56 protein-coding genes, 1 pseudogene and 1 riboswitch (2 of these 58 cut by a window edge) are annotated in these 57,250 nt (G+C 60.6%); of the genes and pseudogenes, 5 read left to right on the top strand and 52 right to left on the bottom strand.

Annotated elements, in window-relative coordinates:
- On the top strand, positions 1–290 hold the final stretch of the coding sequence (locus IRT44_RS10125) for a LysR family transcriptional regulator (RefSeq protein ID WP_171565794.1). The gene continues 595 nt to the left of window position 1, outside the view; only the last 290 of its 885 coding nucleotides appear in the window; the start codon falls outside the window, past its left edge; it ends in the stop codon at positions 288–290.
- Positions 291–387: 97 nt separating this feature from the next.
- Here the strand turns inward: IRT44_RS10125 and IRT44_RS10120 are convergent, their stop codons facing one another.
- From IRT44_RS10120 to IRT44_RS10110, 3 genes are all read right to left on the bottom strand, one after another.
- Positions 388–1,716 (bottom strand): GntP family permease, encoded by a 1,329-nt coding sequence (locus tag IRT44_RS10120; RefSeq protein WP_212132302.1) that lies wholly within the window; start codon positions 1,714–1,716, stop codon positions 388–390.
- A 15-nt stretch (positions 1,717–1,731) separates the two neighbouring features.
- Positions 1,732–3,288: a gluconokinase gene (gene gntK / locus IRT44_RS10115; RefSeq protein ID WP_171565796.1), complete on the bottom strand. Its 1,557-nt coding sequence runs from the start codon at positions 3,286–3,288 to the stop codon at positions 1,732–1,734.
- 159 nt (positions 3,289–3,447) lie between these two features.
- Positions 3,448–4,323, bottom strand: coding sequence for a MurR/RpiR family transcriptional regulator (locus IRT44_RS10110; RefSeq protein ID WP_171565797.1), 876 nt, complete (start codon positions 4,321–4,323; stop codon positions 3,448–3,450).
- Between the two features lie 204 nt (positions 4,324–4,527).
- Here IRT44_RS10110 and gnd point away from each other — a divergent pair, with 204 nt between their 5' ends.
- Positions 4,528–5,424, top strand: coding sequence for a phosphogluconate dehydrogenase (NAD(+)-dependent, decarboxylating) (gene gnd, locus IRT44_RS10105; protein WP_171565798.1), 897 nt, complete (start codon positions 4,528–4,530; stop codon positions 5,422–5,424).
- Positions 5,425–5,583: 159 nt separating this feature from the next.
- On the opposite strand, the gene IRT44_RS10100 is transcribed toward gnd, so the two are convergent.
- The 6 genes from IRT44_RS10100 to IRT44_RS10075 all read right to left on the bottom strand — a co-directional run bounded on the left by IRT44_RS10100 (position 5,584) and on the right by IRT44_RS10075 (position 11,175).
- Positions 5,584–6,027, bottom strand: a complete 444-nt coding sequence (locus IRT44_RS10100; protein WP_212132334.1) for a 2-thiouracil desulfurase family protein — start codon at positions 6,025–6,027, stop codon at positions 5,584–5,586.
- Positions 6,028–6,131: 104 nt separating this feature from the next.
- Positions 6,132–7,067, bottom strand: a complete 936-nt coding sequence (gene coaA, locus IRT44_RS10095; protein WP_171565799.1) for a type I pantothenate kinase — start codon at positions 7,065–7,067, stop codon at positions 6,132–6,134.
- 215 nt (positions 7,068–7,282) lie between these two features.
- Positions 7,283–7,753, bottom strand: coding sequence for a Dps family protein (locus IRT44_RS10090; protein ID WP_230076614.1), 471 nt, complete (start codon positions 7,751–7,753; stop codon positions 7,283–7,285).
- Positions 7,754–7,920: 167 nt separating this feature from the next.
- Positions 7,921–8,853, bottom strand: a complete 933-nt coding sequence (locus IRT44_RS10085; protein ID WP_171565801.1) for a S66 peptidase family protein — start codon at positions 8,851–8,853, stop codon at positions 7,921–7,923.
- 75 nt (positions 8,854–8,928) lie between these two features.
- Positions 8,929–9,615: a response regulator gene (locus IRT44_RS10080; RefSeq protein WP_212132305.1), complete on the bottom strand. Its 687-nt coding sequence runs from the start codon at positions 9,613–9,615 to the stop codon at positions 8,929–8,931.
- Complete coding sequence (locus IRT44_RS10075; protein WP_212132306.1) at positions 9,616–11,175, bottom strand: ATP-binding protein; 1,560 nt, start codon at positions 11,173–11,175, stop codon at positions 9,616–9,618.
- Positions 11,176–11,302: 127 nt separating this feature from the next.
- Here IRT44_RS10075 and IRT44_RS10070 point away from each other — a divergent pair, with 127 nt between their 5' ends.
- Positions 11,303–12,352, top strand: coding sequence for a DctP family TRAP transporter solute-binding subunit (locus IRT44_RS10070; RefSeq protein ID WP_171565804.1), 1,050 nt, complete (start codon positions 11,303–11,305; stop codon positions 12,350–12,352).
- A 143-nt stretch (positions 12,353–12,495) separates the two neighbouring features.
- Here the strand turns inward: IRT44_RS10070 and IRT44_RS10065 are convergent, their stop codons facing one another.
- Complete coding sequence (locus IRT44_RS10065; protein WP_212132307.1) at positions 12,496–12,876, bottom strand: ArsR/SmtB family transcription factor; 381 nt, start codon at positions 12,874–12,876, stop codon at positions 12,496–12,498.
- Position 12,877: 1 nt separating this feature from the next.
- The gene (locus IRT44_RS10060) at positions 12,878–13,303 is read right to left on the bottom strand and encodes an SRPBCC family protein (protein ID WP_212132308.1); all 426 of its coding nucleotides are present in this window, start codon (positions 13,301–13,303) and stop codon (positions 12,878–12,880) included.
- A gap of 394 nt (positions 13,304–13,697) precedes the next feature.
- Between IRT44_RS10060 and IRT44_RS10055 the strand changes: the two genes are divergently transcribed.
- Together IRT44_RS10055 and IRT44_RS10050 are read left to right on the top strand one after the other, a co-directional pair.
- The gene (locus IRT44_RS10055; RefSeq protein WP_230076613.1) at positions 13,698–14,765 is read left to right on the top strand and encodes an anthranilate phosphoribosyltransferase; all 1,068 of its coding nucleotides are present in this window, start codon (positions 13,698–13,700) and stop codon (positions 14,763–14,765) included.
- Between the two features lie 213 nt (positions 14,766–14,978).
- On the top strand, positions 14,979–16,235 hold the full coding sequence (locus IRT44_RS10050; RefSeq protein ID WP_171565808.1) for a dicarboxylate/amino acid:cation symporter: 1,257 nt from the start codon (positions 14,979–14,981) through the stop codon (positions 16,233–16,235).
- A gap of 386 nt (positions 16,236–16,621) precedes the next feature.
- Here the strand turns inward: IRT44_RS10050 and IRT44_RS10045 are convergent, their stop codons facing one another.
- The 41 genes and pseudogenes from IRT44_RS10045 to cobD form a co-directional block, all read right to left on the bottom strand.
- Positions 16,622–17,608, bottom strand: coding sequence for a lipoate--protein ligase (locus tag IRT44_RS10045; protein ID WP_230076612.1), 987 nt, complete (start codon positions 17,606–17,608; stop codon positions 16,622–16,624).
- Positions 17,609–17,852: 244 nt separating this feature from the next.
- Positions 17,853–18,167, bottom strand: a complete 315-nt coding sequence (locus IRT44_RS10040) for a DMT family transporter (protein WP_212132311.1) — start codon at positions 18,165–18,167, stop codon at positions 17,853–17,855.
- Complete coding sequence (locus tag IRT44_RS10035) at positions 18,167–18,517, bottom strand: DMT family transporter (protein ID WP_326838911.1); 351 nt, start codon at positions 18,515–18,517, stop codon at positions 18,167–18,169. Before IRT44_RS10035 ends, IRT44_RS10040 begins: the two co-directional genes overlap by 1 nt.
- Before the next feature lie 71 nt (positions 18,518–18,588).
- Positions 18,589–18,688: riboswitch (guanidine-I (ykkC/yxkD leader) on the bottom strand.
- A 41-nt stretch (positions 18,689–18,729) separates the two neighbouring features.
- Entirely contained in the window at positions 18,730–19,605 is an 876-nt protein-coding gene (locus IRT44_RS10030) for an HpcH/HpaI aldolase/citrate lyase family protein (RefSeq protein ID WP_212132312.1), read from the bottom strand.
- Positions 19,602–20,174, bottom strand: coding sequence for a Fe-S-containing hydro-lyase (locus IRT44_RS10025; protein WP_171565812.1), 573 nt, complete (start codon positions 20,172–20,174; stop codon positions 19,602–19,604). Before IRT44_RS10025 ends, IRT44_RS10030 begins: the two co-directional genes overlap by 4 nt.
- Before the next feature lie 39 nt (positions 20,175–20,213).
- Entirely contained in the window at positions 20,214–21,056 is an 843-nt protein-coding gene (locus IRT44_RS10020) for a fumarate hydratase (RefSeq protein WP_171565813.1), read from the bottom strand.
- The gene (gene sdhB, locus IRT44_RS10015) at positions 21,053–21,796 is read right to left on the bottom strand and encodes a succinate dehydrogenase iron-sulfur subunit (RefSeq protein WP_171565814.1); all 744 of its coding nucleotides are present in this window, start codon (positions 21,794–21,796) and stop codon (positions 21,053–21,055) included. The genes IRT44_RS10020 and sdhB overlap by 4 nt, the downstream gene beginning before the upstream one ends.
- A 16-nt stretch (positions 21,797–21,812) precedes the next feature.
- On the bottom strand, positions 21,813–23,609 hold the full coding sequence (sdhA, locus tag IRT44_RS10010) for a succinate dehydrogenase flavoprotein subunit (protein ID WP_171565815.1): 1,797 nt from the start codon (positions 23,607–23,609) through the stop codon (positions 21,813–21,815).
- Between the two features lie 16 nt (positions 23,610–23,625).
- Complete coding sequence (locus IRT44_RS10005; RefSeq protein WP_230076611.1) at positions 23,626–24,243, bottom strand: succinate dehydrogenase cytochrome b558 subunit; 618 nt, start codon at positions 24,241–24,243, stop codon at positions 23,626–23,628.
- Positions 24,240–25,592, bottom strand: coding sequence for an MmgE/PrpD family protein (locus tag IRT44_RS10000; protein WP_230076610.1), 1,353 nt, complete (start codon positions 25,590–25,592; stop codon positions 24,240–24,242). The genes IRT44_RS10005 and IRT44_RS10000 overlap by 4 nt, the downstream gene beginning before the upstream one ends.
- The gene (locus IRT44_RS09995; RefSeq protein WP_230076609.1) at positions 25,593–26,504 is read right to left on the bottom strand and encodes a succinate--CoA ligase subunit alpha; all 912 of its coding nucleotides are present in this window, start codon (positions 26,502–26,504) and stop codon (positions 25,593–25,595) included.
- Between the two features lie 25 nt (positions 26,505–26,529).
- A complete protein-coding gene (locus IRT44_RS09990) occupies positions 26,530–27,750 on the bottom strand; it encodes a succinate--CoA ligase subunit beta (protein ID WP_171565819.1) in 1,221 nt (406 codons plus the stop codon).
- Between the two features lie 104 nt (positions 27,751–27,854).
- Positions 27,855–28,520, bottom strand: a complete 666-nt coding sequence (locus IRT44_RS09985; protein ID WP_230076608.1) for a GntR family transcriptional regulator — start codon at positions 28,518–28,520, stop codon at positions 27,855–27,857.
- A gap of 96 nt (positions 28,521–28,616) precedes the next feature.
- On the bottom strand, positions 28,617–29,891 hold the full coding sequence (locus tag IRT44_RS09980) for a TRAP transporter large permease (protein ID WP_171565821.1): 1,275 nt from the start codon (positions 29,889–29,891) through the stop codon (positions 28,617–28,619).
- Positions 29,879–30,370: a TRAP transporter small permease gene (locus IRT44_RS09975; protein WP_171565822.1), complete on the bottom strand. Its 492-nt coding sequence runs from the start codon at positions 30,368–30,370 to the stop codon at positions 29,879–29,881. Before IRT44_RS09975 ends, IRT44_RS09980 begins: the two co-directional genes overlap by 13 nt.
- 95 nt (positions 30,371–30,465) lie before the next feature.
- Positions 30,466–31,488: a TRAP transporter substrate-binding protein gene (locus IRT44_RS09970; protein ID WP_171565823.1), complete on the bottom strand. Its 1,023-nt coding sequence runs from the start codon at positions 31,486–31,488 to the stop codon at positions 30,466–30,468.
- Between the two features lie 141 nt (positions 31,489–31,629).
- Entirely contained in the window at positions 31,630–32,157 is a 528-nt protein-coding gene (locus tag IRT44_RS09965; protein ID WP_171565824.1) for a MaoC family dehydratase, read from the bottom strand.
- A 114-nt stretch (positions 32,158–32,271) separates the two neighbouring features.
- Positions 32,272–33,741, bottom strand: coding sequence for an SLC13 family permease (locus IRT44_RS09960; protein WP_230076607.1), 1,470 nt, complete (start codon positions 33,739–33,741; stop codon positions 32,272–32,274).
- Between the two features lie 212 nt (positions 33,742–33,953).
- A pseudogene (gene pdxA, locus IRT44_RS09955) lies at positions 33,954–34,948 on the bottom strand (4-hydroxythreonine-4-phosphate dehydrogenase PdxA).
- A complete protein-coding gene (locus tag IRT44_RS09950; RefSeq protein WP_230076606.1) occupies positions 34,941–36,251 on the bottom strand; it encodes a four-carbon acid sugar kinase family protein in 1,311 nt (436 codons plus the stop codon). The pseudogene pdxA and the gene IRT44_RS09950 overlap by 8 nt, the downstream one beginning before the upstream one ends.
- 187 nt (positions 36,252–36,438) lie before the next feature.
- Positions 36,439–37,401 carry a 2-keto-3-deoxygluconate permease gene (locus IRT44_RS09945; protein ID WP_212132317.1) on the bottom strand — a complete coding sequence of 321 codons (963 nt, stop codon included), beginning with the start codon at positions 37,399–37,401 and terminating at the stop codon, positions 36,439–36,441.
- A gap of 113 nt (positions 37,402–37,514) precedes the next feature.
- Positions 37,515–39,323, bottom strand: a complete 1,809-nt coding sequence (locus IRT44_RS09940) for a sigma-54-dependent Fis family transcriptional regulator (RefSeq protein ID WP_230076605.1) — start codon at positions 39,321–39,323, stop codon at positions 37,515–37,517.
- A 121-nt stretch (positions 39,324–39,444) separates the two neighbouring features.
- On the bottom strand, positions 39,445–40,083 hold the full coding sequence (locus IRT44_RS09935) for a precorrin-2 dehydrogenase/sirohydrochlorin ferrochelatase family protein (RefSeq protein WP_212132319.1): 639 nt from the start codon (positions 40,081–40,083) through the stop codon (positions 39,445–39,447).
- Positions 40,084–40,089: 6 nt separating this feature from the next.
- Complete coding sequence (gene cobA / locus IRT44_RS09930; protein WP_230076604.1) at positions 40,090–40,848, bottom strand: uroporphyrinogen-III C-methyltransferase; 759 nt, start codon at positions 40,846–40,848, stop codon at positions 40,090–40,092.
- Complete coding sequence (gene cobT, locus IRT44_RS09925) at positions 40,845–41,897, bottom strand: nicotinate-nucleotide--dimethylbenzimidazole phosphoribosyltransferase (RefSeq protein ID WP_230076603.1); 1,053 nt, start codon at positions 41,895–41,897, stop codon at positions 40,845–40,847. The genes cobA and cobT overlap by 4 nt, the downstream gene beginning before the upstream one ends.
- A complete protein-coding gene (locus IRT44_RS09920) occupies positions 41,894–43,411 on the bottom strand; it encodes a cobyric acid synthase (RefSeq protein ID WP_230076602.1) in 1,518 nt (505 codons plus the stop codon). The genes cobT and IRT44_RS09920 overlap by 4 nt, the downstream gene beginning before the upstream one ends.
- Entirely contained in the window at positions 43,404–44,792 is a 1,389-nt protein-coding gene (locus IRT44_RS09915) for a cobyrinic acid a,c-diamide synthase CobB (protein ID WP_230076601.1), read from the bottom strand. Before IRT44_RS09915 ends, IRT44_RS09920 begins: the two co-directional genes overlap by 8 nt.
- Positions 44,765–45,931 carry a cobalt-precorrin 5A hydrolase gene (locus tag IRT44_RS09910; RefSeq protein ID WP_171565834.1) on the bottom strand — a complete coding sequence of 389 codons (1,167 nt, stop codon included), beginning with the start codon at positions 45,929–45,931 and terminating at the stop codon, positions 44,765–44,767. Before IRT44_RS09910 ends, IRT44_RS09915 begins: the two co-directional genes overlap by 28 nt.
- Entirely contained in the window at positions 45,928–46,710 is a 783-nt protein-coding gene (gene cobM / locus IRT44_RS09905; RefSeq protein WP_230076600.1) for a precorrin-4 C(11)-methyltransferase, read from the bottom strand. The genes IRT44_RS09910 and cobM overlap by 4 nt, the downstream gene beginning before the upstream one ends.
- The gene (gene cobI / locus IRT44_RS09900) at positions 46,707–47,423 is read right to left on the bottom strand and encodes a precorrin-2 C(20)-methyltransferase (RefSeq protein ID WP_230076599.1); all 717 of its coding nucleotides are present in this window, start codon (positions 47,421–47,423) and stop codon (positions 46,707–46,709) included. The genes cobM and cobI overlap by 4 nt, the downstream gene beginning before the upstream one ends.
- The gene (cbiE, locus tag IRT44_RS09895; protein ID WP_230076598.1) at positions 47,420–48,652 is read right to left on the bottom strand and encodes a precorrin-6y C5,15-methyltransferase (decarboxylating) subunit CbiE; all 1,233 of its coding nucleotides are present in this window, start codon (positions 48,650–48,652) and stop codon (positions 47,420–47,422) included. Before cbiE ends, cobI begins: the two co-directional genes overlap by 4 nt.
- On the bottom strand, positions 48,636–49,751 hold the full coding sequence (locus IRT44_RS09890) for a cobalt-precorrin-5B (C(1))-methyltransferase (RefSeq protein WP_212132324.1): 1,116 nt from the start codon (positions 49,749–49,751) through the stop codon (positions 48,636–48,638). Before IRT44_RS09890 ends, cbiE begins: the two co-directional genes overlap by 17 nt.
- A gap of 3 nt (positions 49,752–49,754) precedes the next feature.
- Positions 49,755–50,405, bottom strand: a complete 651-nt coding sequence (locus tag IRT44_RS09885; RefSeq protein ID WP_171565839.1) for a precorrin-8X methylmutase — start codon at positions 50,403–50,405, stop codon at positions 49,755–49,757.
- A gap of 93 nt (positions 50,406–50,498) precedes the next feature.
- Entirely contained in the window at positions 50,499–51,278 is a 780-nt protein-coding gene (gene cobK / locus IRT44_RS09880; RefSeq protein WP_212132326.1) for a precorrin-6A reductase, read from the bottom strand.
- Between the two features lie 12 nt (positions 51,279–51,290).
- Positions 51,291–52,247, bottom strand: coding sequence for a sirohydrochlorin chelatase (locus IRT44_RS09875; protein ID WP_171565841.1), 957 nt, complete (start codon positions 52,245–52,247; stop codon positions 51,291–51,293).
- A gap of 51 nt (positions 52,248–52,298) precedes the next feature.
- Positions 52,299–53,990, bottom strand: a complete 1,692-nt coding sequence (gene cobJ / locus IRT44_RS09870) for a precorrin-3B C(17)-methyltransferase (protein ID WP_230076597.1) — start codon at positions 53,988–53,990, stop codon at positions 52,299–52,301.
- A 26-nt stretch (positions 53,991–54,016) separates the two neighbouring features.
- A complete protein-coding gene (cbiB, locus tag IRT44_RS09865) occupies positions 54,017–54,985 on the bottom strand; it encodes an adenosylcobinamide-phosphate synthase CbiB (RefSeq protein WP_171565843.1) in 969 nt (322 codons plus the stop codon).
- A 105-nt stretch (positions 54,986–55,090) separates the two neighbouring features.
- The gene (locus tag IRT44_RS09860) at positions 55,091–55,732 is read right to left on the bottom strand and encodes a histidine phosphatase family protein (protein WP_171565844.1); all 642 of its coding nucleotides are present in this window, start codon (positions 55,730–55,732) and stop codon (positions 55,091–55,093) included.
- Positions 55,729–56,469: an adenosylcobinamide-GDP ribazoletransferase gene (gene cobS / locus IRT44_RS09855; protein WP_230076596.1), complete on the bottom strand. Its 741-nt coding sequence runs from the start codon at positions 56,467–56,469 to the stop codon at positions 55,729–55,731. The genes IRT44_RS09860 and cobS overlap by 4 nt, the downstream gene beginning before the upstream one ends.
- Entirely contained in the window at positions 56,466–57,023 is a 558-nt protein-coding gene (locus IRT44_RS09850; RefSeq protein WP_230076595.1) for a bifunctional adenosylcobinamide kinase/adenosylcobinamide-phosphate guanylyltransferase, read from the bottom strand. The genes cobS and IRT44_RS09850 overlap by 4 nt, the downstream gene beginning before the upstream one ends.
- A protein-coding gene (cobD, locus tag IRT44_RS09845) for a threonine-phosphate decarboxylase CobD (protein ID WP_230076594.1) crosses the window boundary here: on the bottom strand, positions 57,001–57,250 show its final stretch. Its footprint extends 860 nt past the window's final position; the window shows 250 of its 1,110 coding nt (coding positions 861–1,110); the start codon falls outside the window, past its right edge; its stop codon occupies positions 57,001–57,003. The genes IRT44_RS09850 and cobD overlap by 23 nt, the downstream gene beginning before the upstream one ends.

The raw sequence follows: 57,250 nt of genomic DNA, 5'->3' as shown, positions 1-57,250 counted from the left end.
GTATCTACGAGATGCTGGTCCGGGAGTTTTCCCGACTGGGCGTAAATCCACACGTCATCTGTGAATGTCCTGACATCTCGCTGATCGTCAGCATGGTGAGAGCCGGAGTGGCAGCGTCGATCGTGCCCCGCTCCGCCTGGGAGACCCAGGCCAGCGATACGCTTGACTGTCTGGAGATTACCGGCACCTCCATTTCCTCCTCCGCTGCCGTCGTCTGGCAGACCGGCCGCCATCTGTCCAAGGCAGCCCGCCGATTCATCCGGATGTTTGCCCCCACAGCCGACGTGTAGGCCGCGTCATGCACAGACCACAAAAAAAACATCCCCCACGCGCAGTGGGGGATGGCGCACGGTGCTTCCTGTTTCCAGAATAGCACCGCCTGATATCTCAGATAATCAGGGACAAGCCCATGATCAGGATGATGGCCGTGACAGACAGGATGGTTTCCATGACTGTCCAGGACTTCAACGTATCCTGAACGCTCATGTTGAAGTATTCCTTGATCAGCCAGAAACCGGAATCGTTTACGTGAGACAGGATGAGCGATCCCGCGCCGGTAGCCAGCACCAGCAGCTCCGGACTGACTCCGGGCATTTGCTGCGCAATCGGGGCGACAATGCCCGCAGCGGTCATCATGGACACCGTCGCCGAACCGGTGGCAACGCGGATCAGCGCCGCGATCAGCCATCCGAGGAAGATCGGGGAGATGGCCGACGCCGTGGCCAGATCGGCAATGTAATCGCCCACTCCGCTGTTGAGCAGCACTTTGTTGAACGCGCCGCCTGCCCCGATCACCAGCAGAATGGTGGCCGTCGGTGCCAGGCAGTCGTTGGTGAACTTCAGAATGTCATCCTTGTTAAATCCGCGGGCAAAGCCCAGCGTCCAGAACGAGATCACGGTTGCAATCAGCAGGGACGTGATCGGGTTGCCGATGAAGTCAGCCCACACGCGCACCGCGTGTTCCTTCGGCAGCGTAACGTCTGCGATGGTCGCCCCCAGCATCAGGATGACCGGAAGCAAAATCGTAAAGACGGTAATGCCAAACCCGGGAAGTTCGCGGTCCTGCTTCGGTTCCGCCAACTGTGCCGCCAGCTCCGAGGAGATGCTGGTCTTGATCCGTTTGCTGATCCAGCTTCCGTAGAGAGGCCCGGCGACGATCGCCGACGGGAGGCCAACCAGAATGGAGTACACAATCGTTTTGCCCACGTCCGCTTGAAAAATATCGACGGCCGCCATCGCCGCCGGATGGGGCGGAACAATCCCGTGCACGATGGACAGCCCGGCAATCAGCGGGATGCCAATCTTCAGCAGGGACATGCCCGTTTGACGGGCGATGGTGAAGACCAGCGGAATCAACAGCACAAAGCCTACCTGGAAGAAAACAGGAATCCCAACGATGAACGCCACGAACATCATCGCCCAGTGGACGTTCTTTTCGCCAAACAGGTTGATCAGCGTACGGGCGATCCGCTCTGCACCGCCGGACTCCGCCATCATTTTCCCCAGCATGGTTCCCAGTGCGAGTACGATAGCGATAAATCCAAGCGTGCCGCCCATCCCTTCCTTGATGGAATCGACGATTTTGTCGAGCGGCATCCCCGAAGCGATCCCGACAAAGCCGGAAACGATCAACAGGGTAATGAACGGGTTTACCTTGAATCGAGTGATCAGAATAAGCAGGATGAGAATAGCCAGCAAGGTGATGACCAACGGCATCATGACCCCTCCTTTTTATCGAGTGTTAAGCGATGCTCTCGACCGTTGTTGAAAGTCGGCGATGAGCTTGTATTCCTCAAGCAGGTTGAGATAAACCCGCTCGTAAATGTAAAACAACTCCAGATAGGTGCCGGAGCGCTCCAGATCCGGCTCGTGGCGGTGAACAATGCGCAGCAGATCGTTTACCTCGGACAGGTCGCGGATGGCACCGACAGCATGCATCGCCAGCACGGCCGCCCCCAGACTGGAACTTTCGTGGGTTCCCGGAATCAATACCTCATACCCAAACATGTCCGCCATGATTTGCCGCCACTCCTTGGAGCGGGCAAAGCCGCCGGACGCGCGAATCTCCCGCGCACCTCCGGCCAAGTCGCGAAGGGCAATCCCCACGCTGTACACGCTGAACAAAATCCCTTCCAGCACGGCGCGGATAAAGTGCTGCCGCTTGTGGTGCAGGCCGATGCCGAAAAACGACCCGCGCGCCTGCGGATTCCACCAGGGCGCCCGCTCCCCGGACAAAAACGGCAGGAACAGCAGGCCTTCCGCTCCGGCCGGTACGTCCTTGGCCGCCTGAATCATCACGTCGTACGGATCGACACCCAATTCCTTGGCCTTTTCCACTTCGGGCCAGCTAAACTCATCGCGGAACCAGCGCAGCATCAATCCCCCGTTGTTGGTCGGACCGCCGATTACCCAGTGCTTGTCCGTCAAGACGTAACAAAACGTTCGTCCCTTCTGATCCGTAATCGGCTCCGGCACAACGGTCCGCACAGCGCCGCTCGTGCCGATGGTGATCGCCACCTGACCCGGCTCGATCGCGCCGACACCCAGGTTGGCCAGCACCCCGTCACTTGCCCCTACGACAAACGGCGTATCGGGATCGATGCCGATTTCGTCCGCGTAGCGCTTGTCCAGGCCGCGCAGCACGTGTGTGGTCGGAACAGGCTCGCTCAACTGCTGCGCAGAGATGCCGGCGACATGCAGCGCCTCCTCGTCCCAGTCAAGCCGCTTCAGATTGAACAGCCCCGTGGCCGACGCGATGGAATAATCGACCACGTATTGGCCAAAGAGCCGATAAATCACGTACTCCTTGATCGAGAGAAACTTGGCCGCCTTGCGGAACGTATCGGGGTCCTTCTCCCTCATCCAGATCAGTTTGGTCAGCGGAGACATCGGATGGATCGGCGTCCCGGTGGCCAGGTATATCCGGTGACCGGTGCCGTCCTGTTTCAAGCGCTCCGTCTGCTCCACACTGCGGTTGTCCGCCCAGATGATGACATTGGTCAGCGGATTGCCGCTGTCGTCTACGGCGATCAGGCTGTGCATGGCCGTGCTGAACCCGATGCCGGCGATGTCCGACTGTTTTGCCCCGGCCTGGGCAATCGCCTGGCGGAGTGCCTGAATGACCGCGTTAAAAATCGCGTCCGGCTCCTGTTCCGCCCAAGAAGGCTGCGGAACGAGCAGGGGATAATCGACATTCCCCGTTCCCTTGATCGAACCGGAGCGTGTGAACACAATCGCCTTTGTGCTGGTGGTGCCGATGTCCAGTCCGATAAAATACGTCTCGTTCATTATCGTCTCACCCTTCATGTGTATCCGCTTTCAAGATGTCAAAGTGATTATATCGAAATTTTTTTCTTTTGTTAATACATGAGAAAAAAATTTATTTCAAAAAGTGCTCGTGATGTGCTCCGCAACCAGTATTATTTCCAATAAAAAAAACGCCCGCGGTCAAAGGCGTTTTAAGGAAATGGCTTCCCGTATATGCTGGATGTTCTCGATCGTTTGCGCTTCCCGGCGAAGCGAGACCGCCACGTACAACAGGTCGATCAGGAAAAGCTGGGCCAGGCGGGCGGAGAGCGCTTCCGTGCGGAACAACGTTTCCCGCGAAGTTGTATACAGACAGCAGTCCGCCAGTTTTACCAACGGCGATTTTCCGTAACTGGTGATGCCGATCGTTTTCGCTCCCGCGTCCTTGGCCACGTGCAGCGCTTTCAAAATGTCCTTGTTCGAACCGGAGTGGGAAATCCCCACCGCCACATCCCCTTCCCGCAGGAGGGAAGCCGACATCACCTGGTAGTGTGCATCGGAGTGATGAATACAGGGAATCCCGGTGCGCATGAACTTGTGATAGGCGTCCTGGGCGATGGCAGCCGATCCGCCAGATCCGTAGAATTCAATGCGTTTGGCACCCGCCAGCCAGTCAATAATAGTGGACAGTACGTCGCGGTTGAGTATGTGCAGCGTATCGCGCAGCGTCTCCATGTTTGCGGCAAAAATGTTGCCGGCAATCGACAGCACGTCTTCATCGTCCAGGTTGATTTCCTGGTAAATCACCTGCTTGGGGTTGGTTACTTCGCTAGCCAGCGCAATCTTGAACGCCTGGAATCCGCGAAAGCCCAATCGCCGGCAGAGGCGAAAAACAGTCGCATCAGCGCATTCGCACAGCTCGGACAACTCGGTAATTGACAAATGGACAATGTCGCTCGCATGCTCCAGGATGTAGCGGGCCACCTGCTGTTCTTTGCTGCTGAGCTGCGAATAAACGGCACGCAGTTTGGCGAGCACGCTTTCAGAAACACGCGGTGTGGAATCAGGCAACGACATGCACCTCCCAATCGTGCCTTTCTGGTTCACTAACATTCTCGTTCACATTATAGGCAATGTCCGGGTCGAAGTCATTTTGAAAAAAATTTTCTTCATTTATGATGAAACGTGAATATTTTTGTCATATAATACAGCTAGGTCAGATTCTGCATGTTTGACAACCTGGACACCTGGAGAACCTGGATAAGGAGTGTTTCGATCACAATGCAATTAGCGATGATTGGATTAGGCAAAATGGGATACAATCTCACCCTGAACTTGCTCTCGCACGGGCATGAGGTCGTCGCCTATGACGTCGACCCCGCACCTGCCGCTGAACTGAGCAAGCACGGAGCGATTCCGGCCGCTTCGGTCGAAGAGGCGGTCGCGAAACTGTCTGCGCCGCGTGTCGTGTGGCTGATGGTGCCCGCAGGAGACATCGTGGACAAGCTGATTGACCAACTGTCCGGCCTGCTGTCCCCCGGCGACATCGTGATTGACGGCGGAAATTCCAACTACAAGCAGTCGGTTGAGCGTTATCACAAGCTTAAGCAAAAGGACATCCACTTCCTCGACGTCGGCACAAGCGGCGGCATGGAAGGGGCGCGGCACGGCGCCTGCATGATGATCGGCGGGGACAAGGAGGCGTTTGCCCATATCGAACCGATGGTAAAGGATATCACTGTTGAAAACGGCTACCTGTACGCAGGGGAAGCAGGCAGCGGACACTTCCTGAAAATGGTGCACAACGGCATCGAGTACGGCATGATGCAGGCGATCGGCGAAGGCTTTGAGGTGCTGGAGAAGAGCGGCTACACGTTTGACTACGCCGAAGTGGCGCGCGTCTGGGCAAACGGCTCCGTCATCCGCGGCTGGCTGATGGATCTGACCGAGCGGGCCTTCCGCAAAGACGCGAAGCTGGACAGCATTCGCGGCGTCATGCACTCCTCCGGCGAAGGCAAATGGACGCTGGAGACGGCACTGGACCTGCAAGTGGCAACGCCAGTGATCGCGATGTCCCTCTTGATGCGCTACCGCTCGCTGGAGGAAGACACCTTCCACGGCAAAGTGGTGGCTGCCCTGCGAAACGAATTTGGCGGACACGCCGTAGAAACGAAATAGAAAACAGCCAGGCCCGAGGTAGCACCTCGGGCCTGTTTGCATGGTTTCGCCGGCTGGCCTTATGTTCTCTTTTCCCCGCCCTTTTTTTCGTTCGCGCATTGGGCGGCTTGATCAGGTCAGCCAGCGCATCAGGGAGAGAACGCTCACCGTTTTTTCCGTTTATTTCTTCTGCTCCGATTGGACCGCGATGCCGTTGCGGATCAGCAGCGCGGCCGTCACGCCCACTCCGGCCTTTTTATTGCCGGAGAACGTCCCGTCATAGACAAACGAACTGCCGCAGGAGGGACTGTTTTCCTTCAGCACGGCGGACGTGGCCCCCACCGCCTGCGCCAGTTTGAGCGCCTGCCTGGCCCCGGCGAGAAACGCGTCCGTCACGTCGCGGCCGTTCCGGTCGATTACCCGGGCCTTCCCGTCCAGGACGTCAAAACCGTCGCCGCCGACGATCTCCGCCGGCGTGCGCGGCGTCGGCAGACCGCCCATCTGCTCGGGACAGACGGGAATGGCCTTTCCTTCCTTGAACAGCGTCTCGGTTTCCGCGTCCAGACAGGCGCGCTGGTCATATCGGCACTGACAGCCAATCAGACAGGCACTGACGATTTTCACTGTCACCAGTTCCTTTCCTCATTTCGGTACCAGGGACCAGGGTTGTCCACACCGCAAACATCCTCCAGGCCGAATCGGCCTTTTGCGATTGGGGATTCACCGGATTACAGCCGGCGCAGCTTGACGCTCTGGACCATGTGATCCGCCCCTTTTTCCAAGATCAGTCGGGCGCGTCCCCGCGTCGGCAGGATGTTTTTCCGCAGGTTGATGCCGTTGATCTCCATCCAGATGCTCGTGGCCACCTCTGTCGCCTCTTCGTCGGTCAGGCTGGCATAGCGGCGGAAGTAGGAGGCCGGGTTGGAGAAGGCCGTCTCGCGCAGCAGCTTGAACCGCTCCACGTACCACTTCATAATGTCCTCTTCACGCGCGTCGACGTAAATGGAGAAGTCGAAAAAGTCGGAGACGAAGACTTCCGTGACGCGGCGCTGCTTTTCGTCGATCGGCGTCTGCAGGACATTTAGCCCCTCCACGATCAAGATATCCGGTTCGCGGACCACTTGCCACTCGCCGGGCACGATGTCGTACACCAGATGGGAGTAGACAGGGGCAGCCACTTCCGGCACGCCGGACTTGACGTCGGACAGAAACGACACCAGCCGCTTCGTGTTGTAGCTTTCCGGAAACCCTTTGCGCTTCATCAGGCCGCGCTCTTCGAGGACGCGGTTGGGGTAGAGAAAACCGTCCGTGGTCACCAGGTCCACTTTGGGATGATTGGGCCAACGGGATAAAAGCGTTTGCAAAATGCGGGCGGTTGTGCTCTTGCCGACTGCGACGCTGCCGGCGATGCCGATGATAAACGGAACCTTTTTGTCCTGATTGCCGAGGAATGTATGCGTTGCATGATACAGTTCCTGGGTGGCCCCCACATACAGGTTCAACAGCCGGGAGAGCGGCAGGTAGATGTCCGCCACTTCCGACAGGGAGAGCTTTTCGTTCAACCCCTGCAGACAGGCCAATTCTTCGTCTGATATGGTAAGCGGCGTGGAAGCCCGCAGTCCTCTCCACTGCTCGCGACTGAATGTGATGTAAGGAGATGCCATGGGAACCGTACATCCTTTCTCGTTCTTGTCCATTAGATGTTCCACAATAGTGTACCACCTGCGGCCGCTTTTTGGGAACACGTGAGGTGCGTCTCCGGCAAGAAAGGTGCATACCATTCCTGGCCTGCACGATCAGCATGGAGAGCATGGGCGTCACCATTTGTTTGGCGAAAAAAATCCCCCCTTTGGCCTTATCAGAGCCGAGGGGGGATTTTTCACGGCCGCCTGCCGAGAAACGCCTGCAGCATCCAGACGTGTTTTTGCAGGCTGGTGCTGATCTCAAGGAACATGTCGCTGGTCGCCTGGTCATTTGCCTGTTCGGCGATGGACATGCCCTCCTCCAACTCGCGGATGAGCTGCCGGAAGTCGGCGACTACCGCCTGAACCATTTGTTCCGCAGTCTCCCCTCCCGCCGCTTCGCGCAGGGTCGACTGCTCCAGACAGGCTTTCATCGTCGAGACCGGCTGTCCGCCGATTGCCAGCAGCCGTTCCGCCAGTTCATCCACGTAGCCGGCCGCCTCGTTGTACAGTTCCTCAAACTTTTGGTGGAGCGTGTAAAAGTGGGGTCCTGTCACATACCAGTGGTAGTGGTGCAATTTTATGTACAGGACGCTCCAGTTGGCAACCTGTTTGTTCAACACGTCCGTCAGGGAAGGGCTTTTCACTCCTGTCACAGCAGTGCTCATTCGGCGTCACTTCATCCTTTCCTCGCATGAAGATGCTACAGAACGATGTTAGTATTACGCTGGGAACTGCTGTTTATTCCGCCGGTGATGCTGCGGCCTGACGCCGCCAACATCTCCCCGTCCCTGACAGCAATCCGGCCTTCCGCAAGTACGCCTGATTGGCCCCTTTACCGGACGACCGCCTCTTCGACGATCAGCCGGCAGCCTGTCGCGTCAAGATACGCCTGCACGCCAAACGGCAGGGCGGCGTTGTTTTCGCCGTGGCCCGCCTGCAGGTTCCAGATCATCGGCTTTTGATACGGCGCGATCATGTTGGAAATGACGTCGAGGACGGTGAAGCTGTCCTGTTTTTTCGACGTGCAGTTGTTCCACGTGCCGAGGATGATCCCGGCGCACTCCGCAAACGTGCCGACCAGCGCCAACTGGGTCAGCATGCGGTCCACCCGGTACGGCTCCTCGTCCACATCCTCCAGGAAGAGCAGCTTGCCTTTTGCATCCACCTGGTAGGGCGTGCCCGCCAGCGCCGCCACCAGCGAGAGATTGCCGCCGACGATCTCGCCGCACGCTTCTCCTTCCACCAGGCAGACGATCTCCTCCCCCGGCGGGTTGACGATCTCGCCCAGCGGCTCGGTGCTGGTCATGGCGCGCAGCAGACATTCCCGCGTATACGCGTTGGTCCCGCTGAGCAGTCCGGGCGATGCGTTGGGACCGTGCAGAGTCGCCAATCCCGCCTCCTGCCGGAGCGCCGTGTGCAGCGCGGTGATGTCGCTGTACCCGATGAACAGTTTCGGGTTTTGCGCAATCATGTCGTAATCGAGAAGATGCAGGATTTGCGGCGAACCGTAGCCACCGCGCAAAGCCATCACGGCGTCGACGTCGGGATCGGCAAACATCTCGTTCAGTTCGGCTGCCCGTTGTTCGGGCGTTCCCGCCAGATAGCCGCCATAGCTTTCATAGCAGGTTCTTCCCAGTACCACCTTGAATCCCAACGCTTCCAGCTCAGCTTTGGCCTTGTGTACGCTGTCGATTGTTTTCGGAGGACTTGCCGGGGCGATGATCCCGATCGTATCCCCTGGTTTCAGTGCGTGTCCCTTGTTCATCCGGAATTCTCCTCACTGATTGATACTTTTGGTCCGCCCTGCCGTACCCCTGACCGCCATTTTTTGAAAAGTGCGTCACACCAGCACGTACCGGTTGGTCGGCCGGCCGACGCCGCCGTATGCCACGTCCCGTTTCACCCGTCCGCTCTTTTCCAGGTATTCAAGGTAGCGGCGCGCCGTCACGCGGGCGATACCGACCCGCTCTGCCACCTCTTCCGCCGACAGCGGCTGCTTTTCCTGGCGCAGATGGCGGACAATCTGCTCCAGCGTGTGCATGTGCAGCCCTTTCGGCAGCGTCTCCAGCTCCCGGGGGCTTTTCGCGGCGGAGCGGAACAACAGCTGGTCCACCTCCGCCTGGGAGACGGTGCCCTCCTGCTCCAACTGCTGGCGAAACGCCCGGTAGTTTTCCAACGCCTGCTGAATGCGCTCAAACTTGAACGGCTTGATGATGTAATCCATCACGCCGTTGCGGAGCATCGCCTGGATCGTCGGTTTGTCCTTGGCCGCCGTGATCACGATCACGTCCACCGCCTGATTGGCTGTGCGCAGTTTCTGCAGGGTGCGCACGCCGTCCAGCACAGGCATGAAAATGTCCATGATCACCAGGTCAGGCTTCAATTGTTCCACCAAGGCGAGTCCTTCCGCTCCGTTGGAGGCCGCGCCGACCACGCGGAAAGACGGCACCCGTTCGATAAACTGCCTGTTCACTTCCTGCACCATCGGGTCGTCCTCGATGACGACCACGCGAAATGGGTCGCCCATCTACGCTTCCGCCTCCTTCATCGGAAAGGTAATCAAAAAGCTCGTGCCTTCGCCTGGCTGCGACTGGCAGCTCAGTTCGCCCCGCCCCTTCGCCACCAGCTGCTGCACCAGGTAGAGGCCCAGGCCGCGGTTCTTCCCCGCCTTGGTGGAGAAGCCGCGCTCCAGCATCCGCCGCCGTGTCTCGTCATCCATGCCGATGCCGTTGTCTTCCACCAGGATGGAGCAGATGTCATCATCCTGTTCGATGCTGACGTAGACTTCCTTGTCGTGTTTGTCCGTCTGCTCCAGAGCGTCAAACGCGTTTTCGATCAGATTGCCGAGGATCAGCACGAAATTGTGGTGATCCATGTACGGCGGGAAGCGCTCCAGATTGCTGCGCCGGTCGATGACGAGGCGAATGCCCAGTTCCTTGCCCCTGCTCACCTTGCCCAAAAGCAGGCCGGAAACGCTTTCATCCGTGATTTTGGCCGAGAGAAATGCAGTCAGCTCTTCCTGCTGTTCGCTGATTTCAAACAGGTACTGCAGCGCCTTCTCTTTTTGATTCAACTGCAAAAGTCCTGCGATTGTGTGCAGCTTGTTCATGTACTCGTGGTTTTGCACGCGGAGCGCGTCGACGAATGCCTTTACGCCGGTCAGCTCTTCCGCCATCCGTGCCACTTCGGTCCGGTCCTGGAAAATGGCCAGCGCTCCGACGACTTTCCCGTCGGTCCTGATCAGAAAGCGGTTGGACCAGATCAGCGCCCCTCCGACGTGCAGTTCGTGGTCGTAAAAGTTTTGCTGCTTCTCCAGCACTTCCGGCAGCGCGGTATCGGGAATCACCTCGCGGATCGGTCTGCCCAGCACGTCGTCTTCGATGTTGAAAATCTGTTTGGCCTTGTCGTTGACGATCGTGATCCGCTCCTGCGTGTCGATCGCGATCACGCCCTCGCGCATGGCGTGAAACGTGGCGGTGCGCTCCACCAGCATGCGGGCCAGTTCTTCCGGCTCCAGGTTGAGCATCTGCCGTTTCATGTGACGGGCGAGCCGGTACGAACCCCAGATGCCAAACAGCAGGGAGAGAAAAAACGTGATCGCGATGTTTTCCCGCTGGTCGTAGAGGATCTGCGGGATGCTCGGCAGCAGATGGCCCACCATGACCACGCCCACCTGCTGGTGATCGGTGTTCATGATCGGCACGTAGGCCCGCAGCGCCGTTCCCAGCTCCCCCCGCACCTTGCGGATGTAGGTGTGCTCGGCAAACGCCTCCTCCGCGTCTTTGCCGAGAAAGACGGTGCCGATGCGCTCGTCCAGCGGATCGGAATAGCGGACCCTGTTCATGTCCATGACCACCACGTACGTCACGTCGTTGACGATGCGAATCCGCCGTGCGGTCGGAGCGATGGTCCGCCAGCCGTCCGGTTCCCGGATGCTTTTCTGGATGAGCGGGATTTCCGCCACTGTCCGCGCCGTGGTCATCAGCCGCTGTCCCAACTCCGCCTCGGTCAGGCGAATGATGCTGCCCACGATGATGATGCCGCCGATCAAGAGGGAAAAAAGCACGATGCCGACTGACAGCAGCATGATTTTCCACTTAATTTTCAGACGCTTGAACAGGAGTGTTCTTCCTTTCCGGTAGGTTTGCCTGCTACCATATATTTTGGTACAGTACGTGAAGCAAATCAACCGATGGTAAAGCAGGTGTCAGCCCGTGAGATCAATCGCAAGCATTGTCGCGTTCGTCCTGTTGGGCCTGCTCAGCGCCGTGATTATCGGCTTTCGCAGCGACCTGCCGTTTGCATCGCTGGGATACGACGAGGAGCAGGAAGGGCTGAGCGAGCGCATTATCATCAAGTTCAGCCATGTGGTAGCGGAAAATACGCCCAAGGGTCTGGCCGTGGATCGTTTTTCCCAACTGGTCAAGGATAAGTCCAATGGCCGGGTGGAAGTGCAGGTATTTCCCAACGGTATCCTCCACTCCGACCAGACGGAGATGGATGCGCTGCGGCGCGGCGACATCCAGATGATTGCTCCCGCCTTTTCCAATCTGGCCAACCGGATTCCGGCGTGGTCGGTGCTGGACCTGCCCTACGTGTTTCGCGATCAGCAGGATGTTGAGCAGGCCTTTCACGGGAAGATCGGCGGGATGCTGTTTGAGACGCTGGAGCCGCTGAACATGAAGGGACTGGCCTTTTGGAGCAACGGCTTCAAGCAGATGACCAGCAACAAACCGATTCGCACGCCGCAGGACTTCGCCGGCCAGCGCTTCCGGATCATTCAAAGCCCCGTGCTGGAAGCGCAGTTTCGCACGCTGGGGGCGACAGCCCAGGGGGCTCCGTTCAATGACGTCTACCGCAAGCTGGCGAACAACGAGGTGGACGGCCAGGAAAACACCATCTCCAACATCTACAGCAAGCGTCTCTACCAGGTGCAGAAATACATGACGGTCAGCAACCACGGCTATCTGGGATATGCCGTGATCATCAACAAATCGTTCTGGGAGAAGCTTCCCCCCGACGTACAGCGCGTGCTGACCGAGGCGTTGGAGGAGGCGACGGCCTACAGCGACCAAATCGCCGTCTCCATGAACGAGCAGCAGTGGAAGCAGTTGACCAAAGAGAGCAGCATGGAAATCCACGTGCTGACACCACAGGAGCAGGCCGTCTGGAGGGAGGCGCTGCAGCCGGTGTACAAATCATTTGCCCCGATGATCGGTTCGGCGTTAATGGACGAGATCAGCAAACTGCACAGGCAGCAGTAAACACGTGCGTTCCCTCTCCCTGGCCCCGAGGAAATGCGTCTTCCCCGACAAAAAAGACAGGCCAAAACGGGGAAAGCACCGTCTTGGACTGTCTTCATGCACTCTCTTCACAGCGTCAGGCCAGGCGGCAGCTGGCTGCGCGGTTATTCCTGTTTCGTCGGCTGGACCGCTGTTCGCGGGGCGACAGGCTCGACGCCGTCCGTTTCGCCGGACTCCACGTAGTGTTTGAGCATCGCCAGCTTGTTCTCCCAAAACCGCTCGTAATACGCAAGCCACTGCTTCACTGCGAGCAGCGGTTCCGGATCAAGCCGGTAGCGCGTCTCCCTGCCGACTTTCCTCCCTTTGACCAGGCCGGCTTCGGCCAAAATGCGCAGGTGTTTGGAAACGGCCGTCCGGCTCATCGGAAAGTGTCCGCTGATCACGGTGACCGGCAATTCCTGATCCCCCAGCAATTTCAGCAGCTGGCGGCGCGTGGGATCGGCAATTGCCTGAAAGACGTCATGTCTGGACGGCGCCGCAGCCATGTCAGCCCTCGACATACTTACCCAGTTTTTGGATAATGCCGGTCCAGCCCTGATTCATGCGGTCGCGCACGATCGTGTGCGGTTCGCCGAATTCCGTGACAGTATCGGGATTCCAGCCGGAGTGGATCAGCGTAAACTCCGTTTTCCCGCCGAGGTCTATCAGTTCAAACGTAATGATCCAGTCTTTCCCCCAGTGAAACGACAGACGGTTGGGAGGGTCCACTTCCGTCACCTTGCAGGGGGACATGCCGAACGGACCGGCATTTATGTGAAACTCGTGACCGACCACTGGTTGAAAGTCGTTTGGCATGAACCATGCGGCGAGACCTTCCGCCGTGGCAACGGCTTCCCACACTTTCTGGATCGGTGCATGGAACACCTGGGTGTGTCGAATGTCCGGAATGGTTTGCGGGGTTTTGTTCTCCATCGTCGTACCTCCTGATATGTGTGCTTCCCTTTTTCCTGGGGCAAACCCGAGCGGAACTCTTGTACGCAATACGAAACCAAATGGTTTCCTTTTTTGATTTTATGACACCTTTTGGTTTCATGTCAATCATAGGACCGAGATGGCTCCGATTGGTTGTTTCGCCCCGTTCACTTATATCTTGCTCGTTCCCCCGCTTTTACAGTCCCCGATTCGACAGCGCAGCGGCCCGGAGTTCAGTAGAGCAAAAGAGACGCTCTGCAGCGACCAGTCCACCTAGTTGTACGACTTCTCAAAAATCATAGTATTCCTGTATACTTAATCGTATATATGTTGGACGCGGCCCGATTGTTAATGGTCGGTGAATGACGCAATTTTGAGAGAGGTGACAGCCACGATGTATGAACTGTTAAAAGAAGTGGGACGCGGCAAACGCGGCGCAAAAGACCTGACGTACGAACAGGCAACGATAGCGGCAGAGATGTTTCTCAACGGCAGCGCGACACCCGCACAGATGGGCGCGTTTCTGATGGCGGAGCGGATCAAATCGGAGTCGCTTGACGAATTGGCGGCGTTTGTGGAGGTGTTACGCCGGACCATGTCGCCCGTCTCGTTTCCGGACAGTCTCGATTGCGCCGGCCCCTACGACGGGCGGCGAAAATCGTTTATGGCCACGCTGCCTGCCGCCTTTGTACTGGCCGCTTGCGGGCAGCGGGTCACTCTGCACGGCAGTCCATCGCTGCCGCCCAAGTGGGGCATCACGCTGACGGACGTGTTAAAGACCGCAGGCGTATCCGTGGATGCCGCCGACAGGCAGGCGCTTTTGTCGGCTGCCGAGCGCAGCGGCGTCCTGATTGTCCCCACGGAAACGTGGTGTCCCGCGCTGCACAAGCTGCGCCCCCTGCGGCTGGAGCTCGGCGTCCGCACCCTGTTCAACACGGTGGAAAAGCTGCTGCGGCCAGCCGACTCTCCGTCCATGGCCATCGGCATCTTCCACGGCACGGTATTTGAAAAAGTGGCGGAACTGCTGCTCCGTCTCGGAGTGGAACGGGGAATCGTCGTGCAGGGCATGGAAGGCTCCGAAGACGTGTCCGCCGCCAAACCGAGCCGCGCCTTGATCGTGGAAAACGGCAGCTGTCGTCCCTTCGTCGTCGATCCGGCCTCGCTCGGCTTGCAGGCGGAAGCGCCGGATACCGACTGGACGCCGGAACTGCAGCGGCAGACGGCGGAAGCGGTGCTGAACGGAACAGCCGAACCTGCCTACCGCAACATGGTGCTCCTAAACAGTGCCCTGCGGCTGTGGATCACCGGGCGCGTCCCGAACTTGGATGAAGGTGTGGCCGCGGCCCGCCAGGCGCTAGATTCCCGAGAGGCTTGGGACCGGTACAGACAGTGGCTGGATGCAGCCGCACCATCCGCAGCACCCGCCGCTTCCGCTCGCGATGCAGGCCATATCGGCACCTGATGTCGAAAAAATTCCCCGCACCCATACAGCCCTTGGCTTGCCGGATTGGCGGGTCAAGGGTATTTTGCTTGTCTCCGCTCCCCGCAAGCTCTGTGACCAAAAAGACCAAAACAACCAATATGACCGTATCATTTCCAATATTCCAGCAATTCTTTAGAATGCAAGTACAGAGAATGTAAAGCGCTTTCATTGTGCGTAAAGGGGAGGGGACTTATGCGTATTTTTAAAAACCTGACCGTGCAGGTCGTGATCGCCATTATCCTCGGTATTCTCGTCGGCCAGTTTGCGCCCAAGTTCGGGGCTGAACTGAAAGTGTTGGCAGACGTATTCGTCAAGTTGATCAAAATGGTCATCCCGCCGATCGTCTTCTTCACCGTCGTCAACGGCATCGCCGGCATGGGCGACATGAAGAAGGTGGGAAAAATCGGCGGCAAGGCGCTGATTTATTTTGAAATCGTTACCACAATCGCGCTGGCCATCGGCCTGGTCGTGGTCAACATCATCAAGCCGGGCGTCGGCTTTGACAAGACCGGCCTTAGCGGCGCTGACATCTCCAAGTACACGAAAGCGGCTGAGGAGACCAGCCACGGCTTTATCGACTTCCTCGTCGGAATCATTCCGGACAACGTGGTCAACGCCATGGCCAAAGGCGAACTGCTGCCCATCCTGTTCTTCGCCGTCCTGTTCGGCCTGTCGCTCGCAGCCATGGGCTCCGCCGCCCAGCCGGTGATCAACCTGTTTGACAAGCTGGCGCACGGATTCTTCGGCGTCGTCAACATGATCATGAGAGTCTCCCCGCTCGCGGCATTCGGAGCGATGGCCTACACCATCGGCACCTTTGGCCTCGACTCCCTGAAACGACTGGGCCTCTTGATGGGGTCGGTCTACATCACGATGTTTTTGTTCATCGTCGTGGTGCTGGGGCTGATTGCCCGCTTCTTCAACTTTAACATTTTCTCGTTTATCAAATACATTCGCGAAGAAATCCTGCTGGTGTTGGGCACTTCGTCGTCCGAATCGGCGCTGCCCCGCATGATGGAGCGTCTGGAAAAATACGGCTGTTCCAAATCGGTTGTCGGTCTGGTCGTGCCCACCGGATATTCGTTCAACCTGGACGGCACGTCCATTTACCTCTCCATGGCCGCTCTGTTCATCGCGCAGGCATACGGCGTCGACCTGTCCGTCTGGCAGCAGCTGACCCTGCTCGGCATTTTGATGCTCACGTCCAAAGGGGCAGCCGGCGTCACCGGCTCCGGTTTCATCACCCTGGCGGCAACGCTGGCCGCGTTCCCGATGATCCCGGTCGAGGGCATCGCGCTCCTGCTCGGTGTCGACCGCTTTATGTCGGAAGCCCGTGCCATCACCAACCTGATCGGCAACGGCGTGGCTGCGGTGGTCATCGCCAAGCACGAGAACGAGTTTCATCCGCCTGCCCTGTCGGACGAAAAATCGCCGGCCATTTCGGCATAACGGGCGCCACTGCGTTCAATCAGCACTGAAACCTCCCGTTTTCGGGAGGTTTCAGACTGAAGACAAACGGTTCATTGAGTTAGCGTCCACAAAAAATGATTTCCAGGCCGAAAGGCGTGCCTATTCATCAACCAAAGCGAAAAGACAATGGGCATCGCATGGCGGGATGGGCCAAGCGAGCTCCTTTGACGACCGACTCAGTGAAAAAACGAAGACGCGGGAATCAACAGGGGACACAAGTCTCACTTCCTCGAAATACCCAGATGTTTGTCCCCTGCCCGCGTCTCGTTTTGGAGCCGACTTCATCCGCTTCTGTGCTGGGCGTCAAGCGAGCGAGCGGTCCCGATCTCTCATGCGCTGCGGACGAGTGGTCAAAGGCGTATTCGTCAGAACAGCAGCGACAGCAGTTCCTCACGCGACCATTTTCCGAAAAACGGCTCGATGTCGATGCCAGCAAGCACATCCGCCACCGCTTGCTTGTCGTATGGCACGCCGCGAAGCACGGCCTCGATTTCCGACACGTCCCTCATTCCGAAGAAGTCCCCGTAGATTTTGGCTTCCTTGATGCGCCCCTTCTCGATCTCCAACCGCACCTCCACCGTCCCGATGTCAAACCGGCGGGACTGCCGGAAGTTGCTTTTCGGCGATTTTCCGTAATTCCACTCCCAGCTCTGGTAGCGGGAACGGGACAGCTCGTGGATGTTCGCCCAATCCTCGTCGGTGAGCGGATATTCCTCCACCGGTTTGCCGTCGAAGATAAAGACGAGCAGCTCCTTCTTGAACTCTTCGATCGTCATCGGGCTGGGCAGAAATTCCGAAATGTTGGCGACCCGGCTGCGAATCGACTTGATCCCTTTTGACTGGATTTTTAGGGGATTCACGTTCAGCGCGGAGACGACACGCTCCAGGTCGGAGTCAAACAGCAGCGTGCCGTGGCTGAACATGCGTCCTTTGGCGGCGTACTGGGCGTTGCCGGAAATTTTCCGCTCGCCCACCTGGATGTCGTTGCGGCCCGTCAGCTCCGCGTCGACGCCCATCTGGCGCAGAGCGCGAACGACCGGATCGGTAAACTTGCGGAAGTTGTGAAAGGACTCCCCGTCGTCATTGGTAATAAAACTGAAGTTGAGGTTGCCGAGGTCGTGATAGACGGCGCCGCCTCCCGACAGCCGGCGCACCACGTGAATCCCGTGTTCGTTGACGTAGTCGGCATTGATCTCTTCGATCGTATTCTGGTTTTTCCCAATGATGATGGACGGTTCGTTGATGTAAAACAACAGGTAATCTTCATCGGCAGGCAGGTGCTTTAAGGCGTATTCCTCGATTGCCAGGTTGATGCGGGGATCGGTGATTCCTCGATTGTCGATGAATTTCATGTGCGTTCCTCCTTTGCGGACTGATGACTGTCAGCTTGTCCGAGCAACAGTATGACAAACGTCCACTTGCCGCACAACACATCCCCCAGCCCCCTTTTGGTTGTGGGTTGTCGTGCTGGCGGCATCAATCTGGCGGTGGACGTCGCAGTTACAGCGATGACGGCAGCCATAATGCAGGCACCCGGTGTGTCGGACGCCATTATCACCGGCGCCATGTTGAATGTCAACAGACAGATGGGGGCGGTCAGGAGATCAGCTTCAATCCGACCGCAGCGGCAAGGATGACGCCAATACACAGCACCCGACGCCAATCGGCAGACTCGCCGTACAGGACCATGCCCAAAATGGCGCCGCCTGCCGTGCCGATGCCGGTCCAGACCGCATAGGCCGTCCCCATCGGCAGGGTTTTCATCGCGAGGGAAAGGAACAAAAAGCTGGCTCCGAAACTGGCGAGCAGCAGGATCAGCGTCAGCCAGGTCCGATCGAGGTTCCATTTGTTGATCATCGCGACACCCGTCATCTCGAAAATGCCAGCGGCGATTAGACAGAACCAGGCCATTATGTCTCCCCTCCTTTCACGTTCTCTGCCGGTTTCTCATGGGTCACCAGCTTCAATCCGACGACGCCCCCCAGCAGCAGCATGATCAGGAGCACTTTCAACCACTGAAACGGCTCGCCGAAAAAGACGATGTCGGCCAATACCGTGCCGGCCGTGCCCATGCCGACAAAGACGGCGTATACGGTGCCCACCGGCAGCGTCTGACCAGCCCTGATCATCAGGAAAAAGCTGACGCCAATGGCCGCTGCCGTTCCCAGCCACGTCCAAAGATCGTACGCGTGTTTCAACCCGATCACCCACAGCACTTCAAACACAGCCGCAATGAACACCATGGCCCATTCTCTGTTCACGTCTCTCTCCTCCTATCCTCTCGTTTTTTCCAGCGCAGCAAAAAACCCGGGGGTATCGCCAGCACAACGATATCTCCCGGGCTTTTATCCCTCCGTGTCACAGCCAATGCGGCTGTGTGTTTTCTCTCGGACCAGGCCAGCCAACGCTGCGGAACCCTAGAAAACAAGTGCTATTCCATTTGGTCGTACTGTATCACATCGGGGCCGCGGGGTCAAGTGCGGAGGTGCTGGAGCGCTTCCGCCTGCCGGAGGATCCGCTTGGCCCGCTCCGCCACGGGGTAGTCGACCAGTTTTCCGTTGACAGAAATGGCGGCGCTGCCGGAAGCGAGCGCTTCGTCAAAGGCGGCGGCGACCGCTTTCGCCTCCGCTATTTCCTCCGCCGTCGGGGAAAACGCGTCATGGACAATCGGGATCTGGTCGGGATGGATCACCAGCTTGCCCTGAAAACCGAGCTGTCTCGCAAGGCGGGCATCATTTTGCAGTCCCTCCGCATCTTTGACGTCCACGAAAACGGCGTCAATCGGCGGTTCGATGCCGGCTGCCCGGGAGATCACCACCAACTGGGAGCGGGCAAACAAAAGTTCCGTTCCTTCCCGCGTCAGCCGGGCGCCGATATCGAGGGCAAAGTCGACCGAACCGAACGCCAGCCGCTTCACCCTGGCGCTAGCCGAGGCGATGTCATAGGCGTGGTAGAGACCAGACGCCGTTTCAATCAGGGGGACGATCTCCATCGAGCCGCACGGCAGATTCCCGTGATTCTCCAGCTGCGTCAGGTGGGCTTCCACAGCCAGAATCTGCTGACGGTTTGCCGCTTTTGGCAAAACGATTCCCGTCAGTCCGTGCCCGATCATGCCGTATAGGTCGTCCAGGTAAAACGGCGTGGTCGGGTCATTCACCCGCACGTATTGGGGACGGCTGCCGTTTTCTTGTACCGCCTGGCGCACCATGTCCCGTGCGCTCGCTTTTTCCTGAAGCGGCACGGCGTCTTCCAAATCGTAAATGATCACGTCAGCCGCCAGCTCCCTCACCTTTTCCAGCCGCCGCCGGTTGTTGCCCGGCACAAACATCCACGAACGAACCAGCGTCATCTTCCGCCCCCTCCCCACTCTTCCCGGTACTGTTCCACGCCCTGCCGGTACAGGTCATTGCCGTACATATCGTTGATCACCACGGCCGGAAACTGCTCGATCACCAGCTTGCGCACCGCTTCCGGGCCGAGGTCTTCGTAGGCCACCAGCTCCTGCACCTTGATTGCTTTCGCCAGCAGCGCGCCCGCGCCGCCTACCGCCGCAAAGTAAACCGCCTTGTGTTTCGCCATCGCCTCTTTTACTTCCTGATTGCGATAGCCTTTGCCGATCATCCCTTTTAACCCCAGCGCGAGCAGCCTGGGCGCGTATTTGTCCATGCGGCCGCTCGTCGTCGGGCCGGCCGAGCCGACCACCTGCCCCGGTTTGGCCGGAGTTGGACCGACGTAGTAGATCACCTGCCCGCTGACGTCAAACGGGAGCGGCTCTCCGCGATCCAACGCTTCGATCATGCGCTTGTGGGCGGCGTCCCGCGCCGCGTAGACCACGCCGCTGATCAGCACCCGGTCGCCCGCCCGCAGGCTGGCCACCGCCTCATCCGTCAACGGGGCAGTAATGTGTTTGACTGCCATCGTGTTGCTCCTCCTCCCGGTTGGCTATCTTGCTCCGTTTCACAGTACGGCTTCCTTGTGCCGGCTGGCGTGGCAGTTGATGTTGACGGCAACGGGCAGGGAGGCGATGTGACAGGGGTAAATCTCGATCTTGACGTCCAGTACCGTCGTCCGGCCGCCCATTCCCTGCGGGCCGATTCCCAGTTTGTTGCACATCTCCACCAGTTCCTCCTCCAGTACGGCGATTTCCGGCCGGGGGCTGCGCTCGCCGATGGGCCGAAACAGAGACTTCTTCGCCAGGTAGGCCGCCTTTTCAAATGTTCCGCCGATGCCCACGCCGACGACCATCGGCGGGCAGGCGTTGGGACCCGCGTTCCGCGCCGTCTCCAGTACAAACGCTTTGACCCCCTCCACCCCATCGGACGGCTTCAGCATTTTGAGCGCGCTCATGTTTTCGCTGCCGCCGCCCTTGGCGGAGAAGTGGATGGTCAGTTTGTCGCCCGGCACCAGTTCCACGTGCGTGACGGCGGGAGCGTTGTCTCCTGTATTGACCCGTTCCAGCGGGTGACCGACGATGGAACTGCGCAGATACCCCTCTCTGTATCCCTTGCGCACCCCGTCGTTGATCGCGTCGTACAGGCTGCCGCCGACGATCCGGCAGTCCTGCCCCACTTCCACGAGAAAGACGGCAACGCCGGTATCCTGGCACATCGGCACCCGTTCCCGGGCGGCGATCTGTGCGTTTTCCATCAACTGTGACAGCACGTCCCGGCCTGTCTCCGACACTTCCGAACGAAGCGCCTGCCGGAACGCCTGGACGACATCCGCGCCGAGGTCGTAGTTGGCCCGCTGGCACATGTCAGCCACTGCCTCCACAATGGCGTCATACTTGATTTCTCTCATGAGAAAAACCACCTCTTCCAGGCATGCCGGTTGGCATCCCGATTTACTTCAGCCAGGGCCGTGGTCAGCGGAATCCCTTTGGGGCAGACCTGGACGCAGTTTTGCGATTGGCCGCAGTTGGCGATCCCCCCGTCGCTGATCGCTGCGTCCAGGCGCTGTTCCTTCATCATCGCCCCGGTGGGATGGGCGTTGAAATAGCGGATCTGCGCCATCGCCTGCGGCCCGAGATAGGGGGAGCGGTCGTTGACGTTCGGACAAGCCTCCAGACAGCAGCCGCAGGTCATGCAGGTGGCATACGCGTACAGCTCCTGCTGTTGCTCCTGCGAGACACGCGGTCCCGGGCCCAGGGCGTGGGTGCCGTCGATTGCGATCCAGCCCTTGATGCTCTGCAGCGCGTCAAACATTCGCTTGCGGTTCACCGCCAGGTCTTTTTCGACGGGAAACGTGGCCATCGGCTCCAGGCAGATCGGCTGTTCCAGCTTGTCGACCAAAGCGGAGCACGCCTGCCTGACCCTGCCGTTGATCACCATGCTGCACGCTCCGCACACCTCTTCCAGACAGTTGGACTCCCAGACGACGGCCCTCACTTGTCGGCCCGCCGCATTCACCGGGTTCTTTTGAATCTCCATCAACGCGGCGATCACGTTCATGTTCGGCCGGTACGGGACGACAAACTCCTCCCAGTACGGTTCGCCGTCCGGCTGGTCCTGCCGCTTTACCTTCATCTGCACCGTGTTCATCCCGGCACCCTCCTCTCTAAGCCTGTTGACGGGCGGCCGCGGAGCCCCGGTCGGATGCCCGGTCCGCCGCTTCCTTCACGATGTCATAGCGCCGGGGGCGCGGCTGGATGTAGGCGAGATCGACCGGTTCGTAGCGGAAAAGCGGCCCCTCCGGCGTGTAGATGGCGAGCGTTGTCTTCAGCCAGTTGGCGTCGTCGCGCTCGGGAAACTCCGGCTTGTAATGAGCGCCCCTGCTCTCGTTGCGGTGGAGCGCTCCCAGCGTGATCACCCGGGCCAACTGCAGCATGTTCCACAACTGGCGGACAAACGTCACCGTCCGGTTGTACCAGTCGGAGGTATCGTCCACGCCGATCTTCTGCCAGCGCTCCAGCAGCTCCTGCAGCTTCTCGTCCGTTTTTTGCAGGCGGTCGTTGTAGCGGACCACGGTTACGTTGTCCACCATCCAGTCGCTCATCTCCACATAGAGCTGGTACGGGTTCTCGTAGCCGTCCATCCGGCAGATGCGCTCCATGTACGCTTCCTGCCGCCTGCGCTCGGCGGCGAACAGGTTGGGCGACAGGTCCTGGGCCGACTTCTTCAGGCCGCGGACGTACTCGACCGCTTTCGGCCCCGCCACCATCCCGCCGTAGATCGCCGACACCAGCGAATTGGCCCCCAGCCGGTTGGCGCCGTGGTATTGAAATTCGCACTCGCCGCAGGCGAACAGGCCGGGGATGTTGGTCATCTGGTTGTAATCCACCCACAGACCGCCCATGGAGTAGTGCATCGCGGGGAAAATCTTCATCGGCACCTTGCGCGGATCGTCGCCGACAAACTTCTCGTAGATGCTGAGAATGCCGCCCAGCTTCTGCTCCAACTGCCGCTTTGGCAGGTGGGACACGTCGAGGTAGACCATGTTCTCTCCGTTGATGCCCAGTTTCAGGTCGACGCAGACGTGGAAAATCTCCCGCGTGGCGATGTCCCGCGGCACCAGGTTGCCGTATGCCGGGTACTTTTCCTCCAGAAAGTACCACGGCTTGCCGTCTTTGTAGACCCAGATGCGCCCTCCCTCCCCGCGCGCCGATTCCGACATCAGCCGCAGCTTGTCGTCGCCGGGGATGGCGGTCGGATGAATCTGGATGAACTCGCCGTTGGCGTAATGCACCCCCTGCTGGTAGGCGATGCTGTGGGCACTGCCGGTGTTGATCAGCGAGTTGGTGCTCTTCCGGAAAATCATACCGATGCCGCCGGTCGCCAGGATTACCGCATCGGCGGGGAACTCCTTGATCTCCATCGACTTGAGATCCTGAGCGACGATGCCTCGACAGACCCCTTCGTCATCGAGGATGAGGGAAAGCATTTCCCAATATTCAAACTTTTCCACCCGCCCTTCCGATTCGAAGCGGCGCACCTGCTCATCCAGGGCGTAGAGAATCTGCTGGCCGGTGGTGGCGCCGGCAAAGGCGGTGCGGGAATACTTGGCCCCGCCGAGCCGGCGGAAGTCGATCAGCCCTTCCGGCGTGCGGTTGAATGGCACACCCATCCGGTCCAAGAGGTAGATGATCTCCGGTGCCGCCTCGCACATCGCTTTAACCGGCGGCTGATGGGCCAAAAAGTCTCCCCCGTAAATCGTGTCGTCAAAGTGTTCCCAGGCGGAGTCGCCTTCCCCTTTCGTATTCACCGCGCCGTTGATGCCCCCCTGCGCGCAGACGGAGTGGGAGCGGCGGACCGGCACGACAGAAAAGAGCTTGACCGTTCCTCCCGCTTCCGCAATCTTGATCACGCTCATCAGGCCGGCCAGTCCGCCGCCGACGACGATGATGCTTTCGTTCATGACACATCCTCCCTTCTTACCAAAATGCGATCAGCGCCCCCACCCCGACGCCGCACAGGCCGGCGAACAAGAGCGTACGCAGGACCGAGGAAATCCGCTGCCCCCGCGGGCCGACGGTGATTCCCCAGGTAATCAAACCGGTCCACAATCCGTTGGAAAAGTGAAACGTGGTGGCGACCACACCCAGCACGTAAAAGGCAAAAATGAACGGGTTTTGCAGATGGGCCTGGACAGCCTCGTAGTTGACGGGCGCATCAAACAGCAGGCTGGAGAGGCGAAACGCCCAAATGTGGTAGAGCACAAACACCAGCGTGATCCCCCCGCTCACCCGCTGCGCGACGAACAGCCAGTTCTGCCGGTAGGCATAGCGGTACGGATTGACTTTCGCCATCATCCCGATGTAGATGCCGTACACCGCGTGATACAAGAGCGGCAGCGCGATGAACAGCACCTCGACGACCGGCAGAAAGGGGATGCCCGACAACGTCTGGACATGCCGGTCGTACGCCTCCTGTCCCATCAAGGCGATGGCGTTGGAGTAGAGGTGTTCCAGCAAAAACAGGCCGAGCGGCACAAGTCCGGTCAGGGAGTGCAGCCGGGCGAGAAGGAAGCGGCGGGTGGACAGTTCGTTCACGACACGCGGCTCCTTTCGTCCCAAAATCGGCCGACGTCCGCGATCGTTTCCAGGTGCAGGATCGTCTCCAGGTAGCTTCGCCTTGTGTCCTCGGGCAAATGGGCGGCCAGGTCGTGGAACTTATCCGTCAATTCCGCAGCCGTCACCGGGTTTTCCGGGTCCCCCTTCGGGTAATCAGCCACGAGGCGCAGCACTTCTCCCGCCACTGTCTCCGCTTCCATGCTGGATCCCCACCGCTCCGGATAAGCGGCATCCACGTCGGGGTCAAGCGTCAGCTCCACCCGCTCCATCAGTGAGCGGACTGCCGGATCGTGCAGCGTCTCCCCGCTGAAGTCGGCCAGTCCCGCCCTGCCCTTGACGAGGGCGAGCGCGACGCAGAACTGCAGGCTGAACTTGGCCGCGTACACGGTCTGCGGGTCGGGATTGTCGGTGATCGCCAGCACCGACCGATAGCCGCCCACCCGGATTCGGCGCAACTCCTCCGTACGGATGCCGGACTGTTGACGCAGCTTGAGGGCGAGATCGACGGCGGGATGGGTATGGCGGCAGGAAGCGTGAATCTTGAATGAATTTTCTGTAATTTTGAAATGCTCCCCCAGCCGGTCGGTAATCCGCGACTCGTCAACGGTTTCCGCCATCGCCCGGAAAAAGCCGCGCTCCCCTTCGAGGATGCGGGAGGGGCCGGTAAACCCTTTTTGCGCCAACAGGGCGGCCAAAAGCCCGTTCATCGCCGCTTTGCCGGTGTGAAGCTGTTTGGACATCGCACCGTCGACGATAAACTCCCACAGTCCCGCCGCCTGCGTCCCCGCATTGCCCAGCGCGTGGACGATCTGCTCCTCGTCCAGTCGAAGCAGGGAGGCCGCTGCCGCTGCTGCGCCAAACGTGCCGCAGGTGGCGGTGTTGTGCCAGAAACGGTAGTGGGACGGGCTGACCGCCTCGCCGACGCGGAAACAGACGTCGTAGCCGACCGCGACCGCCGCGATCAGTTCTTTGCCGCTTCTGTTCAGCCACTCGGCAACGGCCAGCGCCGCCGGGATGACGACGGTGGCGGCGTGAATGATCGACTGCTTGTGGATGTCGTCCAGTTCAACGACGTGAGAGGCGGCTCCGTTGACCAGTGCCGCGTTGGCGACCGACGACCTGCCGCCGGTGACCAACGTCGCCTGTCCGCTCCCCCCCAACTCCCTCGCCAGCTCGTCAATCATCCGCACCGGCGGTTTGGCCGCGCCGGCCAGCGCGGAGCCGAGCCAGTCCAGGATGCACAGTTTGGTGAACGCCACCGTCTCCGCCGGCAGGTCTTCATAGCGGGTCCAGGCGATAAAACCGGCCAGTTGTCTGCTCAGTGACATTTACTTCGCCTCCTTTGCCGCCAATACGGATTGCAGGACCTCGATCAAATCATCGTATCGCTCCACCACGTGGGCCCCCGCCTCCCGCAACTTTTGCGCCTTGCCGGACGGGCGTCCCACTTTGCCGGAGATCAGTGCCCCGGCATGGCCGAACACCGTTCCCTCCGGCATCCGCTCTGTAAACCGCCCGGCGATGAAGGAAATCAGCGGTTTGCGAAAGCCGCCGCTTTTGACGAACTCGGCCGCCTCTTCCTCAAACGTCGTGCCCGGTTCGGAAAACGTCACGACCGCATGCGTATCCGGGTCTCGTTCGAACAATTCCAGCAGGTCGCGGATCGTCGTGCCGATCAGCGCGTCGCCGCCGATGCCCACGCTGGTGCTGACGCCAAATCCGGCCCGCTTTACCATCCACGACGTTTCCGCCGTCATCCCGCCGCTGCGGGAGATCACGCCGACATGCCCCGGCACGAAGCAGCGGTCGGGGTTGTCGCCGCCGATCGAGCCCAGCTTCACCCGGTCTTTCGGGTTGATCATGCCCACCGTGTTGGGGCCGATGATCCGGACGCCGTTCTGCCTGGCGAGGTGAAGCATCTTGACCGTGTCCAGCTGCGGAATGTTCTCCGTCGTCACCACGATCACCTTGATGCCGTTGTCGATCGCTTCCCGCACGGCATCCAGCGCAAAGGCGGGCGGCACGACAACCAGGCTGGTGTCCGCCTGATGGGCGTCAACCGCTTCCCGCACCGTGTTGTACACGGGAACCCCGTGCACGTGCTGCCCCTTTTTCCCCGGCGTCACCCCGGCCACAACGTTGGTGCCGTAATCGAGCGTGTGGCGGGTCACCATCGTCGCTTCCCGCCCGGTGATTCCCTGGATGACAATGCGCGTGCGCTTGTCTATCAAAATGGCCATACTCTCTCCTCCTCGTTTTCCCGTTTTACGCGTACAAGTCCGGATAGGCGGACTGCATACGCGCGATCATCGCAGCTGCCGCTTCGCAAATCGTCACCTCTTCGCCGTAGTACTCCACGCCCGCCTCGGTAAATATCTGTCTGCCCAGCGCGTCGTTGACGCCCGCTTCCCGCACGACGACGGGAAACGTCCGGGGATCGATGCCCATGTCGGCCAACGCGCGTACGATCCCCCGGGCCATTACGTCGATCTGCGTGTTGTTGGTGATGTTGTGGGCGACAAACAGCCCTTTGACGCCGGGCTTGGAGAGGATTCCTCTGGTCAGGCCGTACACTTTTTCTTCCGGGGGATTGCCACCCGTTTCCGAGTAGTTGGCCGGCCGGCCGCCCAGGTCGACCAGCGCGTCAAAGCTGAGCAGGCTGCCCCCGCCGCCGCCGCACATGAAGCCGATATCCCCGCCGTCCATCTCCGTGTAGCGGGCGGTCCCCCGGTAATCGGCGTCATTCACGGCGATCATTCGCTTTTCCAGCTCCGTCAGCGGACGCCACGCCCGTTCGCCGCCCACTTCGACCAGCCCCTCCAGCCCCTTCTGCCGAAACATCGCGGCGTCGTCGACGGCCATCACCGATGCGGCGGCCACCAGCGAGCCCTGTGCGGTGACGGCGAGCGGATTGATCTCCAGCAGTTGGCAGTCGTAGCGGAGAAAAGCGGCGTACAGCCTGGCGAGGACGTCGCTCGCCTGCAGCAGTTCCCTGCCGTTTAAGCCGAGGCGGCTCCACACCTCTCTCGTCTTGTAGTCGGCCAGCCCCGTCAGCGGATCGACGTGCTCGATCACCACCTTGTCGGGATGCTCGGCCACCAGCTCTTCCACCTCCACGCCCCCTTCGGTCGAGGCGATGATCACCGGCAGTTGTTTCTGCTTGTCAATGGTGATGGAGACGTACAGTTCCTTGGCAATCTCCAGCATTTCCTCGACCAGGATCTTGTCGACCGGAAAGTGGCTGACCGTCATGCCCAAGAGTTCCCGGGCCCGCTCTCTCGCTTCTTCCGGCGTCTTTGCAAAGGTGACGGCCCCCGCCTTGCCCCGCTTCCCGACCGGGACCAGCGCTTTCAGCACCACCGGCTTGCCGAATCGTTTGGCGATTGCTTCCGCCTCCGCGGCGGTGTCCGCCACCCAGTGTTCCGGCGTCGGGACGCCAACCTGACGAATCAACCGTTTGCTGTGATGTTCCAAAACCTTTCCCATTACAAGCTCCTCCTCTGGCTCAACTCGGATATTGGATATTGGATCCAATGCAAAGAAAAATTGTGAAGGATTGAAAAAACAATCCCCACACATGTATCGCTCGGTTACTTGTCCTGCGCCAGGTGTTCCTTAAACGCTTCCCCCGTACGCAAGATGTGTTTGCGGATCACTTCGGACAGCCGCTTGGCATCACCTGATTCGATCAGCTCCAGCATCTCCTTGTGCTCGGCCTGCGACCGCTCCATCTGCCCCGGCAGCATGCCGGGCGTGTGCGGCGGAAAGCCGTGCCACAGCATCTCCAGGATCATGTGCGCCCTGCGCCAGCGACATCCCTTGCGGATCAAACGGTGAAATTCGGCGTTTTTCGCGATGAACTGCTCAGCGTCCTCCCGTTTGACGGCCTGCTCCATCTCTTCGACCAACTGCCCAAGCATCCGTTTGTCGTCATCGGTCAGATGGGGCAGGGAGCGTTCCACCGCGATCGCTTCCAACACCGAGCGCAGATAGTAAATCTCTTCGATGTCATCGGATGTCACCGGTGTCACGATGGCTCCCTTGTGCGGCTCCAGCGTGACCAGCCCCTCTTTTTCCAGTTGGCGCAGCGCCTCCCGGACCGGCATCCGGCTGACGCCCATGGCTTCGGCCAGCTCCTCCTGCACGAGCCGTTCCCCCGGCTGAAACTCCCGCCTGAGAATCGCTTCCCTTAGACGGGAGACGACCCGCTCAAGCAGCGTGGAACGGTCATGTAATCGCAAGTGGCTTCGCTTCATGGGTGTATCCTCCTGACAATCGTGTGCTTTTCCCGTACGCCTGTTGGCAACTATCTCCCATTTTTACAGAATCGGCCGCTTCCAGTCAATTCCCGCTCAGTTGGCCATCTGCACCGGCAGCCAGAGCGAGAGCTGCGGCCAGACGACAATGACGACCAGGACGAGGATCATCAGGGCGATAAACGGCATGATCCCCCTGACCACCTCTTCCAGCTTGGCCCTGGCGATGCCGCTGACCACAAACAGGTTCAGGCCGACAGGAGGCGTCACCATCCCCAATTCCATGTTTACGGTCATGATGATTGCAAAGTGAATGACGTCGATCCCCAGCAGCTTCAAAATCGGCAGGAAGATCGGCAGGGTGATCAGGATGATGGAGGTCGGCTCCAGGAACATGCCCATGATGAAGAACAGGATGTTGCACGCGATCAAAAACGTCCATTTGTTGATGTCGCCTTCCATGATCCAGGCGGCGATGTTTTGCGGAACCTGCTCATTGGTCAGGTACAGGCCGAAGACGGTGGCGCCGGCGATGATGAAGAACACCATCGAACTGGTGTTGACCGTCTCCCGCAGGATCGTCCGCGCGTCCTTCCACGTGATCTGGCGGTAGACGAACACGGCGACGAGCAGGGAGTAGACGCAGGCGACCACGGAGGCTTCCGTCGGCGTCGCGATCCCCTTGTAGATGGAGCCGAGGATCAAGAGCGGCAGCAGTGCGGCGGGAAGTGCCCTGACACTCAAGACGAAGCGGTCGTGCCAGCTCGCTTTCGGCAGGCGGCCGAAGTTTTTCCAGCGGGCGTACACGATGGCCACCACCACGAGGACGGCAGTCAGAAACAGTCCCGGCAAAAACCCGGCCATAAACAGCTTGCCGATGGACTCCTCGGCCACCGTTCCGTACACGATCAGCGGAATGGACGGCGGGATGAGAATCCCCAGCGTGCCGGAGGCGGCCACGAGGCCCATCGCGTATCGCTTGCTGTACCCGGCCTCCACCATTCCCGGGATCATGATCGCTCCGATGGCGGCGGCGGTCGCCGGACTGGAACCGGAGATGGCGGCAAAGACCGCACAGGCGAGAACGGTGACGACGGACAGCCCGCCGGAAAAATGGCCCACCCACGCCCTGAGCGCGTCGATCAGCGCTTTGGAGATGCCGCCGCGCGCCATCAGGACGCCGGCGAGAATAAAGCCGGGGATGGCCATCAGCGTGGAAACGTTGAGCGACGAAAAGATTTTTTGCGGCAGCACGTCCAGGTTGAACCCGCTGTCCATGAGCGCGAGCGCGGCCGACACCACCAGCGAGACCGCCACCGGAACCCGCAGGAGCAGCAGCAGAAAAAAGACGAGAAACACTATCCATTCCACTCGATCTTCACCTCTTGTTTCAGGCTGGCCAGCAGGTTGTCAAGGAATCGGTAGCCCAGCATCAGTCCGCTGAGCGGGATCACCAGATAGACGATCCAGAGGAAAATCCCCACATCGGTGGACTGCTGCTGCGTCTTCCAGTAGAGCGCCAGCAGTTTGCCGCCGAAAAAGATGAAACAGAGGCAGAAGAGAACGCCAAGCGCATTGGCAAACACGTTGCACGCCTTCTGGAGGGAGGAAGGCAGGCGGTCGTACAGGACGTCCACCTGGATGTGATGCCCTTCCCTCAAGGCAACCGCCGAGCCGATCAGCGTTCCCCAGACGACGAAGTAGGTGGAAATTTCGTCGACCCACGCTTTCGGGCTGTTAAACAAGTAGCGGCACACCACTCCATAGAAAATCAAGGCAACGCCGATCACGATCAGCGAGCCGGCGAGACAATCTTCAAAAGCGGCATACCGTTCCCGCCATTTGGACATCACTTTCAACCTCCCCGGTTTGGTTGGTTCCCCCAAGGCACCGGTCCCCGGCGGAAACGGTGCCCCGTCTGTTTCTTGAAAGCCGCCCGCGGTCGTTACAGCTGACGGGCGCCGTCGATAAACTCCTTGCCGATCGTCTTTTCAAACTCGCTGTAGAGCGCTTCCATTGCTTTGACGAAGTTTTCCCGTTCCGCTTCGCTGAGATCGATCACCTGCATTTTACCGGAGCCGCGCAGCTTCTCTTCGGAGCCTTTGTCCAACTGGACGGCCAGCTCCCGCTCGTATGCGGTCGCTTCCGCCATCGATTCGTCGAAGGCCTTGCGGATGTCTTCGGGCAGGGCGCTGTACCACTGCTTGTTGGTCAGGACGATGTAGTCGATCCGCCCGTGGTTGGACACCAGCAGGTACTTTTGCACTTCCTCGTACTTCTGCGTGTCGATGTTGTTCCAGGTGTTTTCCTGGCCGTCCACCGTTCCCTGCTGCAGGGCGGTGTAGGTTTCCCCGAACGGAATGGTTGCGGCCCCCGCTCCCAGCGCCTTGAACTGCGCTTCCAGCACCTTGCCCGCCTGCGTGCGGAATTTTTGCCCGTTGAAATCTTCCGGCTTGGCAATCGGTTTGGTGGAGGTGAACACTTTAAACCCGTTTTCCCACATGGCCAGCCCCTGCAGATTTTTGCTTTCCAGGGAATTCATCAGCTTTTTGCCCAGCTCCCCGTCCCAGAATTTGATGACCGCCTCGTGGTTTTTAAAGAGGAACGGCATGTCGACAATCTGGAAGGAAGGGTTGAAGCCGACCAGCTTCGTCGCCGAAGGAGCGATGACATGGACGTTCCCCGCCTGCAGCGCTTCCAGTTCGTCCTTGTCGCCGTACAGTTGGGAAGACGGATATACTTCCACCTTTACCCTGCCGCCGGTCTTTTCCGCCAGCAGTTCGGCGAACCTGTTCGCGGCCTTGCCCTTTGGACTATCAGCCGTGGTGACGTGAGAGAACTTGACGATCAGCGGATTCTCTTTCGTGTAGGCGTTACTGTCCTGCGGCTTGGAACCGCCGCATCCCGCCGCTGTCAGCAGCAGTGCAGCGAGACAGCCTGCCATCCATGCGTGCCAACCTCTTTTCATGCGAAGACCCCCTTTTTTGGTATGGATCGCTTTCCAACCTGACGTTCGTTAATACTGAAAATTCCGAAAAATTTTCGCGGACGACCTGCTTTCCCCGATGTATCCGCTGTCTCCTGCGAACCATCACGATTTGCGCCAAGGCTACTCCTGCTTCAACACCTGATTCCGCACGCGCCGGACCCGTTCGCTGACCGATTCGGGACCGTGACCGCGCTTGTACACCATGAAGGTGCGGGTAAACTGGATGACCACCTCGTCGCGCTGGTTGTAGCCAACCGTTTTCACCTTGACGATGCCGACGTGGGGGCGGGACTTGGACTCCCGCTTCTCCAACACCTCGCTGTACGAGTAGATGGTGTCACCTTCAAAGACGGGGGCGGGAAGCCGCACGTCGTCCCAGCCGAGATTGGCCATCACGTTCTGCGAGACGTCCGCCACCGATTGGCCGGTGACCAGCGCCAGCGTAAACGTGGAGTCCACCAGCGGCCGCCCAAAATCGGTCCTGGCCGCGTACTCGGCGTCAAAGTGGATGGGATTGGTGTTCTGTGTCAGCAGGGTGAACCAGATGTTGTCCGTCTGCGTCACGGTCCGGCCGAGCGGATGGGGATACACGTCCCCCACCTCGAAATCCTCGTAAAACCGCCCTGTCCATCCTTCCTGTATGCTCATGGCTCCTCCTCTCTCCAGACTTAATGGATATTGGATCCAATTCTTATGATCATGATAGTATTCCCATCAAACCCTTGTCAATCCTTTTATTAAAGCGCTTTCATTAAAAAACGGCTACATGTAGCCAAGCCAGGACCACCAGGTTACGGCCATCAGATAGGTGATCGCCGTCGTCGCCAGCGTCAGCCAGAAACCGGGCTTGAAGAAATCCTGCTGCGTCACCCAGCCGGTCCCGTGCACCATCACGCCCGGGATCGTCTCCACCACCAGGATGAAGCCGAACAGACACGTCAGCCCCGCGACAAACGCCAGCAGCAGGGCGGGCGCACTCTGCGCCTGAACGGACAGCGCCATCACCACCGGAACCGTCGCGATGACAGCCGTGGACACGTTGGACGTCACCTTGTGAATCAGCTGGGTCAGAATCGTCACCGTCAGGACCGCCAACGCCGGATTGGAAAAGAGGTACAGCGTGAGGTCGTTCTCCATCCATCTGGACAAGTAGTCCGTCACCCCCGTCTCGTAGAGCGCCCTGCCCAGCGAAAGCGTAACTCCCAGCATGATCAAGGGGGCAAATTGGATGTCGAGAATTTTGTCCCAGTCGGCCACCTTGATGCCGGGCCAGGCCATCAGCACGGCACCGATCAGTGCCGGAATCACAGGAGGCCAACCGTGGATGCCTTCCAGCGCCCACATTGCGCAGACGGCGCAGAGAATGGCCAGGAGCCGTTTTTCCCGCGCAGTCATCGGCCCGAGCTCCGCGATCATCTCCTTCATTTTTGCCTTGAGCCCTGTGGGGATTCCGTCTTTCTCGGGAAAACAGCGGTACAGCACCCACCAGGAGACGGGAACCAGGATCAGCCACATCGGCAGCGCCAGCAGCAGCCAGTCCAGGTAGGTGACGCGCTGCTGCAGGTAGGTGTTGATCAAATCAACGGTGATGACGTTGCCGATCGCCGCCGGCAGCACGGCGGTTCCGCTGATGCCGCAGCCGACCACCACGCCCATCATCCATGTTTTCCCCTGCACATCGCCCGCCTTCACGCCCAGGATGGAAGTGATTGAAAACACGATCGGCAGCAGCATGGCGGTGCGAACCGCAGCCGCCGGGATGAAGAAGGCCATCACCTGCGGGATGAGGATGATGCCGGCGAGGACACCGCCCTTCTTTTCCCCGAACCAATACAGCAGCTGGAACGCCAACCGCTTGCCAAGCGGGGTCTGCTCCACCGCGCTGGCGATCATCATGCCCGCCACGATGAGGAATATGGCCGGCGAGGCGAAGCCGGACAGGATCAAATCGGTGGAAACCGCCCCCGCCATGGGCAAAGCAAATAAGACGATCACGGCCGTCATGGAAAACGGAATCGGCTCCAGCACCCACAAGACGATGACCGCGAGCGTAATCGCCAGCGTCACCCGCGGCGCGTACTCCATGTAGTCCCATAGGCCAACGTACACGAGGAGGAAGGCCAGTGCCGAAAGTGCGAACCAGAGCGGCTTTTTCAGCACGAGCCACATCCCTTTTTTCTTCTGCTGAACCGCGACACGTTCCTTTTCTGTTTGTGGATTAATGGTGGACATAGGTTTTCCCTCGTACGAAAAGGATTTTTCTTTTAGGATATTGTATCCATTTTTAATTGTCTATCTATTTTGATTATTTTCAAAAACGTCCGGGAGATATCAAATCTCCCGGACGTTTCCCTCCGTTCCGTAGCCTGATGACAGTCTGCGAGTGTTGCCTCGGTTCAGGCCAGACCATGCTTCTACAGCAGAGCCGACACCGCGAACGGGCGTTACGCCCGTTTCGGCGCCAGTTCGACCGCCTGACGGATCGCCTCTTTCATGCTCAGCTCGTCAGCCACGCCTTTTCCGGCAATATCGAACGCTGTGCCGTGATCGACACTGGTGCGGATAATCGGAAGTCCGACGGTAATGTTCACCCCGGCTTCCAGGCCGAGCACCTTGACAGGGCCGTGTCCCTGATCGTGATACATCGCGACGACAATGTCGAAGTCTCCCCGCGTCGCGCGGAAAAAGAGGGTGTCAGCCGGGAGCGGTCCCACCACGTCAATGCCCTCCTGCTGCGCCTGCCGCACCGCGGGCACCACTTTTTCCTCTTCTTCACCGTATCCGAACAACCCGTTTTCGCCCGCGTGCGGGTTGATTCCGCAAACGGCTATCTTCGGGGGGAGATCCCCGCCTTCTTCAAGGTCTCATGAGCCATGACGATGACTTTGTAGACCCGCTCCGGCGTAATCATGTTCACCGCATCGATCAGCCCCACGTGGGTCGTCACATGGATCACTCTCAGTTTGGGAGCGGACAGCATCATGGACACATCCTTGGTATTGGTCAGCTCCGCAAGTATTTCCGTGTGACCCGGGTAGATGTGCCCGCCCTTGTGCAGCGCTTCCTTGTTGAGCGGCGCCGTGCAGATGGCGTCGATCTCCCCGGATTTCGCCAGGTCGATCGCCTTTTCCAGGAAGCGAAACGCGGCGTCCCCGGCCTGGGCGGATACCTGTCCAAACGGCAGGTCTTCCGGCAGCAGGTCAAGGTCGAGGCAGTCGATCACGCCGTGTTCGTACTTCGCCGTGCCCGCATCACTGACCCGGCTCACGGACAACCCGGCTCCCGTGATGCGGTTGGCGCGCTCCAACATTTTCGCGTCGCCGATGACAAGCGGCCGGCACATCTGATAGACAGCCGGATCTGCCAGTGCCTTTACAATAATTTCCGGACCGATCCCGGCGGCATCGCCCATCGTAATGCCTACAATCGGTTTACTCATGTTGCCGATCTCCTTTCAAAACATGTAACGCATGAAGCAGCGTGTGCCTGGTGCCAAAAGCTCCCGCCTTCGTAACGACAAACAGCGGATGTGCACCAACGATGCGGCTGAGCGGAATCCCCGGCTCAATCTCGTCCAGGAGCTGAATGCCGCTGACACCCAAGTGGCGGCATACGGCTTTTGCCGTGTCTCCTCCGGTGAGAATCAACCCCTGCAGGTCATGCCGGGCGGCAATGGCTGCGGCGGCGGTGCCCAGCGCATCCGCGATCCGGTTGGAGATGTCCGTGTCCGTCATCCCCCGCGCCTCTCCCAACGCCTTGGCTCCTTTTACATGGGCGGAGGTGGCAAGGGAATAGAACGCCGCATTCCGTCCGCTCTGGACCGCTTCCTCCAGCTCATGGACACACCGCTTTAGTTCCCGCTGCTGCTCGTCCTCCCCTGCCAGCAGGGCGAGGGGATTCAGTTCCACGCAAGCCACGTGCGGCTCTTCGCAAACGCGCCTCACCTGATCCTGTGTCGTTTGCGAGATGCTTCCCGCAACCAGCAGCACCGGTTTTCCGGACGGAGCAATCATCACCTTCGGCCGGAGGCGTCCCGCAAGCCCAAGCGTCACGGGAAGAGCATCGGCCAATCCCGCAGAGCCGGTCCACAAGATTCGTGCCCTGTACCCCGACATGATTGACGCAATCCGCTGCATGTCGCTGTCCGACTCGGCGTCGAAGACCATCACGTCCACGCCGTCCTGCCGCAGTCTGTCCACCTGTGCCCGAACGGCTTCCTCTCCCTCCCGCAGCACTGCCAGCGGGACCAGTCCCGTTTTCCGTTTGGATTGAGAGGCGATCAGCTTGAGGATGTCCGATTCGCTTACCGGGCATTTGGGATCGCGGGCCATCTCCGTCTGGTCGATCGGCGTCCCGTTGAGATAGTGTCTCCCGCCTCTCGTCACACGGCCGATTTTGGGATATGCCGGGGCGACGACGGCGAAATCAAACGAAATCGTGTCCATCACCGCGTCAATTTCCGCCCCAAGATTGCCGCGCAGCGTCGAATCCAGTTTTTTGTAAACATGCTGGAACTCCAGTTCACGAAAATACTGCGCCGCTTGCCTCACCCTGGCGTACGCGTCTGACATCGGGAGGGAGCGGCTGTCCGTATCCATGACCGCGACGTCCGCATCGACGCACTCCGCAGCTGCGTTTTTCCAATCAAAAAGAACGCGTGTCTCCAAGCCCATCCGCGCAAACTGAACGCCTGAATCCGAGGCGCCTGTCAGATCGTCTGCGATGATGCCTATTTTTCTCATGACTGTTGCCTCGCCTTCTGTCCATGTTTCTCCCCTCCCGGGCTGTCTGGCCAAACCGTCCGCACATCATCGGCCGAGCCACAGCGAAATAGCAGGACAGCCAGCCGGGAGCCTTTTTCGTCTGACGATCGAAGCGGAGCGTCCCGAGCCGCCTGCCGCGGGACCCTCCCTTCTTCTCGATAGCTCATCATTGAGCCGTGTTGCTGTTGACGCCGATCCGCTTCGCCCACCAAGCCGTTACGATCGGTGCCAGAATGGCGGTCACGATCACGCAGGAAGCGATCAGCGCCGTTGCCGACGGCACCAATGGTTCGTACACGGGATTGGCGGCAGCTACTGCGGCCGGCACACCCACGGCGTTACCCGCGGTGGTGGCTGCAGCCAAACCGGCAATGCCGTTGCCGCCGGTCAATTTGTCTGCGGCAAAAAGCACGATGCCGGTGATGGCGACCACCGCCACTCCCAACAATACCCCCAGCAGGCCGGCTTTCCACACATTCTGAAGATTCAGACCTGCGCCGAGCGCAAAGGCGAAGAACGGCACCAGTACCGGCACGGCTTTGCCCAGATAGTCGCGCATGTCTTTGTCGAGGTTGCCGAGGATCATGCCGACGACGAGCGGCAAAATGGCGCCGACCAGCGTTTCCCAGGGAAAGGCGGAAAGACCTGCCACACCCAGCGTCACCATCGTCAGGAACGGCCCCGACTCCAGACTCATGATCGAGTACGCCCCGACGTCTTCCTTTTTCCCGAACTGTCCCATCAGGGCCATGTACATGCCGCCATTCGTGTCGTTCATCGCGGCCACGATCGCCAATACGGACACTCCGGCAAAGAATCCGCTTTCAATCATGCCTTCGCCGAGAAATTTCGCTGCGATAAAGCCAAGCACGACAGCCGTCCCCACTTTGGCAGCCAGCAGGGCACCGCCCTTTTTCGCGATATACGGCGTCGCCTTGAAGTCGATGGTCGCGCCCATGCACACATAGAAAACAGCCAGAATCGGGAGTGAGCCGGTCAAAAGCGCGCCTGTAAACGAACCAAACGTCTTCGCCGCCTCGGGAAACACGGTATTGATCACCGCACCGAGCAGCAGCGGAATGATCATCATCCCGCCCGGAATCCGTTCAATGGATGCTTTAATTTTCATGCGCAAGTGCCCCCTTTGATGTCATTGTTTAAAAATGAAACAATAACTATTTGAAATCGTTTTCAATAGTCATTGTAAGACGAATCAAAGGGGAGATTCAATATTCAAACTGTTTATTTTTTCAACACATCTCCTAATTTTCTCCACAGCGTTGTTCGATTGATGCCCAATCGTTTGGCCGCGCGTGATTGATTCATGCCTTCTTCTTTCAGCACGTGCAGCAAAATTTGCCGTTCAATCTCTTCCCAAGTTCCCTCCAAATTCAATTCGCCCAGGGGCAGCCCCGCGTTTCCGGCCCGTGTTTCCGCACTGTACCGCTGCCACGCTTCCTGCCATTCTTCCAGGCCCACATAGTGGCCCTCCGTCAGCAGCAGCATTTCTTCCACGACGTTTTGGAATTCTTTCAGGTTGCCGGGCCAGTCGTATTCGGCGAGCCGTTCAATTACCTCTTCCCTGATGCCGACGATGTGCTTGCCGTACGCCGAATTGTGATGGGCGATGAGCACACGCGCCAATTCTCCTATGTCCTCTACGCGTTCCCGCAGCGGAGGAATGCGCAGTTGGCACTCGGCGAGCTGGTGGAGCAGATGAGAGGAAAAGCCGCCTCGTTTCGCGACCTGTCCGGGCGACAGGGGGGAGGAGGCAATCAGCCGCAGCCGCCCCCCTTTTTGCAGCTCGGCCGCCAACTGATCCTGCAGGCGAACAGGCAGCTTGTCCACTTCCTCCAGGTACAGGGTTCCTCCAGATGCGGTTGCAAGCAAACCTGGTTTTCCTTCCGTTCCGAACAGTTCTTCCGCCAGCCTCTCTTCCTCTGCGGATGAACAGCAGACGGAATAGAATCGGTGCCGGCCTTGTCTGCTCGCTGCGTGGATAGCCTGGGCAAAATGCATGCGGCCGCTGCCCATCTCCCCGGTGAGCCAGACGCTTTTGTTCGTCTGCGCGTATGTCTGGGCCCGCTTTACCGTTTTCGCAATCTCCCGGCTGGACCCGATCACCTGCGCAAACGCAGCCAGCCGCTCCGGCGTCTGTATCTCCCGGAATGGCTGTGGCGGCACGCCCTTGCTATCCTGCAGGTAGAGCATGAAAGCGGACGGCTCCTCCTTTGTGCGGGCAGCAATCCGGATATCGCACAAACGGCCTTGTATCGCCACGTGTTCCGCTGTGACCGTTGTGCCGTCCGGCTGGTCGGCGGAAAGCAGGGACGCAACTGCCGGCGGAATCTCGTCGGCATTGCCCAGCCACGCCTGCGCCGCCGGATTCGCGTACAGGATGTCGCCGTTCGCACGCACCGCCAGCACGCCTGTCGTGTCGTGCTGCAGGAGTTCCTCGTAAAAGCGCGCCTTTTCCAGCCCCTTCATGTAGATATCGTGGACGTACACCAGCTCCGTCAACATCTCCTGGACGGACTCGCGGCCAGACGTGATGAGGATGCCGTGATAACCCATTTCCTGTGCGGTCCTCACCGTGACGACATCGCCCAGTACGATTTGCGCGCCCTGATTGGTCGCACGCTCCAGCGCGCCTCTGACTTCCGACTCATGGTGAACAGGGTAAACGGGTATTTCAAGGTTGAGCAGGCTGGAGACCGTCGCCGCCCCCTGGCAGATTCCCGGGAAGCCGATGATGGCCGGCTTGCTGTTGGAATCCTTGATCAATGTGAGCACACGCAGGATGTCGTATCCGGAGACGGGAATGTCCACGACCGGAATGGACACGTGCTTGCGGATGAGCTGAGCCGTTCCGCCGCGGCTGACAATCGCGTCATACCTTTGCTTCTCGGCCTGCAGCACAATGGGCAGAGCCTCTTCCAGATCGGCGATTTCCACATCCATCTCGATCCGGTCGTCTTCTTTTGCAATGTCCAGCAGCAAATCACGCAAGCCCGGGTACGGCGCGATGCCTTTTACCTTGATTTTCGCCATGTTCTTGCCCCCAATATGTTGCGAAATGAAACAGATATCGCTAAAATTATACAACTTTGGCCGGAAAAAGCAAAAGAACCGGAACACCCGTTGTCCGGGCTTCCGGTTCACGAGATTTCATTCAAGGTTTCCCCAGGGTTCGGAACACCTGCTCCGCTTCCTGATCGCGCCGCTTTGTCTCTCCCGCCGCAGTCAACCGCAGGAAGCGGTCGTCCAGCAGTTCGGCCAGAACGGCCCGGCGCTGTGTCTCGTCCAGTCCGAGCGCGAGCACCCTGTCCCGCATCGCGCCCAAAAAGGCTGTGTATTCTGCGTACTCCGGACCGAACTGCTCCTCCAACTGCCGGCGCAGTTTTTTTGCCAGACCGGGGTTGTGTCCGCCCGTGGATATGGCGATCTGCAAGTCGCCCCGCTCCACCACGGACGGGACGGTAAACGTGCACAAGTCGGGGCGGTCCACAATGTTGACCCACTGGTGCGAGCCGCACGCCCGGTGAACGGCCAGATTGACGCCGGGATCGTCCGTGGCTGCGATCACCACGACCGCGTCCCGCACGTCGTCAGGGTCAAACCGGCGGCGGTGCAGCGTAATGCGCCCCGCTTCCGCCCACGACTGGACTGTCGGCGTGCAGGCGGGACTGACGACCGTGACGACGGCTCCTGTGTTCAGCAGGCCGCCAATCTTTCGCTCCGCCACACGTCCTCCACCGACGACAAGACACTGTTTGTCCCGCAGATTCGCCATCATCGGGTAGAGCCGCACCCTGCCTCACTCCTCGAACCACTTGATCTTCTCCCGCAATTGTACCACGTCTCCGACCAGAATGATCGCGGGGTTGGAGATGCCAGGGTGGCGCTGGACTGTTTCCACGATGGTGGCCAGACTCCCGGTCACTGTCGCCTGCTCCGGCAGCGTCCCCCTGGCGATCACGGCGACGGGCGTGTCCGGCCGGCGTCCATGTTCCAGGAGCCGGGCACAAATCAGCGGCAGATTGGCAATCCCCATGTAAAAGGCGACTGTGTCCACGCCGCGTGCCAGCGCCCGCCACCTTTCCTCCTCCTCTGCCGATTTGCCGCCGCTCAAGTGCCCGGTCACCATGGCAAAGGAAGAGCCGTGCTCCCGATGCGTGACCGGGATGCCGGCGTAGGCGGGAGCGGCGATGCCGGCCGTAACGCCGGGAACGATTTCAAACGGAACGCCCCTTTGCGCCAAATGCTCCGCTTCTTCACCAACCCGGCCAAACACGCACGGATCACCGCCCTTGAGCCGGACGACCGTTTTGCCCTCCAACGCCTTTTCCGCCAGCAGCTCGTTGATCGCCTCCTGCCGCATGGTGTGGTTGTGCGGCAGTTTGCCGCAGTAGATGCGCTCGGCGTCTTCCCGGACGTGCTCCAACAGCGCCGGATTGGCCAAGCGGTCGTAGATGACGACATCCGCCGCACGCAAACACTCCAGCCCTTTGACGGTGATCAGCTTGGGATCGCCCGGGCCCGCACCGACAAGGTACACCTTGCCGCGCTGCGTCATCGATTGCTCACCCCTGCCGACTCAAATGTCGCCATCTCCCGAATCATCCGGGTGGCCGCCTCCACGATCGGAAACGCCACCGCCGCCCCGCTTCCTTCTCCCAGCCTGAGGCCCAGGTCGATCAGCGGCTCCATGCCCAGTGCCCGGAGCGCGTGGAGATGACCCGGTTCCTGGGAGCGGTGGCCCGCAATCAGGTAGTCAGCCGCTCCCGGATTGAGACGGACGGCCAGCAGTGCCGCCACCGTGGAGATGAAGCCGTCCACCAGCACGGGGATGCGGCGTGCCGCGGCTCCGAGCACGGCTCCTGCCATGGCGCCGATTTCCAGACCGCCTACTTTGGCCAGCGCCTCCAGCGGCCGATCCGGGTCGGGGCGATGCCGGTCGAGGGCCTGTTTGACGACTGCTTTTTTCCGCTCCCAGGCCGCGTCGTCGACACCTGTCCCACGGCCCACCAATTCGTCCGGCTGCGCACCGGTAAGCGCCGCCAGCAGGGCGCTGCTGGCCGTAGTGTTTCCGATTCCCATCTCACCGATGATCAACAGCTTTGCTCCCTCGTCGATGATCGCTTCGGCGCTCTCCAGGCCGACTCGGATGGCACGCTCCGCCTCATCCAGGGTCATGGCCTCCTCCCGCAGCATGTTGCCGGTGCCGGGCCTGATTTTTTTTCGCCACACCCCAGGCACTTTCACATCGGCAGCCACCCCCACGTCCACCACGTGCAGCAGAGCTCCGATCTGGCGGGAAAAGACGTTGATCGCCGCTCCCCCGGCCGCGAAGTTGGCGACCATCTGGACAGTCACTTCCTGCGGATAAGCGGAGACTCCTTCGGCGGCCACGCCGTGGTCGGCGGCAAAGACCAGCACGCCGGGCGGCGTTACGGAAGGAAGCGCGTTACCCGTCATCGCCGCCAGCCGGACAGCCAGCTCTTCCAGCCGGCCCAGGCTGCCCAGCGGTTTTGTCAGCTGATCCACGCGGCGTCTGGCCTCGATCGCAGCCGCTTCGTTCAGCGGTTCTATTTTTCCATACGGTTGTGTCCTGTTTGTGTTCATTTTCTCACCCCATTTTCCTGAAACGCTCTCATCTGCTCCTCGATCAGATCCAGCCGCACGTGTCTCCTGACGCAGTCGGCCAGCAGGTCGAAGCCGCGTTCCCGCAGCGCGACAAATGACGGCCGTTCGCCAAGCGGCGCCAGTCCCTTCCGTGCGCGCAGCTCATCGAGCAGCATCCAGCGGAATTCATCGTTGTGAAACAATCCGTGCAGATACGTGCCGAGCACCCGCCGCTTGGGATCATAAAACCCCTCGGCGCGATCGGCAAGCCGGATGAACGGAGCCGCCCCGTCGGCAAATACGGAACGCCCCATGTGGATTTCGTATCCCTCCAGCCGAATCCGCCGGCCTGCAAATGACGCTTCGCCGCTGCTCTGAACGGTGATCTTGCGCCGCTCCAGCGTGGTCGTCATCGGGATCAAGCCCATGCCTTCCACCGATTGACGCGGGGATTCCACCCCGTCCGGGTCGTTGATCGTCCGGCCCAGCATCTGATAGCCGCCGCACAGGCCGACCAGATACGAGCGTCCTGCCTCATGCAGCGCGAGAATTGCCCGCTCCAAACCCGTCTTACGCAGGAACAAGAGGTCTTCCAGCGTGTTTTTGCTGCCGGGGAGCAGAATCAGATCGGGCTGCCCCAGCTCTTCCGGCCGGGAGACATAGCGCACGGTGCAGTCCGGCTCGACGAAAAACGGATCGGCGTCGGTAAAGTTGGAAATGCGCGGATAGCGGATCACGGCGACATCAATCTCCCGGGCCGTTTCCGTTTGCCCCTGGTAGCGGTGCAGGATGAGCGAATCCTCCGCGTCGATCCACAGGTCGGGAATGAACGGAACGACGCCCAGCACCGGTTTGCCCGTATACTGTTCAAACCAGTCCAGCCCCGGCTTGAGCAGGGACAAATCGCCGCGAAACCGGTTGATGATCACGCCGATCACCCGCTCCCGATCCTGCGGCTCCAGCAATTGCAGCGTACCTACCAGGCTGGCGAAGACGCCGCCCCGTTCGATGTCGGCCACCAGGATGACCGGCGCGTTGGCGAGGCGAGCCACCCGCATGTTGACCAATTCCCGATCGTTCAGGTTGACCTCGGCCGGACTGCCCGCTCCCTCGATCACGATCCGCTCGTACGCAGCAGCCAGCCGGCCGTACGCTTCCCGGATCACGCGCAGTCCCTCCTCAAAAAAATCGCTGCGGTAGGCGAGCGCCTTCATGTTGGCGTACGGTTCGCCATCGACCACAATCTGCGATTCCGCGTCCCTGGTCGGCTTGATCAGGATCGGATTCATGTCGGTGGTGGCGACGATGCCGGCCGCCTCCGCCTGCACGCCCTGCGCCCGTCCGATCTCCTTGCCGTCCAGGGTGACGTAGGAGTTGAGCGCCATGTTTTGCGATTTGAAAGGAGCTGTCTTGTAGCCGTCCTGGGCAAAGATGCGGCAAAAGGCCGTCGCCAGCACGCTCTTCCCGGCGTCAGAACTGGTTCCCTGAATCATTAGCGGCAATGCCTTAGCCACGCGCCTTCACCTCCCGACACCGCTCCACCCAGCGCTTGGGCAGGGCGGGGTTGGAAGCGAAGTGCAGATGGGTGTAGCCGGCCACCAGATTGCCGCGGGCGTACCCCTCCGGTTTCGTGCCGCGCAGTCCCTTTGTCTGATACGCGTACGGCATCGTGTGTTCAGGCGCAAACGTGGAGTAGTGAAACTCGTGCCCATGGACGAGTTCGTCCGGGCCGATCAGGAAGTTTTCCGCTGTCCCCTGCACCTCCCGGTAGCCGAGCGCGGCCAGCCGTTTCTGCATCGTCACCGCGCCGGGGATGATTCCGGCCATCGGGTAGGTGTGTCCGTCCGTCGTCACGATCGCATCGGTCAGGTACATGAATCCGCCGCACTCCGCCAGCGTCGGCAGTCCATCGCGCACAGCCCGGCGGATCGACTCCAACACCGTCCGGCTGCGCGACAGCTCGGCGGCAAACTCCTCGGGAAACCCGCCGCCGATATAGAGGCCGTCCGCCTCCTGCGGCACGGGCTCGCCAGCCAGCGGGGAGAAAGAGAGAAGTTCCGCTCCGTTTGCCTCCAGCAGCTCCAGGTTTTCCGGATAGTAAAAGTGGAATGCCGCGTCCCTGGCGACGGCGATCTTCACCCGCTTCTCTTTGGGAACTAAGGGGACGGGAGCAAACAGCTTCCGCTCCGCAGAAAACGGTTCTGCCTGCGCCAGCTCCCAGATGCGGTCTACATCCACAGACTCCGCCACCCGTTCGGCCAGACGGTCAAACAGCGGCTGCAGTTCGCCCCGTTCCACCGACGGCACCAGGCCGAGATGGCGTTCGGGGATTTCCAGGCCGTCCTCCCGCCTGAGGTAGCCCACGACCGGCACGCCGCACTCCTGCTCGACGGCAGCCTTGATGATCTGAAAGTGCCCCTCGCTGCCCGCTTTGTTTGCGATCACGCCGACGATCTTCACCTGCGGGTTGAGCATTTGAAAGCCCTTGACGATGGCTGCCGCGCTGCGGGCCATGCTCTGGCAGTTGACCACCAGCAGCACGGGCGATGCCGTCAGCAGGCTGATTTCCGCCGTGCTGCCCCGGTCGCTGGTCGGCTCCTTGCCGTCGTACATGCCCATCACGCCCTCGATCACGGCGATGTCCGCCCCTTCCGAACCACGGGCAAAAATCTCCCGGACGGTGTCGTGCGGCAGCATCCAACTGTCCAGGTTTCGCGACACCCTTCCTGTCACTGCCGTGTGGTAGGTCGGGTCGATGTAATCCGGGCCGCACTTGAATCCCTGGACGACGTACCCTTTTTTCTTCAAGGCCGCCATCAGGCCGATGGTGACGGTCGTCTTGCCGGCACCGCTGCCCGTTCCGGCGATCACGATCCGGCGGTGGTTGGCACGCATGGACGTCCCTCCTCGCCGTACGGCATCAGTCCCACAGATATGGTGACGTTGCCCGATTTTTTCTTGGTCAGCACCAGTTTCTCCACGCCCGCGTACAGCTTGGCCGCCGGTTCGCTCACCCCGTACGCGCCGGTGTACTTGAACACCGTGTCCGACGGCTCCTCCATCGGCACGCGGTTCAGCTCATCCGGCGCATACCAGACAAACGGCCAGCCGTATTTTTCACACACGGCGATCAGACCTGCTTCATCCTTTTTCAAGTCGATCGTGGCCACCGCCTTGACGCTCTTCACGGAGAATTGCAGCTCCTCCAGCGTTTCCTTGATCACCGCCTCGATCTCTTCCGCCGACGTGCCGCGGTTGCAGCCGATGCCGAGCACAATCACCTTGGGCCGGTACAGGACCCCGTTGTCCAAAATGGCTTGTTCCTCGCGGGTAAGCAGACGGTGCGTCACCACCAGCGCCGCTTGCGGCCGGTCAGCCAGCGCATCCGGTATGGTCTCGTACACCCGAATGTTGGGGGGCATCGGCGTGTCGTGCATCCACCAGTTCCGCTCCCCCGACTCCTGCACTACGGCGACGCGTTCCTCATTGACCACGGAGGCGCTGACCGGGGTTAGCTTATCTGCGGACTCCCACTCCCAGCCAAAACGGCGGCCAAACAGGTCGACAGGGATCGTCTTCTGCACGTCGGAGGCGGTCGTGATCACCGGCCGCGCTCCCATCACCGCAGCCACTTCCCGCGCCAGTTCGTTAGCGCCGCCGAGGTGTCCGGACAGCACGCTGATCACATGTTCTCCCTTGTCGTCGATCACCACCACACCGGGATCGGTCTTTTTGTCCGTCAATAGCGGTGCGATCATTCGCACGACGGCACCGAGCGAGATAATCACGATCAGTCCCTTGTAGGCCGGCCAAAGCGCGGGAAACAGCAGGCGAACGCTGCCGGAAAACAGCTGGATGCCCTTTGCTTCCTCGTCGCCCTTGGCAAACTTGCTCATGTAGTAGAGATCCGTCCCCGGAAACGACGCGTAGAGCCGGCGCGCCATCTCCACACCGTGCTTGGTGATGGCGATGATCGCGTACTCCCCTTTCTGCCGGATGGCGGGAATCTCTCCTTCCGTCAATTCGATGATCATCCCTCTGTCACACCTTTTCTGTACCCATGGGTAAAGGATTTGTCGTACAGCCTGGAGCGGTGCTGCCTGCTCTTTTCGTGTAGCGACGGGTCAAGCGCCCAGCCGGCCAGAATCATCGCGTGCGAGCGGATGCCGTGCTTGGCCATCTCTTCGTCCAGATCTTTCAGCGTGGTGCGGACGATCACCTGGTCCGGCCAGCTTGCCCGCTGCACCACCGCCACCGGCGTGTCTTCGCTCCAGCCAGCTTCCGTCAGCTCGCGGACCACTTTTTTCGTCAGGGTGGCGCTCAAAAACAGGGCGATCGTGCAGTGATGCTCCGCCAGCGCACGCAGCTTTTCCCGTTCCGGCACCGGAGTGCGCCCCTCCGCCCTGGTGAGGATCAGCGTCTGCGTCAGCTCGGGGATGGTCAATTCCGCCCCCAGCGCCGCCGCCGCGGCAAAGACGGAGCTGACACCCGGCACGATCTCCACGTCTATGCCCGCCTGTTTCAGGAGAGCGATCTGCTCCATCGTCGCGCCGTAGACGGACGGGTCGCCGGTGTGCAGCCGGACCACTGTTTTCCCCTGGCGGACGCGGTCGACCATCAAGTCCACCATTTCTTCCAGTGCCATGCCGGAGCTTTGCAGGATTTCCGCGCCCGGCTTGGCCTTAGCCGCCAGTTCGCCGCTGACGAGCGAGTCGGTGTAGAGGACGACATCCGCCTGCTGCAGCAGTTTCAGCCCTTTTACGGTAATCAGATCGGGATCGCCAGGACCCGCTCCCACGATGTACAGTTTCATGTCCTTTTCACCACCATCAGTGTAAGGTAACCAAGCTCTGCCCGCTCCAGCTCGCGGACGTCCGTCCACACCATTTCTTCGGCGGAGGTCACTTTCGTGGCGACGGCCGCCTTGTCGACGAGATCCAGCTCGCGCAGCAGCCCGATGATCATCGGCAGCACCTTGGCCACCTTCAAAAAGACGACGCAGTCGTGCGAAAGCAGCGCCTGTCGCATCGCCTCCCGGTCGTCCGTGGCCGGAATGATGCCGATCTGCTCATCGCCGTCCGCAAGCGGCAGGCCGAGCCGGGAAGCGGCGCCGAGAAACGAGGAGACGCCCGGCACGGAGACGATCCGCACCTCGGGATGTGCCGCCTGCATCACCCGCATCATGTGAATAAACGTGCTGTAAAACAGCGGATCGCCCTCGGTGACAAAGGCGACGTCCTTGCCTTGGCGCAGCCGCTCCCAGACAATCTTCACTGTGTTGGCCCACTCCCGCTCCAGCACGTCCTTGTCCTTGGTCATCGGAAAGACCAGTCCGAGCATCTCCTTGCCGTCCGAAGGCTTGACGTACAACTCTGCAATCTGGTGGGCGTAGCTTTTGCTGCCCATCCGCTTTTTCGGGTAGGCGACCACCGGCGCCTGCTGCAGCAGGCGAAATGCCTTGACCGTAATCAGCTCCGGATCGCCGGGGCCGACGCCGATGCCGTACAGGGTTCCAATCCCGCTCATGCGCTGTCTCCTCCTCTCTGTCTCCCCTCCTGTTTGGCCCAGGCAGTGATGATGTAGACGGGGTTGAGCCCCTCGAACCGGGTCATGTTCAGGATTGGCTTGCTGCGCGACAGCTGCGTCAGCGTCACCGCCGTCTCAAAGTGTTCCTCCGCAAACGCCTGCAGCGCCGCGTACAGCGTCTCGATCGTGGCCGCATTGACGACGATCCGGCCGTTTGGCCTCAAGCGGCTGCAGCATACGCGCAAAAGCTCACGCAGTTCGCCGCCGCTGCCGCCGATAAAAACCGCGTCCGGATCGGGAAACTGCTCCAGGCCCTCCGGCGCTCTGGCGTGCACGACGGTGAAATCGGTGCGGAACCTGGCCATGTTCTGGCGGCAGTTTTCCAAATCGTCCGCGTTTTTTTCCACCGCGTACACCTCGCCTTCCCGGGCGATCCGCGCCGCTTCAATCGCCACCGAACCGGTGCAGGTGCCGATGTCCCAGACGACGCTTTTGACGTGAAGCTGCATCTGCGCCAGGCTGAGTATGCGCACTTCCTTTTTTGTAATCAGCCCTTTGTCCGGCTTGCGCTGGGCAAACGCTTCGTCGGCGATGCCGAGCGGCCAGACAGGACTCTCCCGCCGCCTGCGCAGGATCACCACGTTCAGGTCGGAAAAGGTGCCCTCCGCCATCTCCTCCAGCGTGTACCAGCCGCTCCGCTCTTCCTGGCTGCCCAGGTTTTCGCCTACAAACGCGTCGTACTCGGTCATGCCAAACGAAAGCAGGTAGCGGGCGATGGCGGCGGGATTGTTCTGGCGATCGGTCAAAAGGGCCACCTTGTCCCTGCCGTCGATCCGCTGCGCCAGTCCCTTCATGCTGCGCCCGTGCACGCTGGCAAAGTAGGCATCCTGCCACGATTCGCCCATTCTGGCAAAGGCGAGCTGAATCGAGCTGAGATGCGGGTAAATTTCCACGTGCAGCTTTTTGGCCAGCAGGCTGCCAACGCCGTAAAACAGCGGATCGCCCGAGGCGAGGATTACCGTTTTCCGCTTCTCCTCGCGCAACCGGTCCGCCAGCGCCATCAGGCCTCCCTTCAGCACCAGCTTTTCGCCCGTGTACTCGGGAAAAAAGGAGAGGTGCCGTTCTCCCCCGACCAAAAGTTCGCTCTCCATGATCCATGTGCGGTACAACGGCAGCAAGCTCTGCTGTCCGTCGTCCCCGATTCCGATCACCTTAATCGCCTGTGTCATTCACTGTCACCCTTCCCAACAGGGACCCTTTCATCGTAATCAACACAGTCTCAATCTCCATGCCGCCGCCCACTTCCTTCAGGCCGGCGCGGCAGCAGCTTTCGCACAGCTTGTCAAAAAAAGCGGGGCAATCCGCCATCAAGTCGCCCACCTGTGCTGCTGTATTGGCTTCTTTCGCCTGCCGCACCAGCTCGTCGGGCGCCCCCGCCTCGGCCGCAAGCCCGGCGAGAAAATCAAAATTGACCGGCGCGCTCTTGGAATGAACCATCATCACCCCTTGGGCCACTTTGGAGAACTTCCCCATCATCCCGACCAGGGTTACCTTTTTCACCTGCTTACGCTTGCACTGCTGCAGGGAAAACCCGACAAAATCCCCCATCTCGATGAATGCTTCCTCCGGCAGTTCGGGGTACAGCTGCATGCCGAACTGCTCGCTTTTGCCGCCGGTGGACAGCACGAGGTGCGCGCATCCCGCCTCGCGGGCCACGTTGATCGCCTGAGCGATGCTGGCCTTGTAGGCGGCAGTGGAAAAGGGGACGACAATGCCGCGCGTGCCGAGAATGGAAATGCCGCCGACGATGCCGAGCCGCCCGTTCATCGTCTTTTTCGCGATCTCCTCTCCGGCGGGCACGGAAATAACCACGCGCACGCCCCGCTCCACGCCGTACTCTCCCAGCACGGACTGAACCGCCTCTCGAATCATTTTCCGGGGGACAGGGTTGATCGCCGCCTCGCCGACCGGCACCGGCAGTCCCGGCTTGGTCACCCGGCCCACGCCGACGCCGCCGTCCAGCTCCATGCCCGGCTCGTCCCGCCAGGTGACCGTGCTGAGGATCAAGGCGCCGTGAGTCGCATCGGGGTCGTCTCCGCCATCCTTGATGATGCCCGCTGTCGCCTCGTCGGCAGTCCACTCGCAGCTCTCCAGTTGAAACGTCACATCCATGCCGGCCGGCAGGGGAATGGTGGCCTGCGTCTGCCGCTTTTGGGTGATCAGGGCGGTGAGAGCCGCCTTGGTCGCCGCAGCCGCGCACGCGCCCGTGGTGTAGCCGTGGCGGAGCGGTTTGGCTTCCTTTTCTTCCGTCGCCGCTTTTGCCGCCATGACCTATCCCAACCGTTCCGCCATCAGCGAGAGTGCGTTGACCGCCGCCACGGTGACCGGACTGCCGCCCTTGCGCCCGATGTTGGTGATAAACGGCACGTCCAGTTTGGCCAGCTCTTCCTTTGATTCGGCGGCGGAGACGAATCCGACCGGCATACCGATGATGAGGCCCGGTTTGGCCTCTCCTTCCTTCACCAGGCGGATCAGCTCCAACAATGCGGTCGGCGCGTTGCCGATGGCGAAAATGCCGCCCTCCGCCTCCTTGACTGCCTTGCGCATGGAGATGATCGCCCGCGTCGTGTTGAGCCGCTTCGCCTCTTCCATGACGTCCTTGTCGGAGATGTACACTTTCACCTGACCGCCGAACTTTTCGATCCGTTGTTTGCTGATCCCCACCTGCACCATCTGCACGTCGGCCACGACGATTTTGCCGCTGCGGATGGCTTCAATGCCCGCGCGGACGGCGTCCGGGTGAAAGACCAGGCTGCGTCCCAGCTCAAAGTCGGCAGAAGCGTGAATCACGCGCTGCACCACCGGGAACTGCTCCTCGGTAAACGGATGCTCTCCCAGCTCCTCCGTAATGATCTGAAAACTCTTGTCCTCGATCTCCTGCGGCTGCACCGTCAGCGGTCTAAACTCCGTGCGAAAGTCCATGTCGCGCTCCTCCCTTTCTTTGCAGGCAGCTTTCGATCTCGTCAGCGGGCCCGTCCCGCGAAAGCGGCCCCGGATCCCGGGGCCCGGGGCTGTTTATCCCACGGCAGGGACAGCCAATTCCCGCAGCTGCCCGATGACGCCGTCAAAATCGGTATACGCAGTGCCGTACTCAATCTGCGGCCGGGCGATCACAATCGTCTCGATGCCCATTTCCAGGGCCGCTTCCACTTTTTCGTCAAACGCGCCTGCGCGGCCGCTCTCCTTGGTGATCATCAGCGTCACGCCGTAATGGTTGTAGAGCGCCTTGTTCAGTTCCTTGGAAAACGGCCCCTGCATGGCGACGATGTTCTTTTGCTCGATGCCCAGTTCCTCGCACTTCTGCATGTTGTCCACGCGCGGCAGCATCCGGGCGACCAGCGTCGTGTCCGGCAGGCCGAGCAGCCGGTCGGTGAAAATCTTCAGCGTCTTGCTGCCGGTCGTCAGCATGATCACGCCGCGTTTCTGCGCCGCCACTTCGGCCGCCTCGACGTAATCCTTCACCACGGTGATGTTGTCATGTCCGGGTGAGGCGACGCTTTCCCGCTCGTAGCGAATGTAGGGGACACCCGCCTCCCTGGCGCCGGCCATGGCGTTTTTCGACGCTTCTTCCGCGTAGGGGTGGCTTGCGTCCACCACGGCCTGCACGCCTTTGGCTGTAATCAACCGGCAAATGTCCTCCGCGTTCAGACGGCCCACCTGCACCGGCAAACCGGCTTCGGCCATGCTTTTGGCAGCGTTCTCCGTCACGACGGTGGTCAACAGGTCGTATCCCGCCGCCATGATCCGCAGGGCCAACTCCCGTGCGTCGCTGGTTCCGGCCAATACGAGAATCATCGCTCGTCCCTCCTACTTCGCCCCCTGCGGCATGTGCTCGTGATGGTGGTCATGGCTGCCGCCGCGGCTGTGGTCATGATCGTGGCTGTGGTCATGATCGTGACTGTGGCCGTGATGATGCCCGTGGCCATGATCGTGGTCGTGATGATGGTGGTGATGATGGCCGATGTGCTCCATCGCCGCCAGCCTGTACTGGCAGGTGTCACAGTTCAGCCTTACTTCGCCGTGCAGCGCCTCTTCCACCCGCTCTTTCAGCACCGCCTTGAGCAGCGGGTGGTAGCCGAAATATTCCGCCAGGGTAAAGCGGACTTCGGGATAACGCGCGCGAAAGTGCCCCAATTGATCCGCCATCCGCTTGATCAGCACGCCGGTAAACAGAAAGTACGGCAGTACCACCACGTGGCGCGCCCCCAGCTTGACACAGCGCTCCACCCCTTCTTCGTACAGGGGAAAGGTGACGCCCATGAAGGCCGTCTCCACCCATTTCGCCCGCCATCGCTCCCAGAACAGGCGGGACATCTTGTAGATGTCACTGTTGGCGTCCGGATCGCTGCTGCCCCGGCCGATGACCAGCACGGCCAGCTCCTCGTCATCCGCCCCGGAGGCGAATCCGGCTTCCGCCATGCGCGCCGCCAATATGTCCAGCACCTGCTCGTGGACGCCAATCGGCCGCCCGTAGATAAATTGCACGTGCGGATGCTTTTCCTTCGCCTCGTCGATGGCCGCCGGAATGTGAATCTTGGCGTGGCCGGCGGAAAACAGGATGATCGGGATGACCGCCACCCGGGTCGCCCCTCGCTTCACACAGGTGTCCAGTCCTTGCAGCACGTCCGGCTGTTCAAACTCCAGAAAACACGTTTCGATGATGGGTATGTCCAACTCCGGGGCCAACGCGGCCACAAACTGCCTGACTTCTTCGTTTCCCTCGGGGTCCTTGCTCCCGTGGCCGACAAACAACACCGCGTCCATGTCTCGTCCTCCTTATTCGCCCGCGGGCACGCTCCAGACCGGCGAGCAGACTCAATCCCCGCAGACGGCGTTTTCAATCTTTGGCGCAGGCATCTCCTGCCAGACAAATCCCTCAATCTCACCGACGCGCTGAAAAAACTTGTGAAACCGTTCGTTCGGGAAGGCATCCCGCTTGTACCGCGCCACAATCCGCTCAATCAGCGGCACGATCTCCTCAGGCTCAATGCCCTCCGCCACCGGTATGCCGGCGTGAGCGCTGCGCCCCACCGTTTTGGCGCCGAGGAACAGGTCAACCTTTCCCTTGCGAAAGACGATGCCGATGTCTTCCTTGACTGCGCCGTAGCAGGCCATGCCGCAGCCGTTGACCCCGATCTTCAGTTCCTTGGGCATCGTCTGGCCGCCCAGCTTTTGCTGAAGCTCCTCTGCGTAGGGAATCCCGTCCTTTTTCTCCCCGTCGCAGAAGTCGCACGCCTTCACCTGTACCACGTCACCGGTCGGCATCAGCAGCAGCCCCAGCTGGCGCAGGCGTTCTGTCACCGTATTGGGATCGGCGGTCGGGACGCGCAGGATGATCTGGTGATGCGGCGTGTATTCGATTTCCCCTTTTTCTCCTGCCAGTTCGGCCAGCGCGAGCATCTGCCGAGGCGTAAACTTCTTGTTTGCCACCCCCGGGCTGACTGCGCACTCGAAAATCATTTCGGGCACAAACCCGCTGGGGGGCCTGCCAGCTGGCGGAGCAACGGTTGCCGCTCCCTCGTCCCCATGAAGCGCAGCAAGTGCCTGCATCGCCCAGTCGTACGGCGTCCGGACGGCGTCAGGCTGCTCTCGCTGACCGGCCGACATGTCCGCGACAGCCGCGGCGGACTCCTCCGCGACAGGAAATGGCGCCGCCTGAACCAGGCCGCTGCCTGCCTGTGCTTCCAGCGACCACGGCTCGTTTTCCACCCGCAGTCGCTGGTGCGGCTTCAGCGCCTGTTCGTCCGACGACAGCGTATACTTGCGCTGATAGCCGCGCGGGGTAATCATCAGCCCGTCGTAGACAAAGGTGGAGGAATTGCCGATGATGACCGTCGTCAGCATGCCGATGTCGTGCTCCAGCATCTTGCCCAGCGTGGTCAGCTCGATCCGCTGCCGCTCTCGATAGGCGCTTTTGACGATGCCGACCGGAGTGTCGGGCGAGCGGTACTTGAGCAGGATGCGCTGCGCCTCCACGATTTGGCGCGTCCGCCGTCCGCTGCGCGGGTTGTACAAGGCGATGACGAAATCTGCCTGTCCCGCCGCGTCGATACGCTTGGCGATCCGTTCCCACGGCGTCAGGTGGTCGCTCAGGCTGATGGTGCAGGCGTCGTGCATGATCGGTGCCCCAAGCAGAGCCCCGCAGGAGTTGATTGCAGAGATGCCCGGGATCACCTCCACCTCCACACCGCCCTCCCGCGACCAGCCCTGCTCCACCAGCACTTCGTAGATCAGCCCGGCCATGCCGTACACGCCCGCGTCGCCGCTGGAGATCACCGCCACTGTTTTGCCTGCTTCCGCCTGCCGGACGGCTTCCCGCGCCCGGCTCACTTCTTCGGTCATGCCGGTGCTGACGATCTCCTGATCGGTCAAGAGGCCGCGGATCAAGTCCACATAGGTGGTGTACCCGATGATCACGTCACTTTCCTCGATCGCTTCCCGGGCCCGCTTGGTAATGTGGTCGAAACTGCCCGGCCCGAAGCCGACGACAAACAATTTTCCGCTCATGAGGAGCCTCCTTTCCATAACGGTCCCTATGGGCCCGTGCTCACCGAAATCGCGAAGGCCGCCGCCATGCAGAAGACAAGCCCCAGGACCGACACCAGCTTCATCAGCCGGACCGCCGCAGCGATGTCGTCCGGGCGGAGCGGCCGGAGAGGATTGCCCAGCTTGGCCCGGTTGGACGGCACGCCCTGGTAGTAGTTGAGTCCGCCAAGCTGCACGCCGAGCGCGCCCGCCACGCCCGCTTCCGGCAGCCCGCTGTTGGGGCTGGGGTGCAGCCTGGCGTCGCGCCGGATTACCGCCCAGCACTGGCGCCAGTCCAGCCGTATCAGCCAACTGACGGCGACGAGCAAAAGGGCGGTCAGGCGGGCGGGCAGGTAATTGAGCAAATCGTCAAACCGCGCCGACGCCCAGCCGAGATTGCGGTACTTCTCGTTCTTGTAGCCGACCATCGAGTCCAGGGTATTGGCCGCCCGATAGGCCATCGCCAGCGGCGCGCCGCCCAGCGCGGCGTACACCAGCGGAGAGATGATCGCGTCGACGATGTTCTCCGCCACGGTCTCCACCGCCCCCCGGCAAATTTCCGATTCATCCAGCTGCTCCGTGTCCCGGCCGACGACCATGGAGAGCGACTGGCGGGCCGCCGCCCAATCACCTCTTTGCAGGTGGTGAAAAATCTCCATGCCGGCGTCGGCCAAGCCTTTGGTGGCAATGGTGGTGGAAATCAGCCAGACTTCCAGAGCGATGGCCAGCCAGGGATGGACCCATCCCGCCGCGTACAGCAGTGCCCAGGTGACGACAAGGCTGCCGCCTGCAATCAACAGCGGGAACAAAATACCGGCCGCTTTCAGGTGCTCTTCCCGCTTGACCAGCGCGCGCAGCAGCCGCTCCAGCCCCATGATGCACCAGCCTATTCCGACCACCGGATGCGGCAGACTGCGCGGATCGCCCACCACCCGGTCTATCCCGTACGCTGCCAGCAATATCAATGCCTCGTTCATCTCGTCCCTCTCTTTGTTTCCACACGCGGTGGTTCCGTTCTATTACCCATGCGGGAGGCAGGAATGGGCTTTTTTTTCCCGCAAATCGCCGCTCTGCGGCAGGGCTCACAAGCTGCTCTGCATGGAAACATGCTTCTCGCCCGATGCAGAAGGATTGTCTTCCATCCGTGCCGCCGTCCAGCGGCGTCCGTCCCACTTAGCGACGATAACGCCGCCGTGGCCCACGCCGTCCACCTGCCAGTAGCGGCGGGGATCGTTTTCCACCCAGGCCGCCTGAAACCAGCGGATAACACCGCCGTGGGTCACCAGACAGACGGTATCGTCCATGGAAACAGACCTCATCAGCTGCATCAGCCAGCGATCCACCCGCTCCCCCAACTGAGTCAGGGTTTCTCCGCCCGGCGGCGCACAGTCAAACGGATTGTCGTACCAGCGGCGGGCGAGTTCGCCGTCCCGTGCCATCAGCTCGTCATAGGTGAGCCGCTCCCACGCGCCAAACGACAGCTCGCGCAGGGCGGGCACGGCGCGGGGCCCCAGTCCCCAGACAGCTGCCAGCCGTTCCGCCGTTTGCCGGCAGCGGAGCAAATCGCTGGTGTAAAGCGCCGCCGGGCGTTCCGAAGCGAGCATCCGGGCTGCCTGCTCCGCCTGGGCGCAGCCGTGTTCGTTCAGCGGCACATCGCTGTGTCCCAGGTAGCGGCCGGTGCGGTTCTCCTCCGTCTGTCCGTGTCTCACCCAGATCCACCTCACGGCCACCAGCTCCCGATCAGGATGAGCAGCATCACGGCTTCGGCAATCTCGATCAGGGCGCCGTAGCAGTCGCCGGTCAGGCCGCCCAGCTTGCCGGCGACCGAGCGGGCAAACAGCAGGCTGATGACGAGCGACAGCACGACAGCCGTGACCGCCCGGATGTCGGCAAGCCACCAGCCCAACGCCAGCACAAAAAGATAACCGGCGCCGATGTGGAAAGGACGGAGCGCCTCGCCGATGCTTTTGCCGACGCCCTTTTCTCCGGTGACGTACGGCCAGCAGCGGATCGCCAGCAGCACATGCGTGCGTGCGGCGGCGGGCACCAGCAGCAGACAGGCGGCAAGCTGCCGATGGTCGAGCTCGGCCAGCGCCGCCGTCTTGACCAGAAGCAGCACAATCGCCGCCAGCACCCCCATCGCTCCGGTCCGGCTGTCTTTCATGATCGCCAGCATCTGTTCCCGCGGCCGGCTGCTGCCCAGACCGTCGGCCAGGTCCATCCAGCCGTCCAGATGCAGTCCGCCGGTGATGTAGACCCAGCAGGCCATCGTCAACACGGCAGCAGTCAGCGGCGCAAACGCCCACAAGGCCGCCTGATGCACCCCACACAGCACGAGGCCGATCACCAGTCCGACAGCCGGGTACCAGACGACGCTCTTCTTCCAGGCCTCTTCCGACGGGCGCAGCCAGGGAACAGGGATGCGGGTAAAAAACGACAGTGCATGAAAAAACGCGTTCATCCTTTTATCCTCCAGGGAATGCCTGCCAAAACGGCATAGACCGTATCAGCCCGGCTGGCGGCCAGCTGGTTGACGTCGCCCAGCACGTCGGCAAACCAGCGGCCCAGCTTGGTCATCGCGACGCCGCCCAGACCCACCTCGCTGGTCACGGCGATGACGGTCCGGCCGTCGCTGCAGGCTTCATCCAGCCACTGCTCCGCTTCCTCCAGGAGCGCCCGCCCGATTGCTTCGTCCCTCCAGGACGCTTCCGGCACACTCATCAGCCGTGTGCTGACCCACGTCGACAGGCAGTCCAACAGCACCACCGGATACCTCTTCAGTTGCGGCAGGGTCACAGCCAGGGTGCCATCTGTTTCGGCCAGTCTCCAATTGCGGGGCCGCTGCGCCCGATGCCGCTCAATCCGTTGCTTCATTTCCTCGTCCCATGTCTGGCCGGTGGCCACGTACAAGACGGGGCCTCCCGCCTGTGCAGCCAGTTTTTCGGCGAAGCGGCTCTTCCCGAGCGGACGCCTCCGGTAACGACGATCAGGCTCAGCGCCGCTCCCTCCTTTCACGCCAGACGTCCCGCAAGGCCGTCAACAGGCGGTCGTTTTCCGGCCGGGTGCGGACTGCGATGCGAAAATCACCGGGCGTCAAGCCGGGGTACATGGCACAACTGCGAATCAAGATGCCCCGTCTGCCCAGCAGCTCCTGCAGTTCCGCCGCCGTTATCTGAGCCGGACAGCGCACGAGCAGAAAGTTGGCTTCGCCCGGCCAGACGCGCCAGCCCAGTTCCTGCGCG

Origin of the sequence: Brevibacillus sedimenti (genome assembly GCF_020923495.1) — a bacterium.
GTDB classification, from domain to species: Bacteria; Bacillota; Bacilli; order Brevibacillales; family Brevibacillaceae; genus Brevibacillus; species Brevibacillus aydinogluensis.
This window is presented reverse-complemented; position numbering and strand designations above follow the sequence as displayed.

Bases quoted from the DNA above. Each gene is read 5' to 3' on its own strand.
- IRT44_RS10120 (WP_212132302.1), bottom strand. From the start codon at position 1,716: ATGCCGTTGGTCATCACCTTGCTGGCTATTCTCATCCTGCTTATTCTG.
- gntK (WP_171565796.1), bottom strand. From the start codon at position 3,288: ATGAACGAGACGTATTTTATCGGACTGGACATCGGCACCACCAGCACA.
- IRT44_RS10110 (WP_171565797.1), bottom strand. From the start codon at position 4,323: ATGTCGTTGCCTGATTCCACACCGCGTGTTTCTGAAAGCGTGCTCGCC.
- gnd (WP_171565798.1), top strand. From the start codon at position 4,528: ATGCAATTAGCGATGATTGGATTAGGCAAAATGGGATACAATCTCACC.
- coaA (WP_171565799.1), bottom strand. From the start codon at position 7,067: ATGGCATCTCCTTACATCACATTCAGTCGCGAGCAGTGGAGAGGACTG.
- IRT44_RS10090 (WP_230076614.1), bottom strand. From the start codon at position 7,753: ATGAGCACTGCTGTGACAGGAGTGAAAAGCCCTTCCCTGACGGACGTG.
- IRT44_RS10085 (WP_171565801.1), bottom strand. From the start codon at position 8,853: ATGAACAAGGGACACGCACTGAAACCAGGGGATACGATCGGGATCATC.
- IRT44_RS10080 (WP_212132305.1), bottom strand. From the start codon at position 9,615: ATGGGCGACCCATTTCGCGTGGTCGTCATCGAGGACGACCCGATGGTG.
- IRT44_RS10075 (WP_212132306.1), bottom strand. From the start codon at position 11,175: ATGCTGCTGTCAGTCGGCATCGTGCTTTTTTCCCTCTTGATCGGCGGC.
- IRT44_RS10065 (WP_212132307.1), bottom strand. From the start codon at position 12,876: ATGGCTGCGGCGCCGTCCAGACATGACGTCTTTCAGGCAATTGCCGAT.
- IRT44_RS10060 (WP_212132308.1), bottom strand. From the start codon at position 13,303: ATGGAGAACAAAACCCCGCAAACCATTCCGGACATTCGACACACCCAG.
- IRT44_RS10055 (WP_230076613.1), top strand. From the start codon at position 13,698: ATGTATGAACTGTTAAAAGAAGTGGGACGCGGCAAACGCGGCGCAAAA.
- IRT44_RS10050 (WP_171565808.1), top strand. From the start codon at position 14,979: ATGCGTATTTTTAAAAACCTGACCGTGCAGGTCGTGATCGCCATTATC.
- IRT44_RS10045 (WP_230076612.1), bottom strand. From the start codon at position 17,608: ATGAAATTCATCGACAATCGAGGAATCACCGATCCCCGCATCAACCTG.
- IRT44_RS10040 (WP_212132311.1), bottom strand. From the start codon at position 18,167: ATGGCCTGGTTCTGTCTAATCGCCGCTGGCATTTTCGAGATGACGGGT.
- IRT44_RS10030 (WP_212132312.1), bottom strand. From the start codon at position 19,605: ATGACGCTGGTTCGTTCGTGGATGTTTGTGCCGGGCAACAACCGGCGG.
- IRT44_RS10025 (WP_171565812.1), bottom strand. From the start codon at position 20,174: ATGGCAGTCAAACACATTACTGCCCCGTTGACGGATGAGGCGGTGGCC.
- IRT44_RS10020 (WP_171565813.1), bottom strand. From the start codon at position 21,056: ATGAGAGAAATCAAGTATGACGCCATTGTGGAGGCAGTGGCTGACATG.
- sdhB (WP_171565814.1), bottom strand. From the start codon at position 21,796: ATGAACACGGTGCAGATGAAGGTAAAGCGGCAGGACCAGCCGGACGGC.
- sdhA (WP_171565815.1), bottom strand. From the start codon at position 23,609: ATGAACGAAAGCATCATCGTCGTCGGCGGCGGACTGGCCGGCCTGATG.
- IRT44_RS10000 (WP_230076610.1), bottom strand. From the start codon at position 25,592: ATGTCACTGAGCAGACAACTGGCCGGTTTTATCGCCTGGACCCGCTAT.
- IRT44_RS09995 (WP_230076609.1), bottom strand. From the start codon at position 26,504: ATGGCCATTTTGATAGACAAGCGCACGCGCATTGTCATCCAGGGAATC.
- IRT44_RS09990 (WP_171565819.1), bottom strand. From the start codon at position 27,750: ATGGGAAAGGTTTTGGAACATCACAGCAAACGGTTGATTCGTCAGGTT.
- IRT44_RS09985 (WP_230076608.1), bottom strand. From the start codon at position 28,520: ATGAAGCGAAGCCACTTGCGATTACATGACCGTTCCACGCTGCTTGAG.
- IRT44_RS09975 (WP_171565822.1), bottom strand. From the start codon at position 30,370: ATGTCCAAATGGCGGGAACGGTATGCCGCTTTTGAAGATTGTCTCGCC.
- IRT44_RS09970 (WP_171565823.1), bottom strand. From the start codon at position 31,488: ATGAAAAGAGGTTGGCACGCATGGATGGCAGGCTGTCTCGCTGCACTG.
- IRT44_RS09965 (WP_171565824.1), bottom strand. From the start codon at position 32,157: ATGAGCATACAGGAAGGATGGACAGGGCGGTTTTACGAGGATTTCGAG.
- IRT44_RS09960 (WP_230076607.1), bottom strand. From the start codon at position 33,741: ATGTCCACCATTAATCCACAAACAGAAAAGGAACGTGTCGCGGTTCAG.
- IRT44_RS09950 (WP_230076606.1), bottom strand. From the start codon at position 36,251: ATGAGAAAAATAGGCATCATCGCAGACGATCTGACAGGCGCCTCGGAT.
- IRT44_RS09945 (WP_212132317.1), bottom strand. From the start codon at position 37,401: ATGAAAATTAAAGCATCCATTGAACGGATTCCGGGCGGGATGATGATC.
- IRT44_RS09940 (WP_230076605.1), bottom strand. From the start codon at position 39,323: ATGGCGAAAATCAAGGTAAAAGGCATCGCGCCGTACCCGGGCTTGCGT.
- cobA (WP_230076604.1), bottom strand. From the start codon at position 40,848: ATGACGCAGCGCGGCAAGGTGTACCTTGTCGGTGCGGGCCCGGGCGAT.
- cobT (WP_230076603.1), bottom strand. From the start codon at position 41,897: ATGAACACAAACAGGACACAACCGTATGGAAAAATAGAACCGCTGAAC.
- IRT44_RS09915 (WP_230076601.1), bottom strand. From the start codon at position 44,792: ATGCGTGCCAACCACCGCCGGATCGTGATCGCCGGAACGGGCAGCGGT.
- IRT44_RS09910 (WP_171565834.1), bottom strand. From the start codon at position 45,931: ATGATCATCGAATTGACGGAAGGAGAGATTCCCGCCATCCGGCAGAAA.
- cobM (WP_230076600.1), bottom strand. From the start codon at position 46,710: ATGAAACTGTACATCGTGGGAGCGGGTCCTGGCGATCCCGATCTGATT.
- cobI (WP_230076599.1), bottom strand. From the start codon at position 47,423: ATGAGCGGGATTGGAACCCTGTACGGCATCGGCGTCGGCCCCGGCGAT.
- cbiE (WP_230076598.1), bottom strand. From the start codon at position 48,652: ATGACACAGGCGATTAAGGTGATCGGAATCGGGGACGACGGACAGCAG.
- IRT44_RS09890 (WP_212132324.1), bottom strand. From the start codon at position 49,751: ATGGCGGCAAAAGCGGCGACGGAAGAAAAGGAAGCCAAACCGCTCCGC.
- IRT44_RS09885 (WP_171565839.1), bottom strand. From the start codon at position 50,405: ATGGACTTTCGCACGGAGTTTAGACCGCTGACGGTGCAGCCGCAGGAG.
- cobK (WP_212132326.1), bottom strand. From the start codon at position 51,278: ATGATTCTCGTATTGGCCGGAACCAGCGACGCACGGGAGTTGGCCCTG.
- IRT44_RS09875 (WP_171565841.1), bottom strand. From the start codon at position 52,247: ATGGACGCGGTGTTGTTTGTCGGCCACGGGAGCAAGGACCCCGAGGGA.
- cobJ (WP_230076597.1), bottom strand. From the start codon at position 53,990: ATGAGCGGAAAATTGTTTGTCGTCGGCTTCGGGCCGGGCAGTTTCGAC.
- cbiB (WP_171565843.1), bottom strand. From the start codon at position 54,985: ATGAACGAGGCATTGATATTGCTGGCAGCGTACGGGATAGACCGGGTG.
- cobS (WP_230076596.1), bottom strand. From the start codon at position 56,469: ATGAACGCGTTTTTTCATGCACTGTCGTTTTTTACCCGCATCCCTGTT.